At 66.6% G+C, this 56,018-nt stretch carries 51 protein-coding genes and 2 rRNA genes (1 of these 53 running past the window's edge); 33 read left to right on the forward strand and 20 right to left on the reverse strand.

The window, feature by feature from the left end; all coding sequences use genetic code 11:
- Nucleotides 1–8 precede the first annotated feature (8 nt).
- Nucleotides 9–123: ribosomal RNA gene (gene rrf / locus B9Y82_RS00005) — 5S ribosomal RNA — on the forward strand.
- Nucleotides 124–256: 133 nt separating this feature from the next.
- A 5S ribosomal RNA gene (rrf, locus tag B9Y82_RS00010) occupies nt 257–371 on the forward strand.
- A gap of 256 nt (nt 372–627) precedes the next feature.
- Here the strand turns inward: rrf (B9Y82_RS00010) and B9Y82_RS00015 are convergent.
- A complete protein-coding gene (locus B9Y82_RS00015; RefSeq protein ID WP_100471043.1) occupies nt 628–2,337 on the reverse strand; it encodes a M28 family metallopeptidase in 1,710 nt (569 codons plus the stop codon).
- An 86-nt stretch (nt 2,338–2,423) separates the two neighbouring features.
- Nucleotides 2,424–3,086 (reverse strand): hypothetical protein, encoded by a 663-nt coding sequence (locus tag B9Y82_RS00020; protein ID WP_100471044.1) that lies wholly within the window; start codon nt 3,084–3,086, stop codon nt 2,424–2,426.
- A 95-nt stretch (nt 3,087–3,181) separates the two neighbouring features.
- Between B9Y82_RS00020 and B9Y82_RS00025 the strand changes: the two genes are divergently transcribed.
- Nucleotides 3,182–4,480, forward strand: a complete 1,299-nt coding sequence (locus tag B9Y82_RS00025; protein WP_100471045.1) for a murein hydrolase activator EnvC family protein — start codon at nt 3,182–3,184, stop codon at nt 4,478–4,480.
- 107 nt (nt 4,481–4,587) lie between these two features.
- Complete coding sequence (locus B9Y82_RS00030) at nt 4,588–6,021, forward strand: S41 family peptidase (RefSeq protein ID WP_100471046.1); 1,434 nt, start codon at nt 4,588–4,590, stop codon at nt 6,019–6,021.
- Between the two features lie 86 nt (nt 6,022–6,107).
- Here the strand turns inward: B9Y82_RS00030 and B9Y82_RS00035 are convergent, their stop codons facing one another.
- Nucleotides 6,108–6,800 carry a rhomboid family intramembrane serine protease gene (locus tag B9Y82_RS00035; RefSeq protein ID WP_014035716.1) on the reverse strand — a complete coding sequence of 231 codons (693 nt, stop codon included), beginning with the start codon at nt 6,798–6,800 and terminating at the stop codon, nt 6,108–6,110.
- 226 nt (nt 6,801–7,026) lie between these two features.
- Between B9Y82_RS00035 and B9Y82_RS00040 the strand changes: the two genes are divergently transcribed.
- From B9Y82_RS00040 to B9Y82_RS00050, 3 genes are all read left to right on the forward strand, one after another.
- A complete protein-coding gene (locus B9Y82_RS00040; RefSeq protein WP_100471047.1) occupies nt 7,027–8,454 on the forward strand; it encodes an outer membrane protein transport protein in 1,428 nt (475 codons plus the stop codon).
- 141 nt (nt 8,455–8,595) lie between these two features.
- The gene (gene pnuC / locus B9Y82_RS00045) at nt 8,596–9,195 is read left to right on the forward strand and encodes a nicotinamide riboside transporter PnuC (RefSeq protein ID WP_100471048.1); all 600 of its coding nucleotides are present in this window, start codon (nt 8,596–8,598) and stop codon (nt 9,193–9,195) included.
- Complete coding sequence (locus tag B9Y82_RS00050) at nt 9,182–10,249, forward strand: AAA family ATPase (RefSeq protein ID WP_100471049.1); 1,068 nt, start codon at nt 9,182–9,184, stop codon at nt 10,247–10,249. Before pnuC ends, B9Y82_RS00050 begins: the two co-directional genes overlap by 14 nt.
- 88 nt (nt 10,250–10,337) lie before the next feature.
- Here B9Y82_RS00050 and putA read toward each other — a convergent pair whose 3' ends face one another.
- Nucleotides 10,338–13,556, reverse strand: a complete 3,219-nt coding sequence (gene putA / locus B9Y82_RS00055; RefSeq protein WP_100471050.1) for a bifunctional proline dehydrogenase/L-glutamate gamma-semialdehyde dehydrogenase PutA — start codon at nt 13,554–13,556, stop codon at nt 10,338–10,340.
- 274 nt (nt 13,557–13,830) lie between these two features.
- Here putA and B9Y82_RS00060 point away from each other — a divergent pair, with 274 nt between their 5' ends.
- The 6 genes from B9Y82_RS00060 to B9Y82_RS00085 are packed head-to-tail and all read left to right on the forward strand — an operon-like array spanning nt 13,831 to nt 18,624.
- Nucleotides 13,831–14,307, forward strand: a complete 477-nt coding sequence (locus B9Y82_RS00060; RefSeq protein ID WP_004153894.1) for a DUF2244 domain-containing protein — start codon at nt 13,831–13,833, stop codon at nt 14,305–14,307.
- Between the two features lie 11 nt (nt 14,308–14,318).
- Nucleotides 14,319–15,272 (forward strand): cytochrome c oxidase subunit II, encoded by a 954-nt coding sequence (gene coxB / locus B9Y82_RS00065; RefSeq protein ID WP_100471051.1) that lies wholly within the window; start codon nt 14,319–14,321, stop codon nt 15,270–15,272.
- Nucleotides 15,273–15,331: 59 nt separating this feature from the next.
- Nucleotides 15,332–16,939, forward strand: coding sequence for a cytochrome c oxidase subunit I (gene ctaD, locus B9Y82_RS00070; protein ID WP_057501839.1), 1,608 nt, complete (start codon nt 15,332–15,334; stop codon nt 16,937–16,939).
- A gap of 8 nt (nt 16,940–16,947) precedes the next feature.
- Nucleotides 16,948–17,148, forward strand: coding sequence for a hypothetical protein (locus tag B9Y82_RS00075; RefSeq protein ID WP_100471052.1), 201 nt, complete (start codon nt 16,948–16,950; stop codon nt 17,146–17,148).
- The gene (locus tag B9Y82_RS00080) at nt 17,145–17,735 is read left to right on the forward strand and encodes a cytochrome c oxidase assembly protein (RefSeq protein ID WP_100471053.1); all 591 of its coding nucleotides are present in this window, start codon (nt 17,145–17,147) and stop codon (nt 17,733–17,735) included. Before B9Y82_RS00075 ends, B9Y82_RS00080 begins: the two co-directional genes overlap by 4 nt.
- Before the next feature lie 13 nt (nt 17,736–17,748).
- On the forward strand, nt 17,749–18,624 hold the full coding sequence (locus B9Y82_RS00085; protein ID WP_100471054.1) for a cytochrome c oxidase subunit 3: 876 nt from the start codon (nt 17,749–17,751) through the stop codon (nt 18,622–18,624).
- 20 nt (nt 18,625–18,644) lie between these two features.
- Here B9Y82_RS00085 and B9Y82_RS00090 read toward each other — a convergent pair whose 3' ends face one another.
- Nucleotides 18,645–18,863 carry a twin transmembrane helix small protein gene (locus B9Y82_RS00090; protein WP_005412025.1) on the reverse strand — a complete coding sequence of 73 codons (219 nt, stop codon included), beginning with the start codon at nt 18,861–18,863 and terminating at the stop codon, nt 18,645–18,647.
- 57 nt (nt 18,864–18,920) lie between these two features.
- Here B9Y82_RS00090 and B9Y82_RS00095 point away from each other — a divergent pair, with 57 nt between their 5' ends.
- The 5 genes from B9Y82_RS00095 (at nt 18,921) to B9Y82_RS00115 (ending at nt 23,302) form a co-directional block, all read left to right on the forward strand.
- On the forward strand, nt 18,921–19,640 hold the full coding sequence (locus B9Y82_RS00095) for an SURF1 family protein (protein WP_100471055.1): 720 nt from the start codon (nt 18,921–18,923) through the stop codon (nt 19,638–19,640).
- A gap of 47 nt (nt 19,641–19,687) precedes the next feature.
- Nucleotides 19,688–20,257 carry a hypothetical protein gene (locus B9Y82_RS00100; protein ID WP_100471056.1) on the forward strand — a complete coding sequence of 190 codons (570 nt, stop codon included), beginning with the start codon at nt 19,688–19,690 and terminating at the stop codon, nt 20,255–20,257.
- 10 nt (nt 20,258–20,267) lie between these two features.
- Nucleotides 20,268–21,431 (forward strand): COX15/CtaA family protein, encoded by a 1,164-nt coding sequence (locus B9Y82_RS00105; RefSeq protein WP_100471057.1) that lies wholly within the window; start codon nt 20,268–20,270, stop codon nt 21,429–21,431.
- A 4-nt stretch (nt 21,432–21,435) separates the two neighbouring features.
- Nucleotides 21,436–22,329 carry a heme o synthase gene (cyoE, locus tag B9Y82_RS00110; protein ID WP_100471058.1) on the forward strand — a complete coding sequence of 298 codons (894 nt, stop codon included), beginning with the start codon at nt 21,436–21,438 and terminating at the stop codon, nt 22,327–22,329.
- Between the two features lie 166 nt (nt 22,330–22,495).
- Nucleotides 22,496–23,302, forward strand: a complete 807-nt coding sequence (locus tag B9Y82_RS00115) for a calcium-binding protein (protein WP_100471059.1) — start codon at nt 22,496–22,498, stop codon at nt 23,300–23,302.
- A 61-nt stretch (nt 23,303–23,363) separates the two neighbouring features.
- On the opposite strand, the gene B9Y82_RS00120 is transcribed toward B9Y82_RS00115, so the two are convergent.
- The 6 genes from B9Y82_RS00120 to rpsU all read right to left on the reverse strand — a co-directional run bounded on the left by B9Y82_RS00120 (nt 23,364) and on the right by rpsU (nt 28,500).
- On the reverse strand, nt 23,364–24,335 hold the full coding sequence (locus B9Y82_RS00120) for a bile acid:sodium symporter family protein (protein WP_049421191.1): 972 nt from the start codon (nt 24,333–24,335) through the stop codon (nt 23,364–23,366).
- Between the two features lie 26 nt (nt 24,336–24,361).
- Nucleotides 24,362–24,862 carry a fused DSP-PTPase phosphatase/NAD kinase-like protein gene (locus tag B9Y82_RS00125; protein WP_049444510.1) on the reverse strand — a complete coding sequence of 167 codons (501 nt, stop codon included), beginning with the start codon at nt 24,860–24,862 and terminating at the stop codon, nt 24,362–24,364.
- A 27-nt stretch (nt 24,863–24,889) separates the two neighbouring features.
- On the reverse strand, nt 24,890–26,629 hold the full coding sequence (gene dnaG, locus B9Y82_RS00130) for a DNA primase (RefSeq protein WP_100471060.1): 1,740 nt from the start codon (nt 26,627–26,629) through the stop codon (nt 24,890–24,892).
- A gap of 56 nt (nt 26,630–26,685) precedes the next feature.
- Entirely contained in the window at nt 26,686–27,609 is a 924-nt protein-coding gene (locus B9Y82_RS00135; RefSeq protein WP_100471061.1) for a YihY/virulence factor BrkB family protein, read from the reverse strand.
- A gap of 98 nt (nt 27,610–27,707) precedes the next feature.
- Complete coding sequence (locus B9Y82_RS00140; protein ID WP_005412032.1) at nt 27,708–28,151, reverse strand: GatB/YqeY domain-containing protein; 444 nt, start codon at nt 28,149–28,151, stop codon at nt 27,708–27,710.
- A gap of 133 nt (nt 28,152–28,284) precedes the next feature.
- Entirely contained in the window at nt 28,285–28,500 is a 216-nt protein-coding gene (rpsU, locus tag B9Y82_RS00145) for a 30S ribosomal protein S21 (RefSeq protein WP_002808376.1), read from the reverse strand.
- Nucleotides 28,501–28,667: 167 nt separating this feature from the next.
- On the opposite strand from rpsU, the gene tsaD reads away from it, so the two are divergent.
- Complete coding sequence (gene tsaD / locus B9Y82_RS00150; RefSeq protein WP_100471062.1) at nt 28,668–29,693, forward strand: tRNA (adenosine(37)-N6)-threonylcarbamoyltransferase complex transferase subunit TsaD; 1,026 nt, start codon at nt 28,668–28,670, stop codon at nt 29,691–29,693.
- Between the two features lie 32 nt (nt 29,694–29,725).
- Here tsaD and B9Y82_RS00155 read toward each other — a convergent pair whose 3' ends face one another.
- Nucleotides 29,726–30,436, reverse strand: a complete 711-nt coding sequence (locus B9Y82_RS00155; RefSeq protein ID WP_343124728.1) for a hypothetical protein — start codon at nt 30,434–30,436, stop codon at nt 29,726–29,728.
- Between the two features lie 298 nt (nt 30,437–30,734).
- Here B9Y82_RS00155 and folB point away from each other — a divergent pair, with 298 nt between their 5' ends.
- From folB to B9Y82_RS00175, 4 genes are all read left to right on the forward strand, one after another.
- Nucleotides 30,735–31,088: a dihydroneopterin aldolase gene (gene folB, locus B9Y82_RS00160; protein ID WP_046983887.1), complete on the forward strand. Its 354-nt coding sequence runs from the start codon at nt 30,735–30,737 to the stop codon at nt 31,086–31,088.
- Between the two features lie 62 nt (nt 31,089–31,150).
- Nucleotides 31,151–32,422, forward strand: coding sequence for a mechanosensitive ion channel family protein (locus B9Y82_RS00165; protein WP_100471064.1), 1,272 nt, complete (start codon nt 31,151–31,153; stop codon nt 32,420–32,422).
- A 128-nt stretch (nt 32,423–32,550) separates the two neighbouring features.
- Entirely contained in the window at nt 32,551–34,725 is a 2,175-nt protein-coding gene (locus B9Y82_RS00170; RefSeq protein WP_100471065.1) for a glycoside hydrolase family 3 N-terminal domain-containing protein, read from the forward strand.
- Between the two features lie 128 nt (nt 34,726–34,853).
- Nucleotides 34,854–35,387 (forward strand): hypothetical protein, encoded by a 534-nt coding sequence (locus B9Y82_RS00175; RefSeq protein WP_100471066.1) that lies wholly within the window; start codon nt 34,854–34,856, stop codon nt 35,385–35,387.
- Between the two features lie 70 nt (nt 35,388–35,457).
- Here the strand turns inward: B9Y82_RS00175 and B9Y82_RS00180 are convergent, their stop codons facing one another.
- On the reverse strand, nt 35,458–36,624 hold the full coding sequence (locus B9Y82_RS00180; protein WP_100471067.1) for a PQQ-dependent sugar dehydrogenase: 1,167 nt from the start codon (nt 36,622–36,624) through the stop codon (nt 35,458–35,460).
- A gap of 168 nt (nt 36,625–36,792) precedes the next feature.
- Here B9Y82_RS00180 and yiaA point away from each other — a divergent pair, with 168 nt between their 5' ends.
- Complete coding sequence (gene yiaA / locus B9Y82_RS00185) at nt 36,793–37,245, forward strand: inner membrane protein YiaA (protein ID WP_100471068.1); 453 nt, start codon at nt 36,793–36,795, stop codon at nt 37,243–37,245.
- A 49-nt stretch (nt 37,246–37,294) separates the two neighbouring features.
- Here the strand turns inward: yiaA and B9Y82_RS00190 are convergent, their stop codons facing one another.
- The 6 genes from B9Y82_RS00190 to B9Y82_RS00215 form a co-directional block, all read right to left on the reverse strand.
- Nucleotides 37,295–37,639: a hypothetical protein gene (locus B9Y82_RS00190; RefSeq protein ID WP_100471069.1), complete on the reverse strand. Its 345-nt coding sequence runs from the start codon at nt 37,637–37,639 to the stop codon at nt 37,295–37,297.
- A gap of 111 nt (nt 37,640–37,750) precedes the next feature.
- Nucleotides 37,751–39,052 carry an APC family permease gene (locus B9Y82_RS00195; protein ID WP_100471070.1) on the reverse strand — a complete coding sequence of 434 codons (1,302 nt, stop codon included), beginning with the start codon at nt 39,050–39,052 and terminating at the stop codon, nt 37,751–37,753.
- The gene (locus tag B9Y82_RS00200; protein WP_100471124.1) at nt 39,049–39,810 is read right to left on the reverse strand and encodes a L,D-transpeptidase family protein; all 762 of its coding nucleotides are present in this window, start codon (nt 39,808–39,810) and stop codon (nt 39,049–39,051) included. The genes B9Y82_RS00195 and B9Y82_RS00200 overlap by 4 nt, the downstream gene beginning before the upstream one ends.
- Before the next feature lie 15 nt (nt 39,811–39,825).
- A complete protein-coding gene (locus tag B9Y82_RS00205) occupies nt 39,826–40,674 on the reverse strand; it encodes a MurR/RpiR family transcriptional regulator (protein ID WP_100471071.1) in 849 nt (282 codons plus the stop codon).
- A 361-nt stretch (nt 40,675–41,035) separates the two neighbouring features.
- A complete protein-coding gene (locus B9Y82_RS00210) occupies nt 41,036–42,130 on the reverse strand; it encodes a dipeptide epimerase (protein WP_100471072.1) in 1,095 nt (364 codons plus the stop codon).
- Complete coding sequence (locus tag B9Y82_RS00215) at nt 42,131–43,567, reverse strand: SH3 domain-containing protein (RefSeq protein ID WP_100471125.1); 1,437 nt, start codon at nt 43,565–43,567, stop codon at nt 42,131–42,133.
- A 132-nt stretch (nt 43,568–43,699) separates the two neighbouring features.
- On the opposite strand from B9Y82_RS00215, the gene B9Y82_RS00220 reads away from it, so the two are divergent.
- The 9 genes from B9Y82_RS00220 (at nt 43,700) to hglS (ending at nt 54,552) form a co-directional block, all read left to right on the forward strand.
- Nucleotides 43,700–45,166, forward strand: a complete 1,467-nt coding sequence (locus B9Y82_RS00220; protein ID WP_100471073.1) for a transglutaminase-like domain-containing protein — start codon at nt 43,700–43,702, stop codon at nt 45,164–45,166.
- Between the two features lie 57 nt (nt 45,167–45,223).
- Nucleotides 45,224–48,223, forward strand: coding sequence for a TonB-dependent receptor (locus B9Y82_RS00225; protein WP_100471074.1), 3,000 nt, complete (start codon nt 45,224–45,226; stop codon nt 48,221–48,223).
- Nucleotides 48,211–49,797: a serine hydrolase gene (locus B9Y82_RS00230; RefSeq protein ID WP_202908104.1), complete on the forward strand. Its 1,587-nt coding sequence runs from the start codon at nt 48,211–48,213 to the stop codon at nt 49,795–49,797. The genes B9Y82_RS00225 and B9Y82_RS00230 overlap by 13 nt, the downstream gene beginning before the upstream one ends.
- Nucleotides 49,730–50,443: a M15 family metallopeptidase gene (locus tag B9Y82_RS00235; RefSeq protein WP_100471076.1), complete on the forward strand. Its 714-nt coding sequence runs from the start codon at nt 49,730–49,732 to the stop codon at nt 50,441–50,443. Before B9Y82_RS00230 ends, B9Y82_RS00235 begins: the two co-directional genes overlap by 68 nt.
- A gap of 210 nt (nt 50,444–50,653) precedes the next feature.
- Nucleotides 50,654–51,025, forward strand: a complete 372-nt coding sequence (locus B9Y82_RS00240; RefSeq protein ID WP_032968343.1) for a hypothetical protein — start codon at nt 50,654–50,656, stop codon at nt 51,023–51,025.
- A 233-nt stretch (nt 51,026–51,258) separates the two neighbouring features.
- Nucleotides 51,259–51,669, forward strand: a complete 411-nt coding sequence (locus tag B9Y82_RS00245) for an EF-hand domain-containing protein (RefSeq protein WP_087921311.1) — start codon at nt 51,259–51,261, stop codon at nt 51,667–51,669.
- 95 nt (nt 51,670–51,764) lie between these two features.
- Nucleotides 51,765–52,517 (forward strand): HAD family hydrolase, encoded by a 753-nt coding sequence (locus B9Y82_RS00250; RefSeq protein WP_100471077.1) that lies wholly within the window; start codon nt 51,765–51,767, stop codon nt 52,515–52,517.
- A 31-nt stretch (nt 52,518–52,548) separates the two neighbouring features.
- Nucleotides 52,549–53,037 carry a hypothetical protein gene (locus B9Y82_RS00255; RefSeq protein WP_100471078.1) on the forward strand — a complete coding sequence of 163 codons (489 nt, stop codon included), beginning with the start codon at nt 52,549–52,551 and terminating at the stop codon, nt 53,035–53,037.
- 150 nt (nt 53,038–53,187) lie between these two features.
- Nucleotides 53,188–54,552: a 2-oxoadipate dioxygenase/decarboxylase HglS gene (hglS, locus tag B9Y82_RS00260; protein WP_100471079.1), complete on the forward strand. Its 1,365-nt coding sequence runs from the start codon at nt 53,188–53,190 to the stop codon at nt 54,550–54,552.
- Between the two features lie 117 nt (nt 54,553–54,669).
- Here the strand turns inward: hglS and B9Y82_RS00265 are convergent, their stop codons facing one another.
- Nucleotides 54,670–56,018, reverse strand: partial view of an acetyl-CoA hydrolase/transferase family protein gene (locus B9Y82_RS00265; RefSeq protein ID WP_100471080.1) — the 3' portion only. It continues 166 nt past the right edge of the window; the window shows 1,349 of its 1,515 coding nt (coding positions 167–1,515); its start codon lies beyond the right edge, outside the window; the stop codon is at nt 54,670–54,672.

Here is a 56,018-nt window from a genome sequence, read left to right on the forward strand (position 1 = left end):
AAAGCCTCCCTGGTGAAATTAGCGCTGTGGAACCACCCGATCCCATCCCGAACTCGGAAGTGAAACGCAGCTGCGCCGATGGTAGTGTGGCTCAAGCCATGCGAGAGTAGGTCATCGCCAGGGTTTATACCCAAAACCCCGCTGCTTGCGCAGCGGGGTTTTTCTTATTAAGTGAAGGCACTGCATTCTCCGGGTTCCTTCCGCCCCAAGGGCAAGATCGCGAAGCTGGCGCTGCAAGCGCTGCTGCAACCGTCTCCCTGGTGAAATTAGCGCTGTGGAACCACCCGATCCCATCCCGAACTCGGAAGTGAAACGCAGCTGCGCCGATGGTAGTGTGGCTCAAGCCATGCGAGAGTAGGTCATCGCCAGGGTTTACACCCAAAACCCCGCTGCTCACGCAGCGGGGTTTTTCTTTATGCGCAGCAAATGCGGGTAGTGCCGGCCGCTGGCCGGCAGACGCGTTGATGGAACCGCCGCGAGCGGCGGCGCCAACCAAGGTTGGCGACTACCGATGGCAGAGAGTGCCAACCAAGGTTGGCACCCACCAATGGCGGAGCGCACAAAAAAAGCGGCGCCGCGTGGGGCGCCGCTCTGCTCTCAACGATGTTCAGTCGAACATGGCCTGATTTACTTGGCCGGGGCCTTGTCCTTCATCATCGCGTCGCGGGCAGCCTTGAACGGGTTGCCTTCGTACCAGTTCGGCCAACGATCACCACCGGCCAGTTCCTTGCCGACGCCGTACATCAGCTGCAGGTCTTCGACGGTGCCGTCCAGCTTCCAGCTGGCCGCGTCGAACTCGTCCTTCGGGCCGTGATAACGGTTGGCGCCGTAATCCGCCGCGGCTTTGCGGCCTGCTTCCACGCCACCCTCGCGCAGGTCTTCGCCGCCATCGGCGTACAGGGCGGGCACACCGGCCTTGGCGAAGTTGAAGTGATCGGAGCGGAAGTAGAAGCCGCTCTGCACCGAAGTCTCACCGTGCAGGGTACGGTCCTGGGCGGCAGCCAGCGGCTTGAGGATGTCCTCCAGCTCCGAGCTGCCGAAGCCGGTGACGGTCACGTCCTTGGCACGGCCGGCCACCGACATCGCATCGATGTTGATCACACCGGCGATCTTGTCCAGCGGGAAAGTCGGATGGGCAACGTAGTACTTCGAGCCCAGCAGGCCGGATTCTTCCAGGGTCACGGCCAGGAACACCACCGAACGCTCCGGCTTCGGCTCCTGGTGGGCCATGGCTTCGGCCACTTCGAGGATGCCGGCTACGCCGGTCGCGTTGTCGACCGCACCGTTGTAGATGTTGTCGCCGGTCTCACCCTCATGCTTGCCCAGGTGGTCCCAGTGCGCCATGTACAGCACGGCCTCGTCAGCGCGCTTGCTGCCCGGCAGTACGCCGACCACGTTGCGCGACTGCTTCTGCGCGATCTGGCTCTTCAGGTCGACCGCAGCGGTGGCCTTCAGCGGCACCGGTTTGAAACCGCGCTTGCTGGCGTCCTTGTAGGCCTGGGCGAGGTCCAGGCCGGCACCGGCGAACAGCGCCTTGGCCGCGTCGGCGCTCAACCAGCCCTGCACCGGGATTCGCGCCTCTGGGTCATCCTTGGCGGGCAGGTCGTACTGCGGGCCGGCCCAGGAATTCTTCACTACGTCCCAACCGTAGGACGCGCCGGCGGTATCGTGCACGATCAGCGCGGCGGCAGCGCCCTTGCGGGCAGCTTCTTCGAACTTGTAGGTCCAGCGGCCGTAATAGGTCATGCGCTTGCCGTCGAATAGTTTCCCGTCGTCGACATGGAAGCCCGGGTCGTTGACGAACATCACGACCGTCTTGCCCTTCCAGTCCTGGCCGGCGTAGTCGTTCCACTTCTGCTCCGGCGCATCGACGCCGTAGCCGACGAATACCAGGTCGCTGGCATCGACCTTGACCTCGGCCTGGCCGGTACGGGTGCCGACCACCATGTCGGTGCCGAACTTCAGTTCGGTGGTCTTGCCGCCCTGGGTGATCTTCAGCACGGTCGATTCGTCGGCCGTGGTCTCGGTCATCGGCACATCCTGGAACCAGCTGTCGCCGTTGCCGGGCTGCAGGCCGATACGCTGCATCTGGTCGCGGATGTAGTTGACCGTCAGTTCCTCGCCCTTGCTGCCCGGGGCGCGGCCTTCGAACTCATCCGAAGCCAGGGTCTTGACCATCTCCGCGAAGTCGCCGGCGTTGATCTCCGGCGAGAACTGATGGGTGGCCGGCTTCGCGGCAGCGGTATCGGTGGCCGGCGTAGCTGCCGGAGTATCTTCGCCTTTGCAGGCACTGAGCGCGGCCGCAGCGGCCAGGCACAGGAGGAGTTTGCGGGGCATCGTCGATTCCTGGAGAACAAAGGGCGGTCGCACATCATGCGCGACCGGTAAAAGCGAGTATCACCCAACCGCTGGGTCCGGCGGGTTCAGTCGGCCGGTGCCGTTTCGCTATCGAACGGGATTGGCTCGGCACCGGTGACCGGACCGATGCGGGCCGTGCGATGCACGTACAGCACCACCTCGCGCTCGAACTGCAGCGGGCCGTCGACCACGGCATTCGGACCGATGATCACGCGTGGCTTGCGGCTGGCGGTCAGCGAGACGCTGAAGTTCGGCTTGCGCACATGCACGCCGCCCTTGACCTGCGAACCGATACCGACGGTGATGTCACCGTTGACGGTCTCCACATCCTTGCCGACGCGGCTTTCCACCAGACCGATGCCGCCGTTCACGGTTTCGACGCCGCCTTCGATCTGGCTGCCGCGATCGGTGAAGATGCTGCCATTGACGGTGCTGACGCCACCGCTGGCGATCACTTCGCGGCCCAGGCGCACACCGCCGTTGACTGTTTCGATTTTGCCGGTGCGCGCGCGGTCGGCGACCTTGACCCCGCCGTTGACGGTGTCGATGCTGCCGGTCTCGACGCCTTCGCCGACGCGGATGCCGCCGTTGACGGTGTCGAGCTTGCCGTAGCGCTGGCCCGGTTCGGCGCTGATGCTGCCGTTGACCTTGCTGATGTTCTCCTGTGCACAGACCGGCCCGGTGGCCAGCAATACGCCCAACAGCAGCGGAATGGAAAGAGCTTTCATGGGGACCTCGATGGATGTGCGGCTGGCAGGCCGCGTGCGGAGATGTCACCATTCCCCGGTATCCCCCGCAACTGCCTGAAGTCACTGGAAAGCCCTTGCGCGACAACGCCTTCCCATCACGCCGACATCACATCGCCGCTGCGCGCGGCGGGCGCTGCCTGCTGCTGGGGCTGGTCGTGGCGCTGGCCCTGCCGCTGCCGGGTGCCGCGCAGACGACCCGCGAGACCGAGCGCAAGCTGCAGAAGCTGCGTACCGAGCTGAAGGGCGTGGCGCAGGAGCGACGGCAGATCGAGGGGCAGCGTGGCCAGGCCTCGCTGCAGCTGCGCGAGGCCGACGAGAAGGTGGCCCGCACCGGTCGGGCGCTCGCGCAGACCGAAGCCGCGCTGCGCGAGCAGGCCCGGGCCCTGGCCGAAGCCGAGCAGCGCCGCAGCAGCCTTCAGGGCAACCTCGCCCAACAGCACCGAGAACTGGCCGGGCTGCTGCGCGCGGCCTACCAGCTGGGCACCCATGCACCGTTGAAGCTGCTGCTGTCGCAGGACACGGTGGCCGACGCCAACCGCGCCCTGGCCTACCATCGCTACCTGCAGCGCGAACGTGCGCGGCGCATCACGACGCTGACGGCCGACCTGAAGGAACTGGAAGGGCTGCAGGCGCAGATCGCCGAGCGCAAGCAGAAGCTGCAGGGTACACAGCAGGACCAAAAGCAGCAGGCTGCGGCGCTGGAAGCCGACCGTCGCGATCGCGCGAAGACCGTGGCCTCGCTGGACGAGCGCTTCAAGGACCAGCGCGAGAAGGAACAGGCACTGGGCCAGGACGCCAAGGCGCTGGAAACGCTGCTGGCCAACCTGCGTGCTGCTGCCGCCCGCGCCGAAGCCGAGCGTCGCGCGGCTGCACGTCGAGCCGCCGCCGAAAAGGCCGCTGCCGAGCGGGCTGCACGCCAGGCCGCGGCGCAGGGACGGCCACCGCCGCCAACCAAGGTCCCGCCTGCGGTGGCATCGGCACCGGCGCCGAAGGTCGGCGGCCTGGGCTGGCCGTTGTCCGGCAACCTGCTGGCCCGCTATGGCGGCAAGCTGCCCGATGGCCGTACCAGCAGCGGCGTGCTGATCGGTGCGCCGGCCGGCAGCACCGTCACCGCGGTGGCCGACGGTACCGTGGTGTTCTCCGATTGGATGACCGGCTACGGCATGATCCTGATCGTCGACCACGGCAACGGCTACATGAGCCTGTACGCCCACAACGACACCCTGCTGAAGGATGCCGGCGCGCGGGTCAGCCGTGGCGATGCGGTGGCCAAGGTCGGCAATTCCGGCGGCCAGGGCGTTACCGCGCTGTACTTCGAGCTGCGCCGTGGCGGGCAGCCGGTGAATCCGGACAGCTGGCTGCAGCGGCGCTGAATCCGGTTCGCCGCGTGCGGGCCGGATTCAACGGGAATTTAGCTGTGCTTCGCGCATAATCGGTGCATGTGCCTTGGGCACCATGCCACCGTCGACAGGAGTGATCCATGCGCGCAGCCCGTACCGCCACCCTCTTGCTGGCCCTGTTGCCAGCGCTGTCCTGGGCGCAGCAGACCGCGCCCGCCCCGAGCCAGGAAACCAGCGGGCAGGCAGCGAACAGCGAGGAGGCGGTGACCTCGAAGGTGCCGCTGGAGGACATCCGCCGTTTCGTGGCCGTGTACAACGCGGTGCGTGCCGCCTATGTCGATCCGGTCGATGACAAGAAGTTGATGCAGTCGGCCGTGCGTGGCCTGCTGCTCGACCTCGATCCGCACAGCACCTACTTCAACAAGGAAGACGCGCAGGCCTTCGACGAGCAGGCCAATGGCGCCTACGAGGGCATCGGCGTGGAGCTGCAGCAGCAGCCGGACAATGCCAGCATGAAGGTGATCTCGCCGATCGACGACACGCCGGCGGCCAAGGCCGGTATCCTCGCCGGTGACCTGATCATCGCCATCGACGGCAAGCCGATCAGCGCCATCGATGCCAGTGAACCGCTGCGCGGCCCCGCAGGCAGCAAGGTGGTGCTGACCATCGTGCGCGAAGGCAAGCCGAAGCCGTTCGACGTGAGCCTGACCCGCCAGACCATCCGTGTGACCAGCGTGCGCAGCCGCCTGCTGGAACCGGGCTATGGCTACATCCGCCTGAGTACCTTCCAGGCCGATACCGGTTCGGATTTCCAGAAGCACGTGCAGCAGCTGCAGAAGCAGTCCGGTGGTCAGCTCAAGGGCCTGGTGCTGGACCTGCGCAGCAACCCGGGTGGCCTGCTGACCGCTGCGGTGCAGGTGGCCGATGATCTGCTCGACAAGGGCAACATCGTCAGTACCCGTGGCCGCATCAGCATCAGTGATGCACGCTTCGACGCGACCCCGGGCGACCTGCTGAAGGGCGCACCGGTGGTCGTGCTGGCCGACGCCGGCTCGGCCAGCGCATCGGAAGTGCTGGCCGGCGCGCTGCGCGACAACAAGCGTGCCCGCGTGGTCGGCAGCCGCACCTTCGGCAAGGGCTCGGTACAGACGGTGCTGCCGCTGGACAACGGGGATTCGGTGAAGCTGACCACGGCGCGTTATTACACGCCCAGTGGCAAGTCGATCCAGGCCACCGGCATCGTGCCGGACGTTGAACTGAAGCCCGCCGCCACGCCGGCGGAGGATGCGCTGCCGGCCAGCCTGAGCGATTACAGCGAAGCGACCCTGCCGGGACATCTGCGCGGCGACGACGAAGGCACCGAGGGCTACCATGCCGGTGCGGTGCTGCCGGGTGATGGCCCGATCAACGACGCATTGGCCGAGCTGAAGAATCCGGGTTCGGTGGCTGCACGGTTGAAGGCCGAAGCGGCGAAGGCAGATGCGGCCAAGGCCACGAAGGCTGCAGCGAAGCCGGAAGCAAAGCCGGAAGCAAGACCGGAAGCAAAGCCTGCAGAGATCCCGGCCAAGCCTTGATGGCGTAGCGTCGCGCCATGCCCGACTGATTTCCGAACGCTGCCCGAGCATGGCTCGGGCATTCCGCAGAACCCGGCAAGCGGACGCTAGAACCCGTGCCGCTTGCGCAGCCGGCGCGCGATCGCCGCGCGCACGTACACGCCATACAGCAGGCCGAACAGGAAGCCGCCGATGTGGGCCCACCAGGCCACCATGCCGAAGCTGGGGCCGATATGGGCGAATACCACCTGCAGCGCGGCCCAGACGCCGATGAGCAGATAGGCCGGGGCGCGTACGAACTCCAGGAACAGGCCAAGCGGGATCACCACGCCCAGCCGGGCACCCGGGAACAGGGCCAGATAGGCGCCGATCAGCGCCGACACCGCGCCACTGGCACCGATGATGATCTGATCCGGGCTGCCCATGGTGTAGATCGCCACCAGGTTGGACACCGCGCCGCCCACCAGGAACAGCAGCAGCAACCGCCATGGCCCCAGCACCCGCTCTGCGGGCAGGCCGAAGATCAGCAGGAACACCAGGTTGCCCAGCAGATGCGACCAGTCGGCATGCAGGAACAGGGCGGTGAACAGCCGCAGCACGCTGCCGTCCTGCAGGGTCGCCCACCAGTCCAGCGGGTGGGTCAGGCCGGTGGACAGGGCGCCCCAGTCCAGCCAGAGGCTGCCGCGGGCATCGTCCGGGCGCGAGATCGACCACAGGAACGCCAGCCACAATGACGCGAACAGCACGGGCGTGGCCCAGCGCAGGGCCGCCTTCTTGCGCGACGGGAGGGAGACGAACATGGGTATAAGCCTAGCGTGGCGACGCCTGCGGCGGGGATTGTCCTGTTCAGCTTTTGAGACGAAAAAAGCGCAGCTGCTGTTATTGTTTCATTAACAGCTCTGGGTAATACTCGCATACGGCGTCGTATGTCGGGAGGGGAATCCGGCGCGCTCCGAAGGGCCCCAGGGCCGGCCGGGCGCAGGCGCACTCAGAGCAACATCACCGCTTACCGGAGAGAGAACTACGATGCAAACCGCTTCCACCATTGCCCGTCTGACCCTGCTGGCCGTCGGCGTTGCCGGTGCGCTGGCTGCCGCCGATGCCAACGCCGCCGCCTTCCAGCTGAAGGAAAACAGCGCCAAGGGCCTCGGCCGCGCGTTCGCCGGCTCCACTTCGGCCGAAGGCGACGCCTCGGTCATCGCCACCAACCCGGCCTCCATGCGCCTGCTCGACGGCACCATGCTGCAGGGCGACGTCAGCGCCATCAGCTTCGGCGCCAAGTTCCGTGGCCAGGGCAAGTACGCCAATGGCGCTCCGATTTCCGGCGGCAATGGCGGCGACGCCGGCATGATCGCCCCGGTCCCGGCGGCCTATTTCCACGTGCCGTTCGGCGAGAACGACAACATGCACTTCGGTGTGTCGCTGTCGGTGCCGTTCGGCTTCAAGACCGAATACGACCGTGACTGGGTCGGCCGCTACAACGGCGTAAAGACCGAACTGCAGGCCGTCGACCTGGGCGCCGCGTTCTCCTACGACGTGAACCCGTACCTGTCCTTCGGTGCGTCGGTGTTCGTCGAGCGCCTGGACGTTGACCTGACCAGCGCCGTCGATGCCGGCACCGCCATCAACGCCAGCGCCCAGCAGCGTGCTGCTGCCACCGTGCTGGCCCGTGGCGGCACCCAGGCCCAGGCCGCTGCCGCTGCCCGCCAGGCCGGTATCCAGGCTGCCCAGCTGGGCTTCTCGCCGGGTACCGCCGATGGCTACCTGCGCATCAAGGGCGACGAAATGTCCGTGGGTTACACCCTGGGCATGACCGTCAGCCCGGTGGAAGGCACCAACATCGCCTTCAGCTACCGCTCGGAAGTGGAACACAAGATCACCGACGGCAAGGCCGACTTCACCATGACCCCGGCTGCGGCCGCGTTCCTGGCCAGTGCTGCCCCGGGTACCTTCGTTGACAGCAACGGCCGTGCCACCATCACCCTGCCGGCCAGCGCCACCGTCAGCGTCACCCACCGCGTGAACGATCAGTGGAAGATCATGGCCGACGTCTCGCGCACCGCGTGGAGCAAGTTCGACCAGGTCACTGTCGACTATGACTCCAACCAGCCGGACAGCGTGCTGCCGTTCCACTACCGCGACACCACCTTCGCGTCGATCGGTACCGAGTACCGCATGAACGAGAAGCTGACCCTGCGTGGCGGTCTCGCTTACGACCAGACCCCGACCACCGACGTCCACCGCGACGTGCGCGTGCCGGACACCACCCGCAAGTGGCTGTCTCTGGGCCTGACCTACGCGGCTTCGGACAAGATGGAATACAGCGTGGGCTACACCCACCTGTTCACCAAGGATCCGAACATCACCTCGACCTCGGCCACCGGCAACACCGTGACCGGCAAGTACAAGGTGACCGGCGACGTGCTGGCGGCTTCGATGCAGTACAAGTTCTGATTCAGGCGATTGCCTGAAACAGTACGCAGGAGGCCCCGCGCGAGCGGGGCCTTCTTTTTGTGGGGACGGTCTGGGGCATCCACCCACGGCGTGGATCTGCCGGGTTGTCCACGCAGCGCACGGATCCACGACAATAGCGTCATGAACCTGTCCGACTCGAACTTCCAGCTGGAGCTGGCTGCCAACATCGCCGTCGCCGGCTCGATCCTGCTGGCCGGCCGCAACAACGTGCACACCTGGTGGCTGGGCATCGTCGGCTGCGCCTTGTTTGCTGCCGTGTTCGAACGATCGCACCTGTACGCGGACATGGTGCTGCAGTTCTTTTTCATCGCCATCAGTGTGCTGGGCTGGTGGCAGTGGCTGCGCGGCGACCATGGCGCGCCGCTGCCGATCACTTCGCTGCGCCCGCGGGCATGGGCCTGGCTGGCGCCACTGGCGGTGGTGGCCACGTTCGGCTACGGCTGGATGCTGACCCGCCTGACCAATGCCTATGCGCCGTATATCGATTCGGCGGTGCTGGTGCTGAGCGTGATCGCGCAGATCCTGATGATGCGGCGCAAGCTGGAATCGTGGTGGGTTTGGCTGCTGGTGAACACCGTTGCAGTGCCGCTGTACTACAGCCGTGGCCTGCATCTGACCTCGATCCTGTATGTGGGCTTCTGGATCAACGCGCTGGTGGCACTGCGCCATTGGCGGCATCTGATGCGCGACGAGGCAAGGGCGGCCGATGCCGCTGCCTGAGCGCGCTGCGCGGGGGCTGGTGGTGGGCAAGTTCTGCCCGCTGCACCTCGGCCATGAACGACTGATCGACTTCGCTGCCGCGCGCTGCGTGCATCTGCTGGTGATCGGCTGGTCGCAGCCGGGCTTTGCCGGCTACAGCGCCGAGCGCCGTGAGCGCTGGCTGCGTGCGCGTTTCCCGCAGGCGACGGTGGCGGTGCTTGACGACGCGCGACTGGCGGCATTGTGCATGCAGCATGGCTTGCCAGTGCGAGCCCTGCCGCAGGACAGTGATGACGAACAGGTGCAGCGGGACTTCACCGCGTGGCTGTGCCTGAACCTGTTCGGAGGGCCAGTGCAGACGGTGTACACCGGCGAGGACTACGGCGATGGTTTTGCCGCAGCGATGGCCGCGCACTTCCATGCACCGGTGCAGCACCAGCGGCTGGAGCGCAGCCGCGATGTCGGCCAGCCCAGCGGCACCCGGCTTCGCGCCGATCCGCATGCGCTTCGCCACGGCCTGTCGCCGCAGGTGTACGCGGACTACGTGCAGCGCGTGGCCTTCATCGGTGGCGAATCCACCGGCAAGACCACGCTGGCGCGGGTGCTGGCCGAGCGGATGGGCACGACGTGGGTCGCGGAATTCGGGCGCACGCTGTGGGAAATGCAGGGCGGTGACCTGCGCGAACCGGACCTGCTGCGTATCGCCGAAGAGCAGCCCCGGCGTGAGGATGCGGCGGCGCTGACGGCGCATCGCTGGTTGTTCTGCGATACCACGCCGCTGGTGACGCTGGGCTACAGCGGCTGGATGTTTGGTACGGCACCGGAGGCACTGCGGCAGGCTGCACTGCGGCCGTACGACTTGTTGTTCCTGTGTGCGCCGGATATCCCGTTCGACCAGGACGGCACGCGGCTGGGGGAGGCATTCCGGGCGCAGCAGCATGCGTGGTACGTGCACGAGTTGCAGGCGCGGGGAGTCGAGTACGTGCTGCTGGAGGGCGACCTGGAAGCGCGCATCGCGAGGGTGCGGCACGAGCTGGCCAAGCTTACGGACAGCCGGTTCAGTGTGGCGGCATGATCGTCGCCGGGTATGGCCCAGCGCTACCGGCAAAGCACAAAAAACCCCGCTTTCGCGGGGTTTTTCGTTCACTGCCTGACGCGGGTGATCAGTCGCCCAGGGTCAGCAGCGAGGCGTTGCCGCCAGCGGCGGTGGTGTTCACCGTCACCGTCTTCTCGGTGGCAAAGCGCAGCAGGTAGTGCGGGCCGCCGGCCTTCGGGCCGGTGCCGGACAGGCCCTGGCCGCCGAACGGCTGCACGCCGACCACCGCACCGATCTGGTTGCGGTTGACGTAGACGTTGCCGACATGGACGCCGTTGCTGATGCGGTCGACGGTCTCGTCGATGCGCGAATGCACGCCCAGGGTCAGGCCGTAGCCGGTGGCGTTGATCTGGTCGATCACCGCGTCGAGCTGGTCGCCCTTCCAGCGGATCACGTGCAGGATCGGCCCGAAGATTTCCTTGTGCAGCTGGCCCAGATCCTTCAATTCGTACGCGCGCGGGGCGAAGAAGGTGCCGTTGGCCGCTTCGGCCGACAGCTCGGCGGCGGCGATCAGGCGCGCTTCGCGGTCCATGCGCTCGGCGTGGTCCTGCAGGATCTTCAGCGCGTCGGCATCAATCACCGGGCCGACGTCGGTGGACAGCAGGCCCGGGTTGCCGACCTTCAGTTCCTTCATCGCGCCGGCCAGCATGGTCATCACCTTGTCGGCGATGTCGTCCTGCACGAACAGCACGCGCGCGGCCGAGCAACGCTGGCCGGCGGAGGTGAAGGCCGAACCGATCGCGTCCTTGACCAGTTGTTCCGGCAGCGCCGAGGAGTCGGCGATGAAGGCGTTCTGGCCACCCGTCTCGGCAATCAGCACGCCGATGGCGGCATCTCGCGCAGCCATCGCGCGGTTGATCGCACGGGCGGTGTCGGTGGAGCCGGTGAAGGCCACGCCGGCCACGCGTGGGTCGGCGGTCAGCGCGGCACCGACGGTGGCGCCATCACCCGGCAGGAACTGCACCACCTCGGCCGGCATGCCGGCGTCGTGCAGCAGCTTGACCGCGTAGTAGCCGATCAGGTTGGTCTGCTCGGCCGGCTTGGCGATGACGCTGTTGCCGGCGGCCAGGGCGGCAGCGACCTGGCCCAAGAAGATCGCCAGCGGGAAATTCCACGGGCTGATGCAGACGAACACGCCGCGGCCATGCAGCTGCAGTTCGTTGGACTCACCGGTCGGGCTGGGCAGCTTCTCGGCGTGACTGAACTGCTCGCGTGCCTGCTTGGCGTAGTAGCGCAGGAAGTCCACGGCTTCGCGCACTTCGGCGATGCTGTCGGGCAGGCTCTTGCCCGCTTCCTTCACGCACAGTGCCATGAACTCGGGCATGCGCGCTTCCAGCTGGTCGGCGGCGTGTTCGAGGATGGCGGCGCGGCTGGCGGCCGGGGTGCGGTTCCAGGCCGGCTGCGCGGCCACGGCATTGGCCAGGGCCTTCTGCACGGTGGCGGCATCGGCGGCCAGCCACTGGCCGACCACTTCGCGGGTGTCGGCCGGGTTGGTCACCGGCAGCGCGGCGCCGGCCGGGTTGGCGCCCGGCACCAGCGGGGCGGCCTGCCAGGGCTTTACGGCGGCGTTGATCTGCTCGGCCAGGGCGCGCAGTTCGTTGTCGTTGGCGAGGTTGGCGCCCATGGAGTTCTTCCTGTCGTGGTTCTGGCTGCGCAGCAGGTCAACCGGCAGCGGGATCTTGGGATGCGGGATCGAAGCGAACGAGGCGACCATCTCGACCGGATCGCGGATCAGGTCGGCGATCGGCACGCGCTCGTCGGTGATGCGGTTGACGAAGCTGGAGTTGGCGCCGTTTTCCAGCAGGCGGCGCACCAGGTAGGGCAGCAGGTCTTCATGCGAACCGACCGGGGCGTACACGCGGCAGGGCAGGCCCAGGCGATCGGCCGGCACCACTTCGGCGTACAGGTCATCGCCCATGCCGTGCAGCTTCTGGTGCTCGTACACGCCACCGTTGGCAATGCTGCGCACAGCCGCGATGGTGTGCGCATTGTGCGTGGCGAACATCGGGTAGATCGCGTCGGCATGGGTGAACAGGCGCTTCGCGCATGCCAAATACGACACGTCGGTGTTCTGCTTGCGGGTGAACACCGGGTAGCCCGGATAGCCTTCGATCTGTGCGCGCTTGATCTCGGCATCCCAGTAGGCGCCCTTGACCAGGCGAACCTGCAGGCGGCGACCGGCGCGGCGCGCCATGTCGGCCAGGTGGTCGATCGTGTACGGCGTGCGCTTCTGGTAGGCCTGCACGACCACACCAAAGCCATCCCAGCCAGCCAGCGAGGCGTCGGAGAACACCTGCTCGATGATGTCCAGCGACAGTTCCAGGCGGTCGGACTCTTCGGCGTCGACGGTGCAGCCGATGCCGTAGCTCTTGGCCAGCTGTGCCAGTTCCAGCACGCCCGGCACCAGGTCCTTCAGCACGCGCTCGCGCTTGGCGTGCTCGTAGCGCGGGTACAGCGCCGACAGCTTGATCGAGATGCCCGGTGCGTTGTTGACGTCGCCGTCCGGACGGCCGCCGCGTGCCTTGTGATCGCCGCCGATGGCGTGGATCGCACGACGGTAGTCTTCCAGGTAGCGCAGCGCGTCCTTCATGGTCAGCGCGCCTTCGCCCAGCATGTCGAAGGAGTAGCGGTAGCTGGCGTTGTCGCCCTTGTGCGAGCGCGACAGCGCCTCGCTGATGGTGCGGCCCATCACGAACTGGTGGCCCATGATCTTCATCGCCTGGCGCACGGCCAGGCGCACCACCGGCTCACCGACGCGACCGACCAGGCGCTTGAACGCGCTGGGCGCATCGGCGCGGGTGGCGTCGTTCATCTGCACCAGCTTGCCGGTCAGCATCAGGCCCCAGGTGGAGGCGTTGACCAGCACCGAGTCGCTGCCGCCCAGGTGCTTTTCCCAGTCGGCGTCGGCCAGTTTGTCGCGGATCAGCTTGTCGGCAGTGTCCTGGTCCGGAATGCGCAGCAGCGCTTCGGCCACGCACATCAGCAGCACGCCTTCCTCGCTGCCCAGGTCGTACTGGCGCATGAAGGCTTCAATCACGCCCTGGTCCTTGGCGCGCACGCGCACGCGGCCCACGAGGTCGGCGGCCAGCGCCTGCACCTTGGCCTGTTCCTCGGCGGGCAGGCGGGCCTGCGCCAGCAGCTCGCGGACGTGGCTGGCCTCGTCCTTCAACCACGCATCGGTGATGGCCTGGCGGAACGGGTTGGGGGGCGCCGGCAGTTCCGGCGACAGCAGCGCGCCGGGACGCGGGGCGTCATGGGCGGCAGGGGAGGAAGAAGGTGCGTTCATGCCGGTCCGGCCAGTGGAAAACTTGGCGATTTTAATCATTTTTGCGGGTTACGGAAGTGCCCCGCAGCCACCTTCGTGAAGTGCTGATAGCCCCTAGCGGCGGTGGATTCAGCGTGTTCAGGCAGGCTGCCATTAATTGTGCTGAATTCGTCATTCGTGCCGCCGACCTCATGCTGTGTTGCAGCATCGGAAAATGTGTGAATGCACCCTTGCTACCGGCGAGAGGGCGGGGCTACCATCGAGACGTTTCCCGCGGCAGGAACGCGGTTGCGACATGATCGAGGTGCTTCCAGCTCCGGATGGGTCAGGTACGCAGCTGCGGCTGCGTCCCCCACGGGCGCTCGATGCCCGGCAGTTCGTCCTGTTGTTCACCGTGTTGTCGGGTGCGATGTGGCTGGTGTCCGCCCTCGGGTGGTTGGCCGGCAATGCATTCGCCCCCCTGTTCGCGCTGCTGTACAGCCTGGTGCTGGCGGCGGCGCTGCGTGCCTTGTGGCGCAGTGGTGAACGGCAGGAGGAGATCCGGGTAGTGCCGGCGTACGTGGAGGTCATTCCCGTACCCGGTGGATCGCCGGTGTTCCGGGCCCACCCTCACTGGGTGCGCCTGCTCACCGACGATGAGAGGGTCCGGCTGGCATCCAGCGGCCGGCAGGTGGAGGTGGGGAGTTTCCTCGCGCCGGCCGAACGCCAGACGCTTGCAGAGACACTTGAAAGCTTGCTCGCCGCCAGCGATGGCGGCAACCGACGACGCTAAGGGTCTAGGCAATGAAGCAAAGCAGCAGGTGGGGCACGAAGTGCGTTGCAGCGGTCGCCGCCATGGTGGCCGGGGGACTGGTTCCGGCGCTGGCCTGGGCCCAGGCGGCCGATCCAAAGCCGTGGCAGCTGAACATGGGCAAGGGGGTGACCCAGACCTCGCGCCTGGCCTGGGAATCGAACAATCTCTCGTTGATCATCTGCACGGTGATCGGCGTCATCGTGTTCGGCGCGATGGCCTACGCCATCTTCAAGTTCCGCAAATCCAAGGGTGCGGTTGCCGCCACCTTCAGCCACAACACCAAGGCCGAGGTGATCTGGACGGTGATCCCGGTGATCATCCTGATCGTGATGGCGTGGCCGGCCACGGCCAACCTGATCAAGATGTACGACACCCGCGATGCCGAGATGACGGTGAAGGTCACCGGCTACCAGTGGATGTGGAAGTACGAATACCTCGGCGAAAACGTCACCTTCACCAGCCGCCTGGACCGCGAGTCCGACCGGGTGCGCCAGAGTGGCATCGTGCCGACCCGCGAAAGCCACCCACACTACCTGCTGGACGTCGACAACCGCCTGGTGCTGCCGGTCGATACCAAGGTGCGTTTCGTCATCACTTCCGACGACGTGATCCACGCCTGGTGGGTACCGGCGCTGGGCTGGAAGCAGGACGCCATCCCCGGCTTCATCAACGAGGCCTGGACCAGCATCGAGCAGCCCGGCGTGTACCGCGGGCAGTGCGCCGAGCTGTGCGGCAAGGACCACGGCTTCATGCCGATCGTGGTCGAGGCGGTGTCCAAGGAGGAATTCAAGCAGTGGCTGGCGCAGCGCAAGCCCGCGCCGCCAGCTGAGCCGACGCCGCCTGCGGCACCTGCCGAACCGGCTGCCCCAACGGGTGAGGCACCGGCTGCGCCTGCTGCTGCAGAAGCGGGCAGCGCGCCTGCCACCGCAGCGAGCGGAGTGTGATGTAAAGCCCGCGGCCGCCTGCGGCCGTGGTGACAACCGATTCTGAGAGGTGTTTTGCAATGGCGCACTCGGCAGTTGGGCACGACGATCACCATCACCAGCAGAGTTTCTTCGAGCGTTGGTTCTTCTCGACCAACCACAAGGACATCGGCACGCTGTACCTGGGTTTCAGCTTCATCATGTTCATCATCGGTGCGGCGATGAGCGTGGTGATCCGCGCCGAGCTGGCGCAGCCCGGCCTGCAGTTCGTCAAGCCCGAGTTCTTCAACCAGATGACCACCGTGCATGCGCTGGTGATGATCTTCGGCGGCGTGATGCCGGCCTTCGTGGGCCTCGCCAACTGGATGATCCCACTGCAGATCGGCGCGCCGGACATGGCGCTGCCGCGCATGAACAACTGGTCGTTCTGGCTGCTGCCGGTGGCCTTCAGCCTGCTGCTGCTGACCCTGTTCCTGCCCGGGGGGGCGCCGGCCGGTGGCTGGACGTTGTATCCGCCGCTGTCGCTGCAGGGTGGCTACAACGTGGCCTTCAGCGTGTTCGCCATCCACGTGGCCGGCATCAGTTCGATCATGGGCGCGATCAACATCATCGCCACCGTGCTCAACATGCGTGCGCCCGGCATTGATCTGCTGAAGATGCCGATCTTCTGCTGGGCCTGGCTGATCACCGCCTTCCTGCTGATTGCGGTGATGCCGGTGCTGGCCGGTGCGGTGACCATGCTGCTGACCGACAAGTTCTTCGGTACAAGCTTCTTCAACGCCGCCGGTGGCGGTGACCCGGTGATGTACCAGCACATCTTCTGGTTCTTCGGTCACCCCGAGGTCTACATCATGATCCTGCCGGCCTTCGGCGTGGTCAGCGAAATCATCCCGACCTTCAGCCGCAAGCCGCTGTTTGGTTACCAGGCGATGGTGTACGCCACCGCCGCCATCGCGTTCCTGTCGTTCATTGTCTGGGCCCACCACATGTTTACCGTGGGCATGCCGCTGGGCGGCGAGATCTACTTCATGTTCGCCACCATGCTGATCTCGATCCCGACCGGCGTGAAGGTGTTCAACTGGGTCAGCACGATGTGGCGTGGCTCGCTGACGTTCGAGGCGCCGATGCTGTGGTCGGTGGCCTTCGTCATCCTGTTCACCATCGGTGGTTTCTCCGGACTGATGCTGGCCATCGTGGCCGCCGACTTCCAGTACCACGACACCTACTTCGTGGTCGCGCACTTCCACTACGTGCTGGTGACCGGCGCGGTGTTCGCGCTGATCGCCGCGGTGTACTACTGGTGGCCGAAGTGGACCGGGCGCATGTACAGCGAGAAGTGGGCCAAGGTGCACTTCTGGTGGTCGATCGTGTTCGTCAACCTGCTGTTCTTCCCGCAGCACTTCCTCGGCCTGGCCGGCATGCCGCGTCGCATCCCCGATTACAGCGTGGCCTTCGCCGACTGGAACCTGATCAGCTCGATCGGCGCGTTTGGCATGTTCGTCACCCCGTTCATGATGGCCGCGATCCTGCTGTCCTCGCTGCGCAGCGGCGAGAAGGCCGAAGCGCGCAGCTGGGAAGGTGCGCGCGGCCTGGAGTGGACGCTGCCGTCGCCGGCACCGGCGCATACCTTCACCACGCCGCCGACCATCCGCCCGGGGGACCTGGCGCATGACGACATCACGCACTGAGGTGGGGCATGCATAACGAGAGCCCGCTCCCGATCAGTAGCGTCGAGCCAGGCTCGACTGACGAAAAGCAGCCGACCAGCGGTCGGCTCTACCCAGGCGGAAGCATCGAGCAGCAGCGCCAGCGTGCGAAGCGCACGGCGATGTGGGTCGGCGCCATCGCCGTGCTGGTCTACGTCGGCTTCATCCTCAGCGGGGTGATCGGCCGATGAGCGAGGCACCGGCCCGCACACCGTCCCGCAGCGCCGGGCTGCCGCGCCTGATCGGCGTGGCGGTGGCGGTGTTCCTGCTGACATTCTCGCTGGTGCCGCTGTACCGCATCGCCTGCGAGAAGGTGTTTGGCGTGCGCCTGGAGCGCGGCCCCGGCGGAGAAGCCAGCGCGGGAGCGGCGTCCGGCAAGCGCACTGTGCGCGTGGAGTTCGATGGCGGGGTCAATTCGCGCCTGCCGTGGTCGTTCCATCCCGAACAGCTGACCATGGACGTGGTGCCCGGCGAGCTCAACGAGGCGCTGTACTTTGCCCGCAACGACAGCCAGCAGGCGGTGGTCGGCAGCGCGGTGCCTTCGGTGGCGCCGGCGCGCGCGTCGGGCTTCTTCAGCAAGACCGAATGTTTCTGTTTCACCGCGCAGACGCTGCAGGCCGGCGAGAAGCGCGACATGCCGGTGCGCTTCATCGTCGATCCGGACCTGCCGCCGGAAATCAAGACGATCACCCTGTCCTACACCTTCTACCGCAACGACGCGCTGTCCGATCGGCTGGCCCCGGCCGCCACCTCGGAAGGCGCGCACGCCGCACCCTGACCCGGATACCGACATGGCCCAGACACCGACCGACGCCAACGTGTACTTCGTCCCGGCCCAGAGCAAATGGCCGTTCGTGGGTTCCATCGCGATGATGGTGACCATGGTGGGCGTGGCCAGCTGGCTCAACGATGCCAGCTGGGGGCGCTGGACCTTCTACATCGGCATCGCGATGCTGGTGCTGACCCTGTTCTGGTGGTTCAGCGACGTGGTGCGCGAATCGCAGGCCGGCAACTACAACCACCAGGTCGATGGTTCGTTCCGGATGGGGATGATCTGGTTCATCTTCTCCGAGGTGATGTTCTTCGGCGCCTTCTTCGGGGCGCTGTTCTACACCCGCAACCTGGGCCTGTCCTGGCTCAGTGGCGAAGGCCGCGGCGTGATGACCAACGAGCTGCTCTGGCAGGGCTATTCCGCCGGATGGCCGACCAACGGCCCGGCCGCGATCGGTGGCGCGTTCCAGACCATCCCGGCCTGGGGCCTGCCGCTGATCAATACGCTGATCCTGCTGACCTCCGGCGTGACCCTGACCATCGCCCACCACGCGCTGAAGGCGGGCAACCGTCGCCAGCTGCTGATCTGGCTGGGCCTGACCGTCGTGCTCGGCCTCGGCTTTTTGATCCTGCAGGCGGAGGAGTACATCCATGCCTACAAGGAACTGAACCTGACGCTTGGCTCGGGGATCTACGGTTCGACGTTCTTCATGCTGACCGGCTTCCACGGCGCGCACGTGCTGCTGGGCACGATCATGCTGATCGTGATGTGGCTGCGTTCGGCCAAGGGACACTTCACCCGCGACAACCATTTCGGTTTCGAAGCCGCCGCGTGGTACTGGCACTTCGTCGACGTGGTGTGGCTGATGCTGTTCCTGTTCGTCTACGTGCTTTGACCGCGCACGCATCGGTGGCCTCAGCCGCCGATGCCGTGCGGTTTGATCCAGCCCATGTAGATGCTCACGATCACCAGCAGGATCAATGCCACCGATACCGCGATGCGGCGGGTCAGTGCGTTGACCGTGCGCTTGGTCTGGCCGCGGTCGACCAGCAGGTAATACAGGCCGGCGCCCAGATTCCAGACGATGACGATCAGAAACGCGATTACCAGCAGGGTCTTCAGCGAATCACTCATGCGCGGCTCGAGGGCAGGGTGGATGCGCCTATCTGACCGCGTTTGCGCGGACTTGTCATGATGCGCCAGCACACGCGCGTGATCGGATGGCTGCTGGCGGTGCTGGCGATGGCCGGTTTCAGCGCGTTGGGGCTGTGGCAGCTGCAGCGCATGCATGCCAAACAGGCAATGTTGGATGCACAAGGTCCAGCGGTGGCACAGGCGCTGCCGCTGTCGCAGGCACTGGCGGCGCCCGGCGCGTTGCACGGCGTGGCCGACCACGGCCGCTTCCTGCCCGGCGTGGTGCTGCTGGACAATCAGACCCGGCATGGCCGCGCCGGGGTGAAGATCTATCGCCCCTTCCGCAGTGACGATGGCAGCGTGCTGCTGGCCGACCTCGGCTGGCGCGCACTGCCGCCGGATCGCACGCTGCCGGATGTGCAGGCGCCGCCTTCGCCGGTGGCGGTGCGTGGGTTGTTGGCGCCGCCGCCGTCGGCGGGACTGGCATTGGGCCCGGCGTTCTCCGCTACCGATGAGGCCGGGCGTTGGCTGGCCAGCCGGTTGCCCGCCGACGGGCTGGCGGCGGCGCTTGGCCTACCGGCATTGCCCGACCGCGTGCTGCGGCTGGACCCCGCGCTGCCGTTCGGCGACGAACGCGATCTGGACCTGCTGCCGAACACGCTGCCGCCGCAGCGTCACCTGGGCTACGCCGTGCAGTGGTTCGGCCTGGCCCTGACCGTGCTGGTGGTCGCGCTGGTGCTGGAGTGGCGCAGCAGGCGCCCCGTCGTCCGGCAGTAACGGCTGCTGGCCGGCATCCCTTACCCAACCATGAGAAAATGTCCCGCATGAACACTGCTACGTCCCCGCAGGCGCGCGGCTCCGGCCGCCGGACCCTGGTGCTGCTGTTTGCCGTGTTCTTCGGGGCGATGGCGCTGGCCGCTGTACTGCGTTTCTCCGGTTGGCAGCCGACCGGGCACCGCAATGCCGGCCAGCTGCTGAAGCCGCCGGTGGACCTGCGCCAGCAGGCGCCGACCCTGGCCAGCGGCCAGCCCTATGCCTGGAACCCCGAGGCTCGCACTTGGCGCCTGCTGGTGGCCCCGGCCGGCGCCTGCGACGTGCAGTGCGTCACTTTGTCGCAGGGGCTGGGCAAGGTGTGGCAGCTGTTCGGCCATAACGCCGATAATGTCGAGATCCTGTGGCTGGGTACGCCACCGGCGTCGATCGCCTCGCTGCCCGCGCTGCGGCCGCTGGCTCCGTCGCCAGCCCTGCGCGCGGCGTTGCCGGGCGTCGATGATCCGGCGGGACTGCCGGTCTACGTGATCGATCCGAACGGCTTCGTGATCATGCGCCACGCCCCGGGCTCCGACCTCGGTGGCCTGCGCAAGGACATGGCCACGTTGCTGAAACTGAAGTGAGTCCCGTTTGATGAGCCTTTCCGCGCGTCCGGCGCTGCACCGCAATTTCCACCGCCTGGCGTGGTTCGCCATGATCATGACCGCGAGCACGATCATGTTCGGCGCCTTCGTGCGCCTGTCCGATGCCGGCCTGAGCTGCCCGGACTGGCCGACCTGCTATGGCCAGGCCACCTGGCCACAGCACGTGGAAGAGACCATTGGCCACCCGGCGGCGGAGATCCGCCCGCTGGAGACCCACAAGGCCTGGCGCGAACAGGTGCACCGCTTCCTGGCTGGCGCGCTGGGCATCGAGATCCTGACCCTGGCGCTGCTGGCCACGCGCAAGCGGCGATTCGGAAGCACGGCGGTGGTGACCGCCTGCGTACTGGTGGCCGCCGGCATACCGCTGTACATGATGGGCTGGCACGGCACCGCCAGTGCCCTGGCATTGATCGGCGAGGCGATCCTGCTGATCGCCGCGCTGCGCTGGAGCAACATCGATCTGGCGCGTGCGGCCCTGCTGACGCTGGCCGTGGTGATCTTCCAGGCCCTGCTGGGCATGTGGACGGTGACCCTGCTGCTCAAACCCATCGTGGTGATGGGCCATCTGCTGGGCGGCATGCTGATGTTCGGCCTGCTGGTGTGGATGGCCTGGCGTGCGACGCACATGCCGATCACCCTGGCCGAAGCGCCGAAGCTGAAGTGGCTGCTGCGCATCGGCGTGGCGGTGCTGGTCACCCAGATCGCATTGGGTGGATGGGTCAGCGCCAACTACGCGGCACTCGCCTGCGGCGGTGGCAGCGCCTCGCTGGACAACTTCCCGCGCTGTGCCAACCAGTGGTGGCCACAGCACAACTTCGTCGAAGGCTTCACCCTGTGGCGCGGCATCGGCGTGGACTACGAAGGCGGCGTGCTGGATGGCGCCTCGCGCATTGCCATCCAGATGGCGCACCGCCTGTTCGCGGTGGTGGTGGCCGCCTACCTGCTGTGGCTGGGCGTGCGCCTGTTCCGGTTGCCGAGCATGCGTGGCTGGGCCAGCGCGCTGATCGCGCTGCTGGTGCTGCAGGTCACCCTCGGCATCCTCAATGTGAAGCTGGCGCTGCCGCTGGAAGTGGCGGTGGCCCACAACGGCGTGGCCGTTGCCTTGTTGTTCGTGCTGGTCAGCCTGCTGGCCCGCCTGCGTGCCCCGGACTGATTCCATGTTTTCCAATTACCGCCAGTACTGGGACCTGACCAAGCCCAAGGTCGTCGCCCTGATCGTCTTCACTGCCCTGGTCGGCATGGTCCTGGCCATCCCCGGCGTACCCAGCTGGGAGCAGGTGCGCGCCGGCGTTCTCGGCTTCCTCGGCATCTGGCTGGCGGCCTCGGCTGCGGCCGCGATCAACCAGCTGCTGGATGCGCACATCGATGCGCAGATGGCCCGCACCTCGTGGCGCCCGCTGGTGGTGGGCAAGGTCAAGCCCTGGCAGGTGCTGGTATTCGCCGGCGTGCTGATCGTGCTGTCGATGACCATCCTGGTGCTGTGGGTGAACCTGATCACTGCGGTGCTGACCTTTGCCTCGCTGATCGGCTATGCGGTGATCTATACCGTCTACCTGAAGCGCGCGACCTCGCAGAACATCGTCATCGGTGGCCTGGCCGGCGCGATGCCGCCGATGCTGGGCTGGGCCGCGGTGACCGGCATGCAGGGCTCGTCGGACTGGGCCTACTCGTCACTGCTGGTGCTGATCATCTTCATCTGGACCCCGCCGCACTTCTGGGCGCTGGCGATTTTCCGCCGCGAGGACTACGCCAAGGCCGAGATCCCGATGCTGCCGGTGACCCACGGCGTGGTGCACACCCGCAAGCAGATCATGGCGTATTCGGTGGTGCTGGCGCTGGTCTGCCTGCTGCCGTACCTGGTGGGCATGAGTGGTGCGTTCTACCTGGGCGGCGCGATCGTGCTCAACGCCGTGTTCCTCTGGTACGCCTGGCGCATGCTGGACCCGCCGGACGAACTGTTCTCGATGAAGATGTTCTATTACTCCATCGTCTACCTGATGGCGCTGTTCGCCTTCCTGCTGGTGGACCACTGGATCCTGCCCTGGCTGTGAGGCGCCACCTGTAGGGTCGAGCCATGCTCGACTTGGGGTCGGATCCCCGAAGGGATTCTGACCCCGCCTGATCGCGCAGACATCCACGCATGGCGTGGATCACCTTGAACCGTCGTCTCGGCGTCGCCATTGCTGTTCCTGACCCCAGGGAAAGGAAGCAGCAGGGATGCATACGATCTTCCGTTGGACCACCGCGCTGATTCTGGCGCTGGGCATGGCCGTGACCGCGCATGCCGACGACACCGCCGCGCAGATCCGCCACCACGCTGCCGACCACCGCATGCTGGTGCTGGGCGAATTCCATGGAACCCGCGAGACGCCGCTGCTGGTGCGGCAACTGGTGGACGACTACAGCCGCACCGGGCCGGTCCTGCTGGCGCTGGAACTGCCACGCGGGGAAACCCCCACGCTACGCGATTACCTGGGTTCCGATGGCGGGGAGAAGGCACGCCAGCATCTGCGCGGGCGTGCCTTCTGGACCGTGCGCGATGACCAGCACGACGGCCGTCGCAGCCGCGATATGCTGGCGATGATCGAAAGCCTGCGCCTGCTGAAGTCGCAGGGACGTGTGATCGACGTCGTTGGCTATGACGTCAACGCCGGCAAGGGCGGCAACCAGGTACGCGATGACCTCATGGCAGCCGAGTTGCGGCGGCTCTATCGAGGCCTACCGGCCAATGCACGCATGCTGGTGCTGACCGGTAACGTGCACGCCATGCTGCAGAGGCCGCAAGGTATGCCGCCGGAAATGCAGAGGTATCCGATGGCGTCGCAGCTGCGGGACCTGGATATCTATAGCGTACGGTTGGGCGCGCAGCGTGGTCAGACGTGGGGATGCGCGGGCGGTTGCATGGCGCGGCCACTTCGAGAGCAGGTTGCCACGGGGCCGCGGGTCGCTGCCGGTGCGGAACGGCCGTACGACCTGTGGGTATGGATGCCGGAGCTGAGCGTCGGCACGCTGGTGGATCCATAGCGTCAGGCAAACCATCCATGCCATGCGTGGACGGACTCCCCACAACAACCCGTGCGCCCAATCAGGGCGCGCGCTTCGCATAGCGCTGCGCGATCACGCCGCAGACAATCAGCTGGATCTGGTGGTAGATCATCACCGGCAGCACGATCGCGCCCAGGCTGCCACCGGCGAACAGCACCTTGGCGATCGGTACGCCGGTGGCCAGGCTCTTCTTCGAGCCGCAGAACACGATGGCGATCTCGTCCTCGCGGTTGAAGCGCAGGCGGCGGGCGATGAAGGTGATCAGCGGCATGGCGATGCCCAGCAGCACCGCGGCGACCACTGCCACGGCCAGCAGCGAGAGCAGCGGTGTCTTGCTCCACAGGCCCTCGGTGACCGCCTCGCCGAATGCCGAATACACCACCAGCAGGATCGTGCCCTGGTCGGTGTAGCGCAGCAGCGCGCGCTGCTTTTCCACCCAGCCGGCGATCCATGGCCGCAGCAGATGGCCGGCCACGAACGGCACCAGCAGCTGCAGCATGATGCCGCCGATCGCATGCAGCGGATCGTGCACGCCGCCGGAGGTACCGGCCAGCGCGGTCAGCAGCAGCGGGGTCAGGAACACGCCGAGGATGCTCGACAGCGAGGCGCTGCACACCGCAGCGGGTACGTTGCCGCGTGCCATCGAGGTGAACGCGATGGACGACTGCACGGTGGAGGGCAGGGTACACAGGAACAGCACGCCCAGGTACAGCTCCGGCGTCAGCAGCCAGCCCGACAGTGGCTTGAACATCAGCCCCAGCAGCGGGAACAGGATGAAGGTGCAGGCCAGGATGGTCAGGTGCAGCCGCCAGTGCAGCATGCCGCCGATGATCGACTCGCGCGGCAGGCGCGCGCCATGCAGGAAGAACAGCGCAGCGATGGCGACGGTGGTGACATCGTCGAGGACGATGGCGGCCGCGCCCTTCATCGGCAACAGCGAGGCCAGGCCGACGGTGCACAGCAGGGCGAGGGTGAAATTGTCCGGTCGCAGGCGCGACCACCAGCGGGTCATGGTGGGCAGACTCCTTTGCGGGTGATTCAGGGCGAAGTGACCGGCGTTGCAAGACGCTGGCGGGTGGCGGCTTCCAGCGACTTCAGCCCAGCGCGCTGGCCGAGCTGAAGGGCCTGTTCCGGGCTGGCATGTTCGTAGCGTGCGTTGACCAGGCCGAGCACGGCGCCGGCGCGGTTGCCGGAGGCGCAGTGCAGCAGCACCGGCCCCTGGCTCTGCTGCAGGGCCTGGTGCACGGCGCGCACATTGGCCGCATCCAGGCCCTCGGCGCCGGCTACCGGAATACGCACATAACGCAGGCCCAGCGATTCGGCCGCGCGGGTTTCATCGAAACCCCGGTCCTCGCCGGGCTGGCGCAGGTCGATCACCGTGCGTACGCCCTGTGCGGCCAAGGCCTGCAGCTGTGCGGCGCTGGGTTGGCCACCGGCATACAGGCCGGGGCGGACTTCGTTGAGTGGCGCGTCTTCGGCCAGGGCCGTCAGCGGCAGGCAGAGCGACAACAACAGCAGGCAGGTCAGGCGCAGCAGCATGGTCCTCTCCGTGAAAACGTTCTGTCGCTACAGGCGCAGTCCGGCGCGGGCCTTCAGCAGCTCGCGCAGTTCGTATTTGTCAGTATCGTCCAGGCCCTGCTGACGCTGCTTTGCCAGCAACTCATCCAGACGTTGCACCAGCAGCTGTTTCTCCAGCTGGGCCACCGCGTCGTGCAGTTCCTGGGTCCAGCTGGCTTCGGTTCCGGGCAGTGTCTGCGCAGCCAGCGTGTGCAGTGACGCCTGTTCCTCACGCCCATCGAAGTGCTCCAGCAGGGCGCCGGTGCTGATATCCGGGCGTTGCTCGATCAGGTCCAGCAGCTCCAGCAGCAGCTCCACACCGGGCAGGCGCAGGCCCTGGAAGTGGTGCTTGCCGCCCAGCGACAGCGCCAGCGATGGCTGCTGCAGCAGCACGGCGATCGCGCCGCGCACCAGGCTGCGCTTGGCTACGGGCTGGATCGTCCGCTGCGGCTGGCGCTGCGGCATCGGCGCACGCGCAGGCTGGCCGTTGCCGCCGAGCCCGGTCAACTGCGCCAGCTGCTGCTTCATCAGGTCGCCGAAGGCACCGTCGGGAATCTGCGCCAGCATGGGCTTGGCCCGTTCGGCCAGGCGTGCCTTGCCATCGAGCGTGCCCAGGTTGATCTCGCGGGACAGTTCGTCGAAGAAGAACTGCGACAACGGCGTGGCCTGCTTCAGGCGCTCGTTGAACGCCTCGGCACCTTCCTTGCGCACGATGGTGTCCGGGTCTTCGCCATCGGGCAGGAACAGGAAGAAGGCCTGGCGGCCATCCTTCATGCGCGGCAGCACCGACTCCAGCGCCTTCCAGCCAGCACGGCGGCCGGCGGCGTCACCGTCGAAGCAGAAGAACACATCCGGTGCGTTGCGGAACAGCAGCTCGGCATGATCCGGCGTGGTCGCGGTGCCCAGTGTTGCCACCGCCTGGGTGACCCCGAACTGGAACAGCGAGACCACGTCCATGTAGCCCTCGACCACGATCAGCCGCTCGATCTTCTGGTTGGCCTGGCGCACCTGCCAGAGACCGTACAGTTCGCGTCCCTTGTGGAACAGCGCGGTCTCGGGCGAGTTGAGGTACTTGGGGCCGTCGTCCTTCTCGAACACGCGGCCGCCGAAGGCGATCACCCGGCCACGGCGGTCGAAGATCGGGAACATCACCCGGTCGCGGAACTTGTCGTAGACGTGGCCGCGATCGTTCTTGGAGAACAGGCCGGCGCGGTCGAGCAGCTTCATGCGCCGCTCGTCCTTGCCCAGCGCATCGCGCAGGCCGCTGTAACCATCCGGTGCGTAGCCGATCTGGAAGCGCGTGCGGTTCGCTTCATCCACGCCGCGGCTGTCCAGGTAGCTGCGGGCCTTGTCGCTGCCTTCCAGGTTCTTCTGGAAGAACTTCGTGGCAGCATCCAGCGCCGAATACAGCTCGCGGCTGTCGTCCTGCTGCTGGGGGCTGCGCGGGTTCTCGTTGCGAGGCACTTCCATGCCCGCGCGCTTGGCCAGTTCGTCCACCGCGTCGAGGAACTCGAGGCGGTCGTAGTTCATCAGGAAACTGATCGCGGTGCCGTGCGCGCCACAACCAAAGCAGTGATAGAACTGCTTGGTGGGCGAGACCGTGAACGACGCCGATCGCTCGTCATGGAACGGGCAGCGTGCGGCGTATTCCTTGCCTTGGCGCTTCAACGGCACGCGGCTGCCCACCACCTCGACGATGTCGGTGCGGGCCAGCAGGTCGTCGATGAAAGCGTCGGGGATACGGGCCATGGGCAATGAGGCAGGGCGCGGCCAGCAGGCCACGCGAGGCGGAACGATCAGTCCGCCTAGTCTACTCCGCCGGGCCGCGGGCTGGCCTGCGCAGGATCGATGCCGGCGGCCGCCAGGTGGGTGCGTGCGCGCAGGCGCTCGTCGATCACCGCGGTCATCAGCGCGCCGACGAAGAACACCACGGTGGCGTAGTAGATCCAGACCAGCGAAATGACCAGCGCGCCCATCGAACCATAGGCGCTGCCGGGGGCGACGGTGGCGATGTAGACGCCGATGCCGTAGCGGCCCAGTGCGAACAGTGCCGAGGTGATGACACCGCCGATGAACGCCTGGCGCCAGGCCACGCGGCGGTCCGGCAGGTAGTGGTACATGAAAGCGAAGCCGACCGCATACATCAGCAGGCTGGTGAGATAACCGATGGCCGGCAGGACCGAAGGCAACTGGGCGAACGCCACCTGCAGCATGGTGGTGGCGGTCATTGACAGGATCAGCAGGAAGCCCAGCGCCAGCACCACACCGAAGGAAAACACGCGCTTGCGCAGCCACGCCTTGATCCCGTCCAGTCGCTCGCCACTGGTACGGAAGATCAGGTTCAGTGCGTTCTGCAGCTGCGCGAACACGGCGGTGGCACCAATGAACAGCAGCAGGGTGCTCCACAGTCCGGCCAGCGAACCAACGTCGGGCTGGTTGTCGGCGTTCTTCAGCACGGTCTCGGCCACGGTGGCCGCGCTGCTGCCGGCGGCGGCGCTGATCTGTTCGACCAGGGCCTGCTGCGCGGGCGGATACAGGGAAGCGGTCAGCCACAGCAGCAGCACCAGCAAGGGGGCCATCGAGAGCAGGGCGTAGAACGAGACCGAAGCGGCCTGGGTAAGGACGTCGATCTCGACGAAGCGCTTGCCGACGGCCATGGGAAAGCTGTCCTGCAGGCGCTGGACGTATTTGCGCAGATTCACGGGAACAGGGGTCGCGGGTTCAACCATGCTGTCGTTGTAGCAGCCGGGAGTCGAAGGCGCGGTGAAGCAGGTGACGCATCGGTGGCGCCGGGCGATGCGCCCGGCGCCACCGCACCAGCGCCGGCTTACGCCAGCAGCTGCTTGACCAGCTTGGAGACCAGGCCCATGTCGGCCTGACCGGCCAGCTTGGGCTTCAGTGCGCCCATCAGCTTGCCCATGTCCGCCGGGCCGGAAGCACCGGTTTCGGCGATGGCAGCCTGGATGGCGGCCACGATCTCGGCTTCGCCCATCTTGGCCGGCAGGTAGGCTTCGATGACCACGATCTCGGCGCGCTCGATCTCGGCCAGGTCTTCGCGATTGGCCGCTTCGTACTGGCTGACCGAGTCCTTGCGCTGCTTGACCATCTTGTCGAGCACGGCGATCACCGCGGTGTCATCCAGCTCGATGCGCTCGTCCACTTCACGCTGCTTGATGGCGGCGTTGATCAGGCGAATCACGCCCAGCTTGTGCTTCTCGCCCGCCTTCATGGCGGCCTTCATGTCTTCGGTGAGCTGCTGCTTCATGCTCATGAGGAACCTCGTGGTGGTAGGTGGGGCGGGGCGGATGCCCGAACCCGGAAACGCAAAAAGCCGGCGACGCTCGCGCGTGCCGGCTTCGGCTCCATCGCGACGGGCAGGCCCGCCGCAATGAAGATGCGTCCGATCAGTACAGGCGCTGACGCTTGGTGACGTCGCGCGACGAGCGGCGCAGCTGACGCTTCACAGCAGCGGCGGCCTTGCGCTTGCGCTCCTGGGTCGGCTTTTCGTAGAACTCGCGCTTGCGGGTTTCGGCCAGCACACCGGCCTTTTCGCAAGTGCGCTTGAAGCGGCGAAGAGCAAACTCGAAGGGCTCGTTCTCGCGGACTTTGACGCTGGGCATGGAATCTCCGGGACACAGTAGAACCGGGTCACGCCCGGCGAGCCGCACATTATAGCGGCGAAACGACAAACTGCAAGCGGCCAACCCTGAATACGGGCCGGGGGTTCGAAAGCAGTGAGATCTGCACGTCCCCCCGAGGGGGCGGCAGGGGCGTCATAATAGCAGGCATGCGAGTCCTTGGCATCGAATCTTCCTGTGATGAGACCGGCGTGGCGGTGTATGACACCGACCTGGCCGGCAGCGCGGCCCTGCGCGCCCATGCGGTCTACAGCCAGATCGCCCTGCACGCCGAGTACGGTGGTGTGGTGCCCGAGCTGGCCAGCCGCGACCACGTCCGCAAGCTGCTGCCATTGGTACGCCAGACCCTGGCCGACGCCGGCCTCGGCGTGGGCGACATCGACGGCGTGGCCTATACGGCTGGCCCCGGCCTGGTCGGCGCGCTGCTGGTCGGCGCGGGTGTGGCCCGATCACTGGCCTGGGCGCTGGAGGTACCGGCGGTGGGCGTCCACCATATGGAAGGCCATCTGCTGGCGCCGCTGATGGAGGACGACCCGCCGAAGGCCCCGTTCGTGGCGCTGCTGGTATCGGGTGGCCATACCCAGCTGGTGGCGGTGGACGCCATCGGCCAGTACCGCCTGCTGGGCGAGACCCTGGACGACGCGGCCGGCGAGGCCTTCGACAAGACCGCCAAGCTGATGGGCCTGCCGTATCCGGGGGGGCCGCAGCTGGCCAGGCTGGCCGAGCAGGGCACGCCGGGCGCGTATCGCTTCGCGCGGCCGATGACCGATCGCCCGGGGCTGGATTTCAGCTTCTCCGGCCTGAAGACCCAGGTCCTGATGGCCTGGCGCGACAGCGACCAGAGCGAACAGACCCGCGCCGACATCGCCCGGGGTTTTGAGGACGCGGTGGTCGAGACCCTGTCGATCAAGTGCGAGCGTGCACTGGAAGCGGCCGGAACCAACGTGATCGTGGTGGCTGGCGGTGTTGGTGCCAACAAGCGCCTGCGCGCGCGCCTGCAGCAGATGGCCGAGCGCCTCGGCGGCCGTGCCTGCTTCCCGCGGCCGGCACTGTGCACCGACAACGGCGCGATGATTGCCTTCGCCGGCGCGCTGCGCCTGCAGGCCGGCCAGCACAGCCCGCCGAAGGTGGACGTGACCCCGCGCTGGGACATGGCGACCCTGCCGGCGGTGTGAGCCGGTAGCGCCGGGCTACGCTCGGCTACATATTACGGACGCCCTGCCAACGGCGACGCCGCCAACACCGTTGTCGCCCGCTCATGGCGCTGCAGCCAGCCCAGCGTATGCGGGCAGCGGGCGTGGATCAGCCGTCCGATCGCCGCCAGGTCGGCACCGATGTCGCGTTCCAGGATGGGTTCGTGGTGGGCGATGCGGTTGCGCAGGTGGCGAATGCGGTCGAGGTCGGCATGGATGGACCGACGCAGGACGGACAGCGGCAGCGAGGGCGCGTGTGGCAGCGCCAGGCCCATGGCCCCGGCCCAGATCGAATGCTCGAACCGTCGAGCGAACAATTGCTGCCAGAAGCCGAATCGCAGTTTGGCGATGACCACCGGTACATCCCGCGGAGCTCCGGCGCTGCCGCGGACATCGCATAGCGAGGCAAGGGCGCCTTCGGCAGGTAGGCTGCGCAGCAGCGCTGGATGCCAGGGCCAGCATCGACCATAACGATGCATCAGCGCCGTAGCGGCTGCATTGCGGATCACGACTTCACAGATGTGCAACGGTGGCAGGAGAGCAGCACACATCTGCATGTTCCAGGCATAGAGCGTGGCTGGATCGGCTACGCAACGAGAAGCGATGCGCTCGTAGGTCGACCATCTCTGCCGGGACAGCGCTGCCTGCAGGATCCTGCTTTCCTTCATCAACTCACTCCCAGGGAACGTGGTTTCACCTTGACCCTGGGAACGAGGCAGGAACATCAGAAAACGGCATCATGATCGTCAGTGTTTTTTCGTGGATCGGCTCGGTTTTTTACCCGGTCGTCTGCCGTGACGCATTTGCCAATTGACTGGTCTTGGGGGGCACTCCCAACCTTGCGGTGTGTGCTCCGGGACTCGCGGCTGGATTCCAGCTTCCCCTGGGGACGTTGAGAGGTACCAAAGGGCCCCGCTAGCAGGGCCCTTTGTTTTTCCCGCCGCACCCACGCCACCGCCCGTTCCGGGCAGGCTCACCGTCGTGCCGTTACCATGGCCCCCTGTATTCGGGCTGGTAAGCGCAATGGACAAGGTTTTCATCGAGGGGCTGACGATCGACGCCCTGATCGGTATCTACGATTGGGAACGACGGATCCGCCAGGACCTGGTGTTCGACCTGGAGATGGGCTTCGATAACCGTCGCCCGGCCGCCTCCGACGACATCGCCCACACCCTGAACTACAAGGCGGTCAGCAAGCGCCTGGAGCAGTTCGTGCGCGAGTCGGAATTCGGCCTGGTCGAAACCCTGGCCGAACGCTGCGCGCAGATCGTGCTGGACGAGTTCGACGTGAAGTGGCTGCGCCTGAAGCTGAGCAAGCCGGGCGCGGTGCGCGGCGCGCGCGCAGTGGGCGTGATCATCGAACGCACGCGGGACTGACCCGGTAAACCCGGCCGCCGGCCGGCAACCTTGGCAACAACGAAACAGACAGGAGACAACTGATGGTGGACGCGGTGGTGGCGGTACAGTGGCTGGAAAAGCTGCAGAACGCACTGGAACCCTATCCCGGCGCCTACCTGGCGTTGATGATCTCGGCCCTGCTGATCGCAGCGGGCCTGGCCAACTGGGTGACCAAGCGCATCCTGGTGCGTGGCCTGCGGCGCCTGCTGCAGCGCCTGCCGGGTGCCGAATCCGGGCGCGGAAGCCACTTGATGCGGGTCATTTCGCGCCTGTCCAACGTGGTGCCCAGCCAGGTGATCGCCTCGGGCATCACCCTCATCCCCGACCTGCCGCCAAGCCTGGTCAACATCGTCATCAAGCTGTGCATCGTGTGGGCCGTACTGACGGTGTCGATGGCGTTCTCGCATGCGCTGGACGCGGCCAACAGCCTGTACGAACGCAAGCCCGATGCACGCAACAAGCCGATCAAGGGCTACCTGCAGGTGGTCAAGATCGTGGTGTTCGTGGCTGCCGGCCTGTCGATCGTCGCGACTCTGCTGGGAGTGAAGCTGGGCCCGCTGGTCACCGGCCTGGGTGCGGCCACGGCGGTGCTGATGCTGATCTTCCAGGACACCATCCTGTCGCTGGTGGCCAGCGTGCAGATCAGTGGCGATGGCCGCGTGCGCATCGGCGACTGGATCGAGATGCCCAGCCAGAACGCCGATGGTGACGTCATCGATATCGCGCTGCACACCATCACCGTGCAGAACTTCGACAAGACCATCACCACCATCCCGACCAAGAAGCTGGTGACCGAGTCGTTCAAGAACTGGCGCGGCATGCAGGAGGCCGGCGGCCGCCGCATCAAGCGCGCGCTGTACCTGGACCAGCACAGCGTGGGCTTCCTGGATGAGGGGGATCTGGCCTTCCTCGGCGAATTCGCGCTGCTGCGTGACTACCTGCAGGAGAAGGAGCAGGAGCTGGGCCAGTGGAACGGGCGCCTGCGCGAGCAGGGCGTGGCCGAGGTGAACAGCCGCAGGGTGACCAACCTGGGCACCTTCCGTGCGTATGTGGAGCGCTACCTGCGCAGCCACCCGGGCATCCATACCGACATGACCCTGCTGGTACGGCAGCTGCAACCGACCACCGAGGGCCTGCCGCTGGAGCTGTACTGCTTCACCCGCAGCACCGCCTGGGGTGAGTACGAGGCGGTGCAGTCGGACATTTTCGACCACCTGCTGGCAATCCTGCCGGCCTTTGGCCTGCGGGTGTTCCAGGCCTCCAGCGACGCCATGTTGATGGCTGGGCAGCGCCAGTTGGCCGGCTCGGAGTAAGCTGCGGGGCGCCCGGCGGGGCCATACGGACCCCGCTGGTGGCTGAAACTGAATGACGAAACCTCTCGCCAAACGGCTCGGGATCGCTAGAATGCCGGGCTTGTAAACGTTTTCATCAAGGACTGCTGGTGGCCTCCGATCGCATCGAATCCCTCATTGCCCAGATGACCGTCGAGGAAAAGGTCGGCCAGCTGGGAGTCTTCGCGGACATGGTCCGCCCGTTCGCCCCGGACGTGAACCCGGAAGCCAACGTGCGCAACGCCGACCAGGTGCTGCAGCAGGTGCGCGAAGGCAAGGTCGGCTCGCTGTTCAATGGCGTGGGCGCCGAGCTGGGCCGCCGCATCCAGCAGGTCGCCACCGAAGAGAGCCGCTTGGGCATTCCGGTGATCCTGGCCGCCGACGTCATCCACGGCATGCGCACCGTGTTCCCGATCCCGCTGGGCGAGGCCGCCAGCTTCGAGCCGGACCTGGCCGAGCGCACTGCGCGCGCCACTGCCATCGAAGCCACCGCCGCCGGCCTGCACTGGACCTATGCGCCGGCGGTGGACATCGCCCGCGACCAGCGCTGGGGCCGTGGCGCCGAAGGCGCCGGCGAGGACGTGGTGCTGGGCTGTGCGTTCGCCGCCGCCCGCGTGCGTGGCTTCCAGGGCAGCGACCTGCGCGCCGCCGATTCGCTGCTGGCCACGCCGAAGCACTTCGCCGCCTATGGCGCGGTGATGGCCGGCATGGAATACAACATGGTGGACATCTCGCCGCAGACCCTGCGCGACGTGCACCTGCCGCCGTTCAAGGCGGCCTTCGATGCCGGCGCGATCACCGTGATGTCCTCGTTCAACGACATCAACGGCGTGCCGGCCAGCGCCAATGCCGAGCTGCTGACCGACATCCTGCGCGGTGAATGGAAGTTCCCGGGCGTGGTGATCTCCGACTACACCGCCGACATGGAGCTGGTCGCGCACGGCTATGCCGCCGATGACCGTGATGCCACCGCCAAGGCGTTCACCGCCGGCCTGGACCTGAGCATGCAGAGCGGCTTCTATGCCGAGCACCTGCCGGGCCTGGTGGAGAGTGGTGAAGTGCCGATGGCGGTGCTGGATGAAGGTGTGCGCCGCATCCTGTGGCTGAAGGAAACCATCGGCCTGTTCGACGACCCGTACCGTTCGCTGGACACGGCGCGAGAGGCGGATACCTCGCACATCGGCGCACATGATGAACTGTCGCGCGATGCCGCGCGCCGTTCGATCGTCCTGCTGAACAACCGTGACAACGTGCTGCCGCTGCGGAAGACTGGGCAGAAGATCGCGCTGATCGGCCCGTTCGTGCAGGACCGCGAGAACATCGAGGGCTGCTGGACGCTGTTCGGCGACAAGCAGCGCTACGTGGACCTGGAAACCGGCGTGCGTGCCGCTATTGGCGACGAAGCGCTGCTGGAGATCGTGCCGGGTTGCGAACTGGAGGCCGCGATTCCGGGTGGCACCGAAGCCGCAGTGGCTGCCGCGCTGCGCGCCGACGTGGTGGTGCTGGCGCTGGGCGAACCGCAGCGCTACAGCGGTGAAGCCCAGTCGCGCGTGGAAATCACCCTGCCGCCGGCCCAGCAGGCGCTGGCCGAGGCGGTGGCGATGACCGGCAAGCCGTTGGTGGTGCTGCTGCGCAATGGCCGCGCGCTGGCGCTGCAGGGCGCGGTGCGCAATGCGCACGCCGTGGCGGTCACCTGGTACCTCGGTACGCAGACCGGCCATGCCGTGGCCGATGTGCTGTTCGGCGATTACAGCCCGTCCGGCCGCCTGCCGGTCAGCTTCCCGCAGGTGTCCGGCCAGCAGCCGTACTTCTACAACCACCCGCGCACCGGCCGCCCGGAACTGCCGACGATGTCGGAGTTCAAGGCCCGCTGGCGCGAGATTCCGAACGAACCGCTGTATCCGTTCGGGCATGGCATCGGCTACACCACGTTCGCTTACGGCGTGCCGCAGCTGAGCACGGCCCAGCTCGGCTGGGACGACACCCTGACTGTCACCACCACGCTGACCAACAGCGGTGATGTGGCCGGTGAGGAGGTGGTGCAGCTGTACATCCACGATCGCGTGGCCAGCCGCGTGCGTCCGGTGCGCGAGCTGAAGGACTTCCGCAAAGTGGCGCTGCAGCCGGGCGAGTCGACAGAGGTGGTGTTCACCCTGGGCCGCGAGCAGCTGGCCTTCACCGGCCGCGATGGCGTGCTGCGTGCCGAACCGGGCCAGTTCGACCTGTGGGTCTGCGCGTCCTCGGCTGCGGGTGAGGCCGTCCAGTTTGAGCTGCTGAAGGCCTGATCGAAAAAGGGGACGGAGGGGATTAAGTCGTTTGTGCCAAAACGACTTAATCCCCTCCGTCCCCTTTTTTGTTGTCCTCACTGCGGCGGGGCTACCATCGGTGTTCTTGAACCGATGGATGCCCGCGCATGCGCACGATCGCTGTGTTGATTCCCGCCCTGTTGCTGGCGGCCTGTTCGCAGCCGGTACCGCCGGCCGAGCCTGCGGTGGATGCACCGCCGCCGATGGAGGCCAGTGCTGCGGCGACGCCTGCGGCTGAAACGGCGGCGCCTGCTGCTGAACCCGCTGCAGCGGACGCGTCTGCTGAAGATGCACGTGCGCGCATTGAAACCCTGCTCGGTGATGCCGCGCAGTACGAGAAGGTCTTCAACGCTTTCAAGACCGCCGTGGTCGGCGGTGATCGCGCTGCGGTGGTGGAAGAGGTGCGCTTCCCGCTGAATATCGCCGGCGGAAAGAAGATCACCGGCCCCGGTGAGTTCCAGCGCAACTACGAGAAGATCATCACCCCGGCGGTGGTGAAGGCAGTGTCCGGGCAGGACTTCGGCAAGGTGTTCGTCAACCAGCAGGGCGTGATGATCGGTGACGGGCAGGTGTGGTTGAACGGGCAGTGCCTGGACCAGGCCTGCGCGCAGACCGAAGTGAAGGTCATCACCATCCAGTGAACGCAGACGGCCCCGCGTACGGGGCCGTTGCGGAGAAATGTGCCGGCCAGCGGCCGGCACTACCACCCTGTCAGGTCTTCGGCGTGAGCTTCAGCAGGCGCCCCTTGCTGCCGTCTTCCAGCAGCCACAGCGCGCCGTCCGGGCCCTGTTCCACTTCGCGGATGCGCTCGCCCATGTTGAAGCGCTCGGCTTCGCGCGCGTTGTCGCCGTCGAAGGCCACGCGCACCAGCGAGGTGGACGACAGGCCACCGATGAAGCCGCTGCCCTTCCACTGCGGGAACAGGGTGCCGCTGTAGATGACGAAGCCGGCCGGCGAGATCACCGGCGTCCAGGTCACCTTCGGGGCGGCGAATTCCGGGCGGGTATCGTGGTCGGGAATCGGGCGGCCGTCGTAGTGGTCACCGTTGGAAACGATCGGGTAGCCGTAGTTGGCGCCGCGCACGATCAGGTTCAGTTCGTCGCCACCGGCCGGGCCCATCTCGTGCGCCCACAGCTTGCCGTTGGCATCAAAGGCCATGCCCAGGATGTTGCGGTGGCCCAGCGACCACACCTGCGCGGCGACCCCGCCCTGCGAGGCGAACGGGTTGTCGGCGGGCAGGCTGCCATCCTCGTTGAGGCGGATGATCTTGCCGAGATTGCCGCCCATGTCCTGTGCCGGATCGAACTTCTGCCGTTCACTGGAACTGATCCACAGCTTGCCGTCCGGACCGAAGGCCAGGCGATGGCCGTAGTGGCCCTCGCCGCTGACCTTCGGGCTCTGCCGCCAGATCACCTTCAGGTCCTTCAGCTGGCCGGCGCCATTGGCGTCCAGCGCCAGCGTGGCCCGGGCCACGGCGGCACCGCGGGTATCCAGCGTGCCTTCCTCGGCGTAGCTGAGATAGATCACGTGGTTGCTTGCGAACTGCGGGTGCAGGATCACATCGCCGAAACCACCCTGGCCACCGTAGGCTACCTTCGGGACGCCGGTGATCTCGTGTTTCTGGCCGCTGGCCAGGTCCAGGTGCTGCAGCTTGCCGCGCTTTTCGGTGACCAGCAGGCTGCCATCGGGCAGGAAGGTCATTGCCCAGGGCTGGCTGAAGCGGCTGACTTCGGTGGCGGTGAACGGGCGCTGGTCAGCCGGTGTGGCTGCCGGCGTAGCAGCCTGCGCGCCGCTGGCAGCCGGATCGGCAGCATTGCAGGCGGAGGTGGCGAGGATCGGCACGAGGCCGAGGGCGAGCAGCAGGGGCGTGCGGGTCATGGGTATCTCCAGGGCGGGGATGCGGATGGCCGGGCTGTCCCTTGTATACCACTGCCGCGGTGACGGTCGTGGCCCGAAGGTCCTGCGCCCCCTGTGCGTCGGCAGCGGGATCGTCTAGGGTGGGCACGCCCGGGCAAAGCGTGCCCGTCTGCCTGCCAAGGATCTGCAATGAACACTGCCATGCCCCACAAGCCGTCCACCGCCTTCATTGCCGCCTCCTGGGTGGCCCTGCTGCTGGGTGCGGCGGCCTACCTGATCGGCCTGTTCAACGCCACGATGGCGCTCAACGAGAAGGGCTACTACCTGACGCTGCTGCTGTTCGGCCTGTTCGCGGCGGTCTCGCTGCAGAAGAGCGTGCGCGACCGCGTCGAAGGTATTCCGGTCAGCGGCCTGTACTACGCGCTGTGCTGGTTCGCGCTGCTGTCGGCGCTGATGCTGCTGCTGGTCGGCCTGTGGAATGCCACGCTGGCGCCTAGCGAAAAGGGCTTCTATGGCATGGCGTACGCACTGTCGCTGTTCGGTGCGGTGGCCGTGCAGAAGAACACCCGCGACCTGATCGCCGCCGGTGGCGGCGAGAGCAAGCGTAGTGCGATCGTACCGCCGCTGCCGGAGCAGGATTAATTGTGTAGCGCCGAGCCTACGCTCGGCGCTACAACCGGTCGACGCCAGGTCAGGTGCCGCGCGGCACGCCCTTGTCCAGCCGCTGGTCGAGGTTGACCGCTTCTTCCCAGCCACGGCGCACGGCACTGCGTGCCTGCGCCCATTCGAGTCGGCTGCGGCCGCGTTCGCTGGCCCAACGCGACTCCAGCTCGGCTTCCATGTCCTCGTAGGCGCGGATCATGTCCTGCGCACGCGCGGCGTGGCCGATGCGATAGGCCGGCTCGTAATCCTCGAAGAACAGCTGGTCGTCGTAGTACGGCTCGGCGGTATAGCGCTCGCGCCAGTAGTTGCTGACCGCGTCGCGCGGCGTGCTGTCGTCCGGTACACGGCCGGGGATCTGGTACTCGGGGCTCATGGATCGGGCTCCGTTGTGGAGGAGCTTCGATCCTGCCCAGCGGCCGGTTAACACTCCGGGCCGACGGTGTGATCGCCAGATCAATCCACCGGGCATGCCCGGTGCTACCGGTCAACCGGCCTCGGCATCCTTTCGCGGCAGCTTGTAGATCACCGCACCGATGGCAAACGCGACCAACGCCGCGGCGATGTTCTGCCAGCTGGCACTGGCGAACAGGGCCAGGCACAGCAGCAGCGCCAGCACCGGAATCAGTGGACCACCCGGCAGCTTCAGCGCACCGGGGCGGTCGGCGTAGCGCTTGGCCAGCACCAGAACCGCCGCAGCGGTACCGATATAGGCGAACAGGCGCGTGGTCATCGACAGCAGTGCCAGCTGCACGAACGAGCCGGACAGGGCCAGGCCGAGTGCGATCAGGCCCTGGCACAGGATTGATGCGGCCGGGGTGTGGAAGCGCGGATGCACCTGCGCCAGGATCTTCGGCCCGTAGCCATCGCGCGCCAGTGCGAACAGGAAGCGCGGGCCCATCATCATCGTGTTGCTGTTGGTGCCGAGGATGGAGATGGTGGCGCCGATGGTGAGGATCAGCGCCAGGGCTTCGCCGCCGAAGCCGGCAGCGGCATCGGCCAGCGGCGTCGCCGAGCTGGACAGGCCGGCCAGCGTGCCCTGCGCCACTACCTGTACCGCGCCGTAGATGACGGTGACGGTGATGATCATGGTAATCAGGGCGAACGGAATATCGCGGCGCGGATTGCGGTACTCACCTGCGGCAGCCGGGATGTTCTCGAAGCCGGCGTAGGCGTACAGCAGCAGCAACGCGGCTTCGCCCATGCGCTGCAGGTCGTGCGGGTCCGGGCGCTGGCCGGAGAAGGCCAGCTGCGGATCGATGTAGAACGCACCGATGGCCACGAACAGCAGCAGCGGCAGCATCTTGCCGATCACCAGCACCACACCGGTCCGCGCAGCCGAACGCACGCCGATGATGTTGACGCCGGTAAGGAAGCCGAGCGACACCACGATCACCGCGATGCGGCCCACGCCGGCACCGGCCCATGGCCAGAAACGTGCGACCGCATCGGCCAGCGCGTTGCTCAATGCCGCCGCCGAGCTGATGCGGGTCAACCAGATCATCCAGCCGATCTCGAACCCGGCGAATCGCCCGAACGCCTCGCGGGCATACAGATAGCTGCCACCGGGTTCATCGAAGTAGCTGGCGGCCTGCGCGTAGCAGAGCACCAGCAGCGCGACGACGATGCCGGCGGCGACCACGCCCCACAGGCTGAAGGGGCCGAGCAGGGCGACGGTGGCGGCCGGCAGCAGGTAGATGCCGCTGCCGATCACGTCGTTGATCGACAGGCCGACGATCTGCCAGCGGCTGACCGCGCGCTGCAGCTGCGGTTCGTCCTGCGCGCTCAACGGGCGTCTCCGCCCAGTGCGGGCAGCTGCCACTGGGCCTGCAGGCGCTTGTACTCGGCGCGTGGCAGCAGCACGAAGCGCGGCGTATCCTGCGGCCGCAGCCAGTCCAGCAGCGCCTGCATGCGTGCTTGTGGCATGGCGGTGCAGCCGGCGGTGGCCTCACCGGGCTGGCGCCAGAGATGGGCGAAGATGCAGCTGCCCCTGCCGGGCTGGTTGTCCGGGTTGTGGGCGATCACGAAGCCTTCCCGGTAGCGCACGTCGCCCTTGTTGTGCAGGTCCAGCCGCATCGGCTCGGTGGAGCCCTTGACCGCTGCGCTGCCGACCTTCTTCGCGTCGACGATGCGGTTGTAGAACGGCGAACCGGGTACGTCCATGCAGTAGCTGCTGTCCAGCATCGGCTGGTACGGCATCGCGGTACCGGGGCGGGTGACCGCATAGCCGAACGCGCTGCCGAGCGCGAACACGCCGGCCGGGCTGCGGCCATCCCCCTCCTGCTTCTGCGGGCCGTCGGCCTGCGCTGGATGCAGGCCCAGCCCCCAGGCGCTGCCGGTGCGGCCCAGCGCCACCGGGAACGCCTGCCCATGTGCATGCCAGCCCTTGCCGTCGCGTACATAGGCCTGCAGCTGCCCCTGGGTGCTGTCCCAGCCTTCGCTGGTGACCACGATCAGCTGGCGCGCGCCGTCCAGTGGCGCGGCGTGGACGGACACTGCCGCAGCAAGCAGCAGTGCGGTGGCGGCGAGGCGAACCAGCGATTTCATCAACATGCGCTCCGGTCAGGAATCCAGCAGGTGGTCGATCCGCTCCAGGTTCACCGCAAGCTGTTGCTGGCGGTCCGGATTGGCGTGGCAGAGCAGCACGAACAGGAAATCGAGCAGGGCGTGCATGGCGCTACGGTACAGCAGCTGCGCGACCTGCGGCGTACGGTCGTGCGCACACACCACCAGCGCCGCATCAGCATGCGCGCGCAGCGGGTTGGCGGTGTGGCGGGTGATGGAAATCACCTTGCCACCCATGTCCTGGAACTGCCGTGACAGCTGCGAAAGCTGCGGCAGGTTGCCGAACTCGGAGAACACCAGCAACGCATCGCCGGGACGCGCGGCCGACAGGTTGGCCAGCATCAGGATCGGATCGGTATGCGGCACTACCAGCAGGCCAAGCAGCGACAGCCGCATGGCAAACTCGCGGGCATACAGGCCGTCGTCACCCAGGCCGTAGACGAACAGTTTGGGCGCGCCGTCGAGCAGCTGCACGATGCGCTCGATCTCCTCGCGCGGATTGGCCTGCCGGGTTTCTTCCTCGGCCTGGGCCTTGCTGCGGCGCAGGGCCTCGCCCAGGCGCAGGTAGTCGTCGCCGCTGTCGGGTTCGCTGGGCGCCTGCTGTGGATCGGCACCGGCGCGGGCGACGTCCTGGCCGATCGAGTACTTCAGGTCCGGGTAGCCCTTGAAGCCGAGTTTCTGGCTGAACTTCACCACGCTGGACTGGCTGATGCCCAGCGCGCTGGCCAGCTGCTGGGACGAGTAGTCGCGCAGCAGGTGGGCGTTGTCGAGGATGAAGTCGGCGATGCGACGTTCGATGGCCGACATCTGCCCGCGCTCGGTTCGGATTTTCAGCAGGGGCGGCATGCGGGGTGTCCGGGCATGGGTAGGCGCGTTGCGGTTGGCAGCGTAGAGCGTGTCATGGGATGGGTCGGGCGGGTGCCAGCAGCGAAGAGGATACGGAGTGCAGTTGTCGCCTTTGACGTTGAGTCCGCCTTCAAGCGAGCCGAGCACCGCAGGGCCGGCGAGGGCGAAGAGGCGCGAGTGTCTGAGCGCAGCGAGTTCCGCGCCGTCCCTCGACGGGCCGAGGAGCACAGGGTACCGGCGTGCGCAGCACGTTGGCTCGCGGCCGGCGGAGCGTTTCTTTTGGTTACATTTCTTTGCGCGCAAAGAAAAGTAACGCGCGACCCAGGAACAGTTGAGGACCAAGCCAGCCGCAAGGCGCAAATCAACCCAGCATCTCCAGCCCGCGCACTTCGGTGATGCCCAGCCCCGGCACCTCGCTGATGCTGATCTCCGACTCGTTGAACTGCACGCCACCGCTGACCGGGTCGAACTGGCCCAGCGAGGGGCCATCCAGGTCGACCTTGGTGATCACATCGCTCTTGGCCACCGCCAGGTGCACGGCCGCAGCCACGCTGATGCTGGACTCGATCATGCAGCCGATCATGCACGGAACGCCGTAGATGCCGGCGATGTCGGCAATGCGGATGGCGTTGGACAGGCCGCCAGTCTTCATCAGCTTGATGTTGATGATGTCGGCCGCGCGTTGCTGGATCAGGTCCATCACCTGGCTCGGGCTGAACACGCTTTCGTCGGCCATCACCGGCGTGTTGACGCGGTCGGTGACGTACTTCAGGCCGCTGATGTCGGCCGCCTTCACCGGCTGCTCCAGCAGCTCCAGTACCACGCCGGCTTCCTCCAGCGTGCGCATCGCGTGCACCGCCTGCTTGGCGGTCCAGCCCTGGTTGGCGTCCAGGCGAAGCAGGGCGCGGCCTTCCACGGCGGCGTGGATCGCCTTGACCCGTTCGATGTCCAGGCCGATGTCCTTGCCGACCTTGATCTTCAGCGACTCGAAGCCGCGTTCGACCGCCGACAGCGAATCGGCCACCATCTTGTCGATGTAGTCCACGCTGATGGTGATGTCGGTGGTGATCACCGGGTCGCCGCCACCGAGCATCTGGTACAGCGGTGCACCGTGCAGCTGCGCCCACAGGTCATACAGCGCGATCTCCACCGCGGCCTTGGCGCTGGTATTGCGCTCCATCGCGGTCTGCACCAGCCCACACAGGCGGTTGAGGTTGACCACATCCTGCCCGATCAGGCGCGGTGCGATGAAGTGGCGGATCGCTTCGATGATCGAGCCGTGGGTATCACCGGTGATCACCGCCGTGGCCGGTGCCTCGCCGTACCCCGTGTGACCGGTGTCGGTGCGGATCAGAACCACCACGTCTTCCACGGTCTCCACCGTGCGCAGGGCGGTTTTGAACGGTGTTTTCAGCGGCACGCGCAGCATGCCCAGTTCGATGGCAGTGATCTTCATTCAGGGGGTCTTGGCACGCAGGCGTTGGATGTTGGTAATGCGGTCGATGTAGCGGACGGTATCGCTGGCCATCATCGGCTCCAGCGGCGTGACCGAAACACCATTGAGGTGGGCCTGCACGCGCGTGCCGTTGGCACCGAACCAGCTGCCGCCCGCGGTATCGTGGATCACCCAGGTGCGGCCATCGACGTGGCCGATGGCCATCATCACGTGGCCGGGGATGTAGACCAGGTCGCCCACCTGCAGGTCGCTGACGGCGCGGTCGCGCAGCGCCTTGCCGCCCTTGCCGGTGAACGGCAGGCGATCCAGCGCCGGGCTGACCGCCTGTGCACTGGTATTGCGCGGCAGCAGCACGCCGAAGCTGCGGTAGATCTCGGACACGAATCCACTGCAGTCGCGGGTGTCGTAGTCGTGGCCCCAGCCGTAGCGCTCGCCGAGGAACTTGAAGGCCTGCTGCAGCAGCAGGCGCGGGGTCAGCGGCAGGTAGTCGGCGGCGGTGTCCTGCGAGCGTGGTAGCAGCGCAGGAACCAGTTTCAATCGGCCATCGGCTTCGCGTACCGGCAACTGCACCACCCACGACGCATGCGCCTGCTGGCCGTTCACCGGCTCGGCGGCCGGCCAGTCGGCCAGCACCGGCAAGCGCACGCCCATGTCCAGCTGCAGGCGCGAGACGCGCGGTTCTTCCGGGGTGTAGGCAGTCTGCGCGGTGGCGCCGGTGATGATCCGGTAAGGTCCCTTCGCGCCGTAGCCGAGCACCGTGGCCCTGTCGCCGCTGGCGATGGCATCGGCCTCGATCCATGCGCTGTAGCGCTCGCTGTGCACGAACAGCCAGCGGCCGTCGGCGCTGCGATGGACCACGGCAACCTTGTCGCCGGGGAACAGCGCCGATTCCTGGAAGCGGTCGATGTCGGTGTCACCGACGCTGCTGAAGACGCGCTCGCGGGTGGGGAAGGTGCGCAGTGCGGCGCGCTTCACCACCAGCCCGTACTGCGGTGCCGTCCGGGCGGGAATCGCATCGAGGCCGAGGTTGGCTTCGATCGTGCTGCGCAGTGCCGGCGTGATGGCCTGGCCCTTGTCGTTGTACAGGGTGCGGCTGGGCCAGCTCGACAGCGCGGCGATGCTGGCGTGCACCGTCGCCGCATCAAGTTGGGCTGGCAATGCGGCGATGTCCTGGATGTGGCTGTCCTGTGCCCGCATCCGCGCGTTCTGTGCCTCGATCTGGCTGCGGTCCAGGATCGGCGCATCGGCGTTGTCCAGGCGCGCGGCCCAGTACTGCGGGGTCAGGTAGGCCTCGTGCAGGCCGATCACATAGGGCAGCGGTGCGCCGGGATCGGGTGCCGGGGCGGCCTGTGCGAAGGCCGGTGCGGCCAGCAGGCACAGGGCCAGGGTCAACCGGCGCGGCCACTGCCGGCGCGGTTCGCGGGAAGCCAGGATCATGCGCTGCACACCCTCCTCGAATGCCTGTTGGAATATTTATTCCTTTCGGCTTCGAAATCAAGAATAAATTATTGACCGGCATCCCGGCCCGTGTTACACAGCCGTTACCACCCGCGCTGGGGAAGTGTCGCTGTGGAGTCTGCCGTTCGCAAACCGCGTCTGCCTGCCGCCGCCGGCCTGTGTGCCGCGCTGCTGCTGTGGGCGTCGGCCACGCATGCGGCAGGCGAGCGCAATTCACAGCAGCGTGCGCGCCAACTGCAGGTAATCGACTTGATTGACAGCGGCCGCTTCAGCGACACCGATGCGCTGCTGGCGACCCGAAGCGATGCTGCCGAAGGCGCGTTCCAGCGCGAGCGCATGCGCCGCATCCGCCTGGATTTCAGCCTGGATGAAGCAGCCGCCAAGGCGGCCGTGCGCCGCTGGATTCCCGACCTGACCAACGAGGAATTCGCGCGTTGGGATCAGCTTGGCCTGATCGAGCATCTCGACATCGATGGCACGCGTTGGTATTTCAAGCGCGCACCGTCGAACCTGTTCCTGCTCAGCGACGAAGCACGCGCACGCCGCCGCGCGGATGCACCGATGCCGCCTCCGGGCCCGAACGAAGTGCTCAATGCACACCACGCGCGCGTGGTTGCCGCTGCCGAAGAACGTGGCCAGGCGTCGGTACTGCCGCAACGCATTGAGTTCACCCAGTCGCTCACGGTGAAGGCCGATGCGGTGCCGGCTGGCGAAAACGTACGTGCCTGGATTCCGTACCCGCGCGAGATCCCGGGCCAGCAAGAGCAGGTGCAGTGGCTGGGCAGCACCCCGGGCAAGGCGCGGGTGGCACCGGCCGACACGCTGCAGCGCACGGCCTACCTGGAGGCCAAAGCGGTGGCCGGGCAGCCGACCCGCTTCGAGGTCCGCTACGCGGTCACGATCCTCGCCCGGCATACCGCGATCGACCCGGCCAAGGTGCAGCCGACCCCGGCTGATCCGGCCTTGAAACCCTATCTGGCCGAGCAGCTGCCCCATGTGCGCTTCACCCCTGCGCTGAAGTTGTTCTCCGACCAGGTGCTGCAGGGTGAGACACGCCCGTATGAAGTGGTGCGCAAGCTGTTTGCTGCGGTCGACCGCATTCCCTGGGCCGGCGCGCGCGAATATTCCACGATCAGCAACATCAGCGATTACGCGCTGCGTGCCGGCCATGCCGACTGCGGGCAGCAGACCCTGCTGCTGATCGCGCTGCTGCGCATGAATGGCATTCCCGCGCGCTGGCAGTCGGGCATGGTGTTCTCCGACAACGGCAGTGGCTACAACAACCTGCATGACTGGGGGCAGGTCTACCTGGCGCCGTACGGTTGGCTGCCGATGGACGTGACCACCGGCGCGCTTGCCAGCGATGCGCCTGCACTGCGCGACTTCTACCTGGGTAGCCTCGATGGCTACCGCATTGCCTTCAACGACGATTTCGGCCAGCCCTTCGTGCCGGCCAAGCAGCACTTCCGCTCGGAAACGGTCGACTCGCAGCGCGGCGAGGCCGAGTGGGCAGGCGGCAACCTGTACTTCGACCAATGGAGCTACGACTTCCAGTGGCGGGTACTGCCAGCCAGGTAACGGTAGCGCGACGCATCGCAGTCCACATCATTCAATTCTTGCAGGAGAGAGCAGGGGATGAAGGCTTACAGCATCAAGCGGGCGGCGTTGTGCGTCGCCCTCGGGGCGTGTCTGGGCGTGATCGCGCCCAGCGCATTCGCACAGGATGGTTCGGTGGTTGGCCGGCTGGTGAGCGAGGCCGGGCAGGTGCCGGCTGGTGCCACGGTGACCGTACGCAACCCCGCCACAGGCTTTGTCCGATCGGTGCAGGCCGACGCCAACGGCAGCTACCGCATTCCGTTGCTGCCGGTAGGCACCTACGAGATGGAGGTCGGCTTGCCGGGGGGGGCCGCCAGCCGTGTTGGCCAGGTGACCGTCAGCCTCGGCAGTGCGACCACGGTGAACGTGCCGCTCGGCGCGGTCAGCACGCTGGGCACGGTCGAAGTGCGGGCACCGCAGGTGGTGTCGATGGTCGATGTGAAGTCCACCGAGTCGGCCACCAACATCACCCGCGAGGAACTCTCGCGCCTGCCGGTGGACCGTGACATCACCGCCGTGGCGCTGCTGGCGCCGGGAGCGGTGAAGGGCAAGGGGTCGCTGGGCGGGCAGGGCATTTCCTTCGGCGGTTCGTCGGTGGCCGAGAACACGGTCTACATCAATGGCCTGAACGTCACCGACTTCTACAACCGTGTCGGCTTCTCATCGGTGCCGTTCTCGTTCTACCAGGAGTTCCAGGTCAAGACCGGCGGCTACTCGGTGGAGTTCGGGCGCAGCACCGGCGGTGTCATCAACGCCGTCACCCGTTCGGGCAGCAATGATTTCAAGGCGGGAGCCGAGCTGGTGTTCGAGCCGCGTGCGTGGCAGTCGCAGGCGCGCGACCGCTACGACGGCAGCGGTAGCCGCTACATCACCGCCAGCCGCGACGACTACAGTCGCAGTGCGCTGAACGTATTCGCGTCCGGTGCGCTGGTGCAGGACCGCTTGTTCTTCTTCGGCATGTACGAAGCCCGCGACTACCGCCCGATATCGACCAACGACGCTGGCACACGCCTGAGCCAGGGCAAGGCCGACGATCCGTTCTGGGGCGGCAAGATCGACTGGCAGATCACCGACAACCAGATGCTGTCGCTGTTCGGCTTCTCGGACAAGAGCAAGACGCTCACCGATGTCTACGATTACGACTACGCCACGGGACAGACTGTAGGTGAGCGCAGCAACCAGATCTACAACACGGTAGGCGGCAAGAACTGGTCCGGCACCTACAGCTGGCAGGTCAACAACGACCTGACCATGAAGCTGATGTATGGCGAGAACAAGCGCAACCGCCTGCAGAGCTCATTGATGGACGAGAACTGCAACCGTGTGTTCGACAACCGGACGGCCAGCCAGGGCGTGCCACCCTCGCTGCAGGGTGACCGCAGCTGCACCAGCAGCTCGCAGCTGGAATCCGCATTGGACACCCGCAAAGCCGCCCGCGCCGATTTCGAATGGACACTGGGCAACCACCTGCTGCGTTTCGGGATGGACCGCGAGGAAAACACCTCTGACTACAGCCGTGCCTACCCCGGCCCGGGCGGCCTGCGCTACGACATCTATGCGCGTACGCCGGGAAGCTCCCTCAACGGCGGCGTGGTGCCGGCCAGTGGCCTGGTGGCGCGTACGCGCCGTTATGAGGTGGAGGGCGCTTTCGAGACCATCAACTCGGCCTACTACCTGGAAGACAACTGGCAGGTGACGCCGAACCTGCTGTTGAACATGGGCGTGCGCCTGGAAGCCTTCGACAACAAGGGCGGCGATGGCAGCAGCTACATCAAGATCGATGACATGGTAGCGCCACGTCTCGGCTTCTCGTGGGACGTGCGCGGCGATGGCACCACCAAGGTGTTCGGCAACCTGGGGCGCTACTTCCTGCCGGTGGCGAACGTCATCAACATCAAGCAGGCCGGCGGCTTCCTCGACGAACGCACCTGGTATGAGTTCCTCGGCTATTCCGGCGCAGCCAACAACATCCCCAACCTGGGCGCGCAGATCGGACCGGTGGACAACTCGCAGGGCGATGGCAGCGTGCCAGACCTGCGCGCCGAAGTGAACCGCGACATGGACCCGGTCTACCAGGATGAAGCGATCCTGGGCTTCCAGCAGATGATCAACGAGGCCTGGTCGGTTGGCGCCAGCGTGACCTACCGCCGCCTGCACAACGCCATCGATGACATGAACATCACCGCCACCGGCCAATGCGGTGCCATCGACGGGGTGTGGATCATGGGCAACCCGGGCCGCACCAACACTGTCTGGGGCGACACCAACTGCGATGGCAGCAACGATGGCTGGATCAGCATCGACACGTCCAAGGAAGGCTGGGCGCTGTACGACGATGACGGCAACTACGTGGGCCAGCGCGGCTGGGTGAAACCCAAGCGCGACTACAAGGCGCTGGAGCTGCAGGTCGACCGTGCGTGGGATGGCAAGTGGGGCTTCAATGCGTCCTATACGCTGGCCTATGGGCGCGGCAACGCCGAAGGCCCGGTCAACTCCGATACCGACTTCGCCGATGCCGGCCGCACCGAGAACTTCGACAACCCGTGGGTCAACTACCGCGGTTATGGCTACCTGGCCAATGATCGCCGCCACCAGTTCAAGTTCCGCGGCAGCTACGCGCTGACCGAGAACCTGAGCGTGGCCGCAACCCTGGGCGTGCAGTCCGGCAGCCCGATCACCCGCTTCGGTGCCGGCAATCCGTTCGATGCGACCGATTTCCACAGCTACTACGTCTGTGTGTCCAACTGCCAGGCGACGGTGCCGTCCGAACGTGTGTTCGTACATTCGCCGCGCGGCGGTGATGGGCGCACGCCATGGACCTACGATCTGGATGTCAGCGTTTCCTACAAGGTGCCGATTCCCACTGACCTGCGCCTGAAGCTGGCGGTGTACAACGTGCTGAACCAGCAGCGCGTGGTGACCGTGGACCAGGATTACGAACCGCAGGACAGCATCGGCACGCCGAACCCGCTGTACCGCTACGGCACCGGCTTCCAGTCGCCGCGCTACGCGCAGCTGACCGTCACATGGGCCTACTGAAGCCAGCCCAGCACGCTCGACGCTGCCTCTGCGTGGCGGCGTTGGTGGTGTTCCCGGTTGCGGCGGCGCAGACGACCGCGACCGCCTCGATCGATGCCGATGTTGCGGCCGTGGTCCAGCACGAGCATCTGCCCGGGCTGGCCATGGCCGTGGTCGAACAGGGGAGGGTGGTCTACCAGCGCGCCGAAGGCGCGCGTGGTGATGGCGGCCGCATCGACGAGGACACGCTGTTCAAGATCGCCTCCAACAGCAAGGCGATGACGGCCGCGCTGCTGGCGCGGCTAGTGCAGCAGGGCAAGCTGCGCTGGGACGACCCTGTGCAGCGCCACCTGCCGGAGTTCCGCATGCATGACGCCTGGGTCGGCCAGCACATGCAGGTGCGCGACCTGCTGATCCACAACAGCGGCCTTGGCCTGGGCGCTGGCGACCTGATGCTGTGGCCGGAGCCGAACACGTTCACCCGTGCTGACATCATCGGCGGGTTGGCGCACCTCAAGCCGGTCAGCAGCTTCCGCAGCCACTATGCCTACGACAACCTGATGTACGTGGTGGCCGGCGAAGTGGCCGCTGCGGCCGGTGGCAAACCGTATGACCAGTTGATGCGCGAGCAGGTGTTCGAACCACTCGGCATGGCACGCTGCCAGGTGGGGGCATGGCTGGTGAAGCGCGTGGGCAACGTGGCACAGCCGCATGCCTGGCGTGGTGACCGCAATGAGGTGGTGAACGCCGACGGTGACATCAGCCCGGACCTGCCATCGATGGCGGCCGGCGGCATCCGCTGTTCGCTGCGTGACATGACACGCTGGATGCAGGTGCTGCTCGATCCCACGCTGGTGCCGGACTGGCTGGGCAGTGAACAGCGCCGCACGCTGTGGGCCCTGCACATGCCGATGCCGTTGGGTGAACGCCAGCGGCGCTGGGACAACGCGCATTTCTACGGCTACGGCTACGGCTGGCGCGTGTCCGACATTGACGGGCAGTGGAAGGTGGCACACACCGGCACGCTGTCGGGCATGTACTCGTCGCTGGCGCTGCTGCCCGACCGCAAGGTGGGTGTGGTGATATTGATCAACGGTGAAGGCGAGGATGCACGCACCGCGCTGATGCAGGCCGCGCTCAAGCGCTTCACTGCCTCCAATGATGCGCACCCGGCGATGGCGTACCTGGCCGAACTGAAGGCTGACCAGGCAACGCGGGCGGCGACCGGCCATTCGCGGCCATCCACCGCTGCGGCGCAGGTTGCGAGCCGCACGGACTTGTCCCGCTGGCAGGGCCGCTACAACGACCCCTGGCTGGGCCCGGCTTCGCTGTGCCCGCGCAAGGACGGCCTGCATTTCAGCGTCGACAAGTCGCCCAGGCTGCAGGCCACGGTGCTGCAACTGCAGGGGCGTTGGCTGCTGCGCTGGGATACGCTGGGAGAAGACGCACAGGCCTGGCTGCAGCCCGGTGACGGTGCGCCGCCCTCTCTGGACCTGCGCGCCATCGACCCGGACATCGACTTCAGCTATGACTTCCAGGACCTGCATTTCACTCGTACTGGCGACTGCCCTGGCAGCGAGCGCCAGCGCCGCTGAGCCGCCGCGCGTTTCGCCGGCTACGGACGCGGCACGTGCCGGTCTGGTCGAGATCCGTTCGCTGTCGCCACGCATCGAGATGGATATCCGCTACGCCGGCGCCAACAACTTCACCGGCGCGCGCGTACCGGGCTACGAGGCGCCCTCGTGCTATCTGCTGGCGCCGGTGGCTAAGGCGCTGGCACAGGTGGAACAGGACCTGCGCGCGGATGGCTTGGGCCTGCGCCTCTACGACTGCTACCGGCCGGTGCGTTCGGTGCAGGCCTTCATGGCCTGGGTGAACGATCCGCGCGAGCGCTCGCGCAAGGCACTGCAGTACCCGGATCTGGAAAAGCCACGGCTGCTGGCCGACGGCTACATCGCCGAGCGCTCCGGCCACAGCCGCGGTGCCACGGTGGATCTGGGGCTGCTGGATTGCCGCAGCGGTGCATGCACGCCGTTGGACATGGGCACCGACTTCGACTTCTTCGGACCGCGCGCGCATACGCAGACGAGTGGGTTGAGCGACGTGCAGCAGGCGAACCGCCAGCAGCTGGTGCGCGCGATGGCGCGCCGTGGTTTCGTGAATTATCCGCAGGAGTGGTGGCACTACACCCTGCAGCCCGAACCGGACCCGGGCACCGCATACGACGTCCCCGTGCGGTAGGGATATCGGCAGAGGGTCGCTGCTGTTGGTAGGTGTCGACCTTGGTCGACACGGTAGATCCGCGCCATGCGTGGATGCTCTTCGTTCAATCATCGGAGTATTCGATTTCGATGGAGATCCATCCACGCATGGCGTGGATCTACCGTGGTTACCGGATCGGGTCCGGGGCAGATCCCTTACACTGGCCGCCTCTTCATCCCTGCCCACCCGATGAACCTTCCCCTGCACTTCGGCCTGCTCGGCACCCTGGAAGCGGGCGCCATCGCCCTGCTGGTCGGGCTGCTGGTGTACTTCCTGTGGTCGCAGCTGTGCCGGCTCCTGCACTGGACGGTCGGCCACGCGATCGGCTGGTCGTGCGTCATCGCCGTGATCATCTCCGCTGGCATCGATGCGTGGAAACTGTTCTACATGGGCATCGTGCGTCTGGAGTCGCCGCTGTACGCGCGCCTGTTCCTCGCCACCATCCACGATCCGAACGAACTCGGCAGCCGCGTAGTGCTGGAAATCGCCGGCGCGCTCGCCGGTGTCGCGCTGGGATGGGTGGTGTTCAGTTCGCGGTCATCGGCTCAGAACGTCGACTGACGCAGGTTTTTCGTTGGTTGCCGGTTAAATCCGGCAGCGCTGAATGCGCATCTTATGACCTGCTCACTCGCTGCTAACCACCGCGCTAAAGCATGCGCGTAGGCGAGTGGTTAATCGTGCGTGTTGACGCCGGTCGCGGCCCAAAATCGATTCAGAAACGCGGTGGCACGGTAGGTGCCGTGCGGAAACAACAGGCCGCGCAACACCACCCAATTAGGTAGGAGACACCCCTGATGACTATTCGCAACCGCAAGCCCCTGATCGCCCTGATCGTCGCCGCTGGCAGCGTGCTGGCCATTCCGGCGATGGCCCAGTCGGCCAAGCAGCAGGCCGCGCAGGCACAGAACGAGGCCGCGCAGGCGCAGCAGTCGGCGGCACAGGCAGGGCAGGCGGCTGACCAGGCGACCAATGCGGCCGCAGCGGCTTCGGCACAGGCCAATGGCGGTGGCCAGACCTGGGCCAGCATCGATACCGATGGCAACGGCACCATCAGCAAGTCCGAGGCACAGGTGAACGCCGGCCTGGCCCAGGTGTTCGACCAGGCCGATACCAACAAGGACGGCGAGCTGAGCGCCGACGAGTACAAGGCCTACGTGGCCGCCCAGCAGGCCGGCGCGGGTGCCGGCGCGGCGCAGGGCCGTTGATCCAGGCCTGATTCGGGAAGACCGGTGCATGGGGACCCGGGCGGCGGCGGCCGCCCGGGTTTTTCTCGTCATGGCCGCCCCTGTATCCTTGGCCGATGAACACCCCCATGCCTGCGCCGTCGCGCGCCATTGGCCTGGTCGGTTTTGACGGTGACGATACGCTGTGGAAGAGCGAGGACTACTACCGCAAGGCCGAGCAGGATTATCTTGACCTGCTGTCGCGCTACGTCGACGTGCATGACACCCAGACTGCGCGCCACCTGCTGGAAGTGCAGCAGCGCCACCTGGGCACCTTCGGCTACGGCGTCAAGAGCATGACGCTGTCGATGATCGAGGCAGCCATCGACATCACCGGCCAGCGCATCGAGGCCAAGGACATCCAGCGCATCCTGGAGATCGGCCACGATACCCTGCGCCACCCGGTCGAGCTGATCGACGGCGTGCGCGAAGCGGTGGCGACCATCGCCGAGCACTATCCGGTGGTGCTGATCACCAAGGGCGACCTGTTCCACCAGGAAGCGAAGATCAAGATCGCCAACCTGGCCGAGCTGTTCCCGCGCATCGAGATCGTTTCCGAGAAGGATCCGGAAACCTACGCCCGCGTGCTGGCCGAATTCGACCTGCCGATGCAGCGCTTCGTGATGGTCGGCAACTCGCTGCGTTCGGACATCGAGCCGGTGGTCACCCTGGGCGGCTGGGGTGTGCATACCCCGTACGCGGTGACCTGGGCGCACGAGACCCAGCACGGCGTGGCCGACGACGAACCGCGCATGGTCACCGCCGATAGCGCCCACGATTGGCCGGCCGCACTGGCGGCGATCGAGGCCAAGGCCGCTGCGGCGGCCTGACAGAGCCCGGCAGCTGCGGCAGAATCGGGGCATGAATCTCCGACTGCGCGCGCTGTTGTTGCCCCTGCTGCTGGTCCCGGCCACCGTGCTGGCCCAGCAGACCGCCGAGCGTTCGGCGGCCTACGCGGTGGAAACCGGTGACAGCTGGGTCGATGCCCAGCTGCAGGACATCAACCACTACGCCGAGCGCTACCCCGACGCCTTCCTTGACGAGGTGTCGCGCTATGCCGAGGTGCCGCGCGGCTACATCAGCGCGCTGTTCACCACCCATGGCTGGCAGGCCGGGGATATCTACTTCGCCTGCTTCTGGGCCAAGGCCAGTGGCCAGACCTGCCGCGACAGCGTGCGCGCCTTCAGCCAGGACCCGGAGGGCGGCTGGGAAGCGGTGGTGAAGCGCATGCCCACCAAGCCGGACAACCTGCACTACCGCGCGGTGCGCCACGCCATCGTGGCCAGCTACCAGCACTGGGACCGGCCGATCACCCTGGATGCCACCCTGAAGCGCCAGCTCAAGCGGTAGTGCCGGCCGCTGCCTGATTGGGGTGAAGCAGTCCACAGGTCGCCCCCCTGCACAGGCCGGGCGCCATGTTGCTCTGCATATCGCCGCCGCCGCGCGCTCCGGCGACAATACGGGTCCGAGCTGTTCCCCGTTCCCGTAATCGAGTGACTGATGAGCGCCTCTTTCGTTTCGCCTGATGTGATCCGCCGCCTGTTCGCACAGGCCATGTCCCGCATGTACCGCACCGAAGTGCCGTTGTACGGCACGCTGGTGGAACTGGTGGAGCGGATCAACGCACAGGTGCTGGAGCAGGATCCGGCGCTGGCCGCGCAGCTGCTGCGCAACGACGAGCGTGCGCGCCTGGATGAAGAGCGCCACGGCGCGATCCGCGTTGGCACCGTGCAGGAACTGGCGACGTTGCGCCGCCTGTTCGCGGTGATGGGCATGTACCCGGTCGGCTACTACGACCTGTCGGTGGCCGGCGTGCCGGTGCACTCCACCGCGTTCCGCCCGCTGACCGGCGCCGCGCTGGCGCAGAACCCGTTCCGCGTGTTCACCTCGCTGCTGCGCCTGGAGCTGATCGAAGACGAAGCGCTGCGTGCGGAATCGGCAACGATCCTTGCCCGCCGCCGTATCTTCACCGAGGGCGCGCTGGCGCTGATCGACCAGGCCGAGCGTGACGGCGGGCTGTCGCAGGCCGATGCCGGGCGCTTCGTCGATGAAGCACTGGAAACCTTCCGCTGGCACGGCGATGCCACGGTCGACCTGCCGACCTACCACGCGCTGCACAACGCGCATCGGCTGGTGGCCGACGTGGTCAGTTTCCGTGGCCCGCACATCAACCACCTGACCCCGCGCACGCTGGACATCGACGCGGCGCAGGCGGCGATGATCGAACACGGCATGGCGGCCAAGGCGGTGATCGAGGGCCCGCCGCGCCGTGCCTGCCCGATCCTGCTGCGCCAGACCAGCTTCAAGGCACTGGAAGAGGCGGTGCATTTCCCGGACGGCGAGGGCGGCGATGCCGGTACGCATACCGCGCGCTTCGGCGAGATCGAACAGCGTGGCCTTGCCCTGACCCCGAAGGGCCGCGCGCTGTACGACCAGCTGCTGTCGCAGGCACGCGATGCCGGTGGCGAAGGCAGCACCGGTGGCGACTACGGCCAGCGCCTGCAGGCGGTGTTCGCCAGCTTCCCGGATGATCATGACACGCTGCGCCAGGAAGGCCTGGGCTATTACCGCTACCAGCTGACCGACGCTGGCCGCGCCGCGCCGGAGCGCGTGGCCGACCTGCCGGCCGAAGTGCTGGTGGCCGCGGGCCTGGCCACCGCCGACCCGATCGTCTACGAGGATTTCCTGCCGGTCAGCGCTGCGGGCATCTTCCAGTCGAACCTGGGCGGCGAAGAACAGCGCGCCTATGCCGCGCACGCCAACCGCGAGGCCTTCGAGCAGGCGCTGGGCGTGGCGGTGAATGACGAGTTCGAGATCTACGAGCGGCTGCAGGCCGAATCGCTGGCGAGCCTGCGCACCGCGTGAAGGTGTCCGTACCTGGGGTCAGAGCCCTTTCCCATGGAAAGGGATCCGACCCCGACGTTGCGCATGACCGGGGTCAGATCCCTTTTCGGCAGAAAAGGGCTCTGACCCCCAACGCAGTCAGGCCTTCATCGTGCCGGTATCCAGCCAGCGCTGGTGCCACGACAGCGCTTCCGGCAGCAGGTGCGGGGTGTGCTTGCCGTAGCTTTCGTGGCTGGCGCGGTCGAAGTAGTCCTGCAGCTGCGGGCGGAAATCCGGGTGCGCGCAGTTGTCGATCAGCACCTGCGCGCGCTTGCGCGGGGTCAGGCTACGCAGGTCGGCCAGGCCCTGCTCGGTCACGATCACCGACACGTCGTGCTCGGTGTGGTCGACATGGCTGGCCATCGGCACGATCGCCGAGATGGTGCCGTTCTTCGCAGTGGACGGGCTCAGGAACGCCGACAGGAAACCGTTGCGGGCAAAGTCACCCGAACCGCCAATGCCGTTCATGATCCGCGTGCCCATCACGTGCGTCGAATTGACGTTGCCGTAGATGTCCACCTCGATCATGCCGTTCATGCCGATGCAGCCGAGGCGGCGCACCAGTTCCGGATGGTTGGAGATTTCCTGCGTGCGCATGATGATGCGTTCGCGGTAGAAATCGATGTGTTCCTTGAAGGTCTCGTTGGCCTGCGGGCTCAGCGCGAAGCCGGTGCACGAGGCGTAGCTCAGCACGCCGTCACGCAGCAGGTCGAGCATGCCGTCCTGGATCACCTCGGTGAACGCGGCCAGGTCGCGGAAACCGCTCTTGGCCAGGCCGGCCAGTACGGCGTTGGGAATGTTGCCCACGCCCGACTGCAGCGGCAGCAGGTTCGGCGGCAGGCGGCCCTTCTTCACTTCGTGCTTGAGGAACTCGATCAGGTGCGAGGCGATCTGTTCGCTGGTCGCATCGATCGGGCTGAACGGGCTGTTGCGGTCCGGGCCGTTGGTGCGCACCACCGCCACGATCTTGTCCGGGTCGCAGCGCAGCGCGGTGTCGCCGATGCGGTCGTTGGCGTTCACCAGCGGAATCGGCTTGCGGTGCGGCGGCAGCGCGGTGCCGTAGTAGATGTCATGCATGCCGTCGACGCCGGCCGGCTGCCATTCGTTGACCTCGACGATCACCTTCCTGGCCAGGTCCAGCCAGGTCTTGTTGTTGCCGATCGAGGTGGAGGGCACCAGCGAGCCATCCTCGCGGATGGCCGAGACCTCGATCACGGCGGTATCGATCTCGCCGTAGAAGCCGAACCACACGTGCTGGGCCACGTGGCTGAGGTGGATGTCGATGTAATCCAGCTTGCCCTCGTTGATGCGGTTGCGCGCATCCGGGTCGCTCTGGAAGGGCATGCGCATGGCGATGCCATCGGCCTTGGCCAGCGCGCCATCCAGCTCCGGCGCGGTGGAGGCGCCGGTCATCAGCTTGATCTGGAAGGGCTGGCCCTGGGCGTGCA

It is taken from the genome of Stenotrophomonas maltophilia, assembly GCF_002799155.1.
Taxonomy (GTDB): domain Bacteria; phylum Pseudomonadota; class Gammaproteobacteria; order Xanthomonadales; family Xanthomonadaceae; genus Stenotrophomonas; species Stenotrophomonas maltophilia_R.

Excerpts from the sequence above, each read along its gene's own strand:
- B9Y82_RS00140 (WP_005412032.1), bottom strand. The coding sequence starts at position 28,151 with ATGAGCATGAAGCAGCAGCTCACCGAAGACATGAAGGCCGCCATGAAG.
- B9Y82_RS00035 (WP_014035716.1), bottom strand. The coding sequence starts at position 6,800 with ATGTTCGTCTCCCTCCCGTCGCGCAAGAAGGCGGCCCTGCGCTGGGCC.
- B9Y82_RS00205 (WP_100471071.1), bottom strand. The coding sequence starts at position 40,674 with ATGCCGCCCCTGCTGAAAATCCGAACCGAGCGCGGGCAGATGTCGGCC.
- B9Y82_RS00040 (WP_100471047.1), top strand. The coding sequence starts at position 7,027 with ATGCAAACCGCTTCCACCATTGCCCGTCTGACCCTGCTGGCCGTCGGC.
- coxB (WP_100471051.1), top strand. The coding sequence starts at position 14,319 with ATGAAGCAAAGCAGCAGGTGGGGCACGAAGTGCGTTGCAGCGGTCGCC.
- B9Y82_RS00050 (WP_100471049.1), top strand. The coding sequence starts at position 9,182 with ATGCCGCTGCCTGAGCGCGCTGCGCGGGGGCTGGTGGTGGGCAAGTTC.
- B9Y82_RS00085 (WP_100471054.1), top strand. The coding sequence starts at position 17,749 with ATGGCCCAGACACCGACCGACGCCAACGTGTACTTCGTCCCGGCCCAG.
- dnaG (WP_100471060.1), bottom strand. The coding sequence starts at position 26,629 with ATGGCCCGTATCCCCGACGCTTTCATCGACGACCTGCTGGCCCGCACC.
- B9Y82_RS00225 (WP_100471074.1), top strand. The coding sequence starts at position 45,224 with ATGAAGGCTTACAGCATCAAGCGGGCGGCGTTGTGCGTCGCCCTCGGG.
- B9Y82_RS00075 (WP_100471052.1), top strand. The coding sequence starts at position 16,948 with ATGCATAACGAGAGCCCGCTCCCGATCAGTAGCGTCGAGCCAGGCTCG.
- B9Y82_RS00105 (WP_100471057.1), top strand. The coding sequence starts at position 20,268 with ATGAGCCTTTCCGCGCGTCCGGCGCTGCACCGCAATTTCCACCGCCTG.
- B9Y82_RS00215 (WP_100471125.1), bottom strand. The coding sequence starts at position 43,567 with ATGATCCTGGCTTCCCGCGAACCGCGCCGGCAGTGGCCGCGCCGGTTG.
- folB (WP_046983887.1), top strand. The coding sequence starts at position 30,735 with ATGGACAAGGTTTTCATCGAGGGGCTGACGATCGACGCCCTGATCGGT.
- B9Y82_RS00060 (WP_004153894.1), top strand. The coding sequence starts at position 13,831 with ATGATCGAGGTGCTTCCAGCTCCGGATGGGTCAGGTACGCAGCTGCGG.
- rpsU (WP_002808376.1), bottom strand. The coding sequence starts at position 28,500 with ATGCCCAGCGTCAAAGTCCGCGAGAACGAGCCCTTCGAGTTTGCTCTT.
- B9Y82_RS00235 (WP_100471076.1), top strand. The coding sequence starts at position 49,730 with ATGACTTCCAGGACCTGCATTTCACTCGTACTGGCGACTGCCCTGGCA.
- B9Y82_RS00245 (WP_087921311.1), top strand. The coding sequence starts at position 51,259 with ATGACTATTCGCAACCGCAAGCCCCTGATCGCCCTGATCGTCGCCGCT.
- B9Y82_RS00120 (WP_049421191.1), bottom strand. The coding sequence starts at position 24,335 with ATGACCCGCTGGTGGTCGCGCCTGCGACCGGACAATTTCACCCTCGCC.
- putA (WP_100471050.1), bottom strand. The coding sequence starts at position 13,556 with ATGAACGCACCTTCTTCCTCCCCTGCCGCCCATGACGCCCCGCGTCCC.
- B9Y82_RS00255 (WP_100471078.1), top strand. The coding sequence starts at position 52,549 with ATGAATCTCCGACTGCGCGCGCTGTTGTTGCCCCTGCTGCTGGTCCCG.
- ctaD (WP_057501839.1), top strand. The coding sequence starts at position 15,332 with ATGGCGCACTCGGCAGTTGGGCACGACGATCACCATCACCAGCAGAGT.
- yiaA (WP_100471068.1), top strand. The coding sequence starts at position 36,793 with ATGAACACTGCCATGCCCCACAAGCCGTCCACCGCCTTCATTGCCGCC.
- B9Y82_RS00190 (WP_100471069.1), bottom strand. The coding sequence starts at position 37,639 with ATGAGCCCCGAGTACCAGATCCCCGGCCGTGTACCGGACGACAGCACG.
- B9Y82_RS00155 (WP_343124728.1), bottom strand. The coding sequence starts at position 30,436 with ATGTTCCTGCCTCGTTCCCAGGGTCAAGGTGAAACCACGTTCCCTGGG.
- tsaD (WP_100471062.1), top strand. The coding sequence starts at position 28,668 with ATGCGAGTCCTTGGCATCGAATCTTCCTGTGATGAGACCGGCGTGGCG.
- B9Y82_RS00175 (WP_100471066.1), top strand. The coding sequence starts at position 34,854 with ATGCGCACGATCGCTGTGTTGATTCCCGCCCTGTTGCTGGCGGCCTGT.
- hglS (WP_100471079.1), top strand. The coding sequence starts at position 53,188 with ATGAGCGCCTCTTTCGTTTCGCCTGATGTGATCCGCCGCCTGTTCGCA.
- B9Y82_RS00095 (WP_100471055.1), top strand. The coding sequence starts at position 18,921 with ATGATGCGCCAGCACACGCGCGTGATCGGATGGCTGCTGGCGGTGCTG.
- B9Y82_RS00080 (WP_100471053.1), top strand. The coding sequence starts at position 17,145 with ATGAGCGAGGCACCGGCCCGCACACCGTCCCGCAGCGCCGGGCTGCCG.
- B9Y82_RS00180 (WP_100471067.1), bottom strand. The coding sequence starts at position 36,624 with ATGACCCGCACGCCCCTGCTGCTCGCCCTCGGCCTCGTGCCGATCCTC.
- B9Y82_RS00240 (WP_032968343.1), top strand. The coding sequence starts at position 50,654 with ATGAACCTTCCCCTGCACTTCGGCCTGCTCGGCACCCTGGAAGCGGGC.
- B9Y82_RS00230 (WP_202908104.1), top strand. The coding sequence starts at position 48,211 with ATGGGCCTACTGAAGCCAGCCCAGCACGCTCGACGCTGCCTCTGCGTG.
- B9Y82_RS00015 (WP_100471043.1), bottom strand. The coding sequence starts at position 2,337 with ATGCCCCGCAAACTCCTCCTGTGCCTGGCCGCTGCGGCCGCGCTCAGT.
- B9Y82_RS00090 (WP_005412025.1), bottom strand. The coding sequence starts at position 18,863 with ATGAGTGATTCGCTGAAGACCCTGCTGGTAATCGCGTTTCTGATCGTC.
- B9Y82_RS00250 (WP_100471077.1), top strand. The coding sequence starts at position 51,765 with ATGAACACCCCCATGCCTGCGCCGTCGCGCGCCATTGGCCTGGTCGGT.
- B9Y82_RS00135 (WP_100471061.1), bottom strand. The coding sequence starts at position 27,609 with ATGGTTGAACCCGCGACCCCTGTTCCCGTGAATCTGCGCAAATACGTC.
- B9Y82_RS00020 (WP_100471044.1), bottom strand. The coding sequence starts at position 3,086 with ATGAAAGCTCTTTCCATTCCGCTGCTGTTGGGCGTATTGCTGGCCACC.
- B9Y82_RS00030 (WP_100471046.1), top strand. The coding sequence starts at position 4,588 with ATGCGCGCAGCCCGTACCGCCACCCTCTTGCTGGCCCTGTTGCCAGCG.
- B9Y82_RS00115 (WP_100471059.1), top strand. The coding sequence starts at position 22,496 with ATGCATACGATCTTCCGTTGGACCACCGCGCTGATTCTGGCGCTGGGC.
- B9Y82_RS00125 (WP_049444510.1), bottom strand. The coding sequence starts at position 24,862 with ATGCTGCTGCGCCTGACCTGCCTGCTGTTGTTGTCGCTCTGCCTGCCG.
- B9Y82_RS00200 (WP_100471124.1), bottom strand. The coding sequence starts at position 39,810 with ATGAAATCGCTGGTTCGCCTCGCCGCCACCGCACTGCTGCTTGCTGCG.
- pnuC (WP_100471048.1), top strand. The coding sequence starts at position 8,596 with ATGAACCTGTCCGACTCGAACTTCCAGCTGGAGCTGGCTGCCAACATC.
- B9Y82_RS00165 (WP_100471064.1), top strand. The coding sequence starts at position 31,151 with ATGGTGGACGCGGTGGTGGCGGTACAGTGGCTGGAAAAGCTGCAGAAC.
- B9Y82_RS00100 (WP_100471056.1), top strand. The coding sequence starts at position 19,688 with ATGAACACTGCTACGTCCCCGCAGGCGCGCGGCTCCGGCCGCCGGACC.
- B9Y82_RS00210 (WP_100471072.1), bottom strand. The coding sequence starts at position 42,130 with ATGAAGATCACTGCCATCGAACTGGGCATGCTGCGCGTGCCGCTGAAA.
- cyoE (WP_100471058.1), top strand. The coding sequence starts at position 21,436 with ATGTTTTCCAATTACCGCCAGTACTGGGACCTGACCAAGCCCAAGGTC.